Origin of the sequence: Streptomyces liangshanensis, from assembly GCF_011694815.1 — a bacterium.
In the GTDB taxonomy this organism is placed as follows: Bacteria; Actinomycetota; Actinomycetes; order Streptomycetales; family Streptomycetaceae; genus Streptomyces; species Streptomyces liangshanensis.
The window spans coordinates 7,187,918-7,245,588 of sequence record NZ_CP050177.1; the positions used below are offsets into that span (position 1 = coordinate 7,187,918).

General features: G+C 72.7%; 51 protein-coding genes (2 of these 51 running past the window's edge). 27 read left to right on the plus strand and 24 right to left on the minus strand.

Annotated elements, in window-relative coordinates:
- Positions 1 to 1,636, plus strand: the 3' portion of a protein-coding gene (locus HA039_RS31215; protein WP_167035029.1) for a SpoIIE family protein phosphatase. It extends 62 nt beyond the left edge of the window; 1,636 of the gene's 1,698 nt are visible here — the last part of the coding sequence; its start codon lies off the left edge, out of view; its stop codon occupies positions 1,634 to 1,636.
- Between the two features lie 36 nt (positions 1,637 to 1,672).
- On the opposite strand, the gene HA039_RS31220 is transcribed toward HA039_RS31215, so the two are convergent.
- Entirely contained in the window at positions 1,673 to 2,368 is a 696-nt protein-coding gene (locus HA039_RS31220) for an HAD family hydrolase (protein ID WP_167035031.1), read from the minus strand.
- A 134-nt stretch (positions 2,369 to 2,502) separates the two neighbouring features.
- Between HA039_RS31220 and HA039_RS31225 the strand changes: the two genes are divergently transcribed.
- Positions 2,503 to 3,561: a lactonase family protein gene (locus HA039_RS31225; RefSeq protein ID WP_167035033.1), complete on the plus strand. Its 1,059-nt coding sequence runs from the start codon at positions 2,503 to 2,505 to the stop codon at positions 3,559 to 3,561.
- A gap of 150 nt (positions 3,562 to 3,711) precedes the next feature.
- Here HA039_RS31225 and HA039_RS31230 read toward each other — a convergent pair whose 3' ends face one another.
- Both HA039_RS31230 and HA039_RS31235 read right to left on the minus strand, forming a co-directional pair.
- Positions 3,712 to 4,647, minus strand: a complete 936-nt coding sequence (locus tag HA039_RS31230; RefSeq protein ID WP_167035035.1) for a sirohydrochlorin chelatase — start codon at positions 4,645 to 4,647, stop codon at positions 3,712 to 3,714.
- 95 nt (positions 4,648 to 4,742) lie between these two features.
- A complete protein-coding gene (locus tag HA039_RS31235; protein WP_167035038.1) occupies positions 4,743 to 5,714 on the minus strand; it encodes an N-acetylglucosamine kinase in 972 nt (323 codons plus the stop codon).
- Between the two features lie 208 nt (positions 5,715 to 5,922).
- Between HA039_RS31235 and HA039_RS31240 the strand changes: the two genes are divergently transcribed.
- Positions 5,923 to 6,600 (plus strand): uracil-DNA glycosylase, encoded by a 678-nt coding sequence (locus HA039_RS31240; RefSeq protein ID WP_167035040.1) that lies wholly within the window; start codon positions 5,923 to 5,925, stop codon positions 6,598 to 6,600.
- A gap of 28 nt (positions 6,601 to 6,628) precedes the next feature.
- Here the strand turns inward: HA039_RS31240 and HA039_RS31245 are convergent, their stop codons facing one another.
- A complete protein-coding gene (locus HA039_RS31245) occupies positions 6,629 to 7,708 on the minus strand; it encodes an NADH:flavin oxidoreductase/NADH oxidase (RefSeq protein WP_167035042.1) in 1,080 nt (359 codons plus the stop codon).
- A gap of 132 nt (positions 7,709 to 7,840) precedes the next feature.
- On the opposite strand from HA039_RS31245, the gene HA039_RS31250 reads away from it, so the two are divergent.
- Positions 7,841 to 8,185, plus strand: a complete 345-nt coding sequence (locus tag HA039_RS31250) for an ArsR/SmtB family transcription factor (protein ID WP_167035044.1) — start codon at positions 7,841 to 7,843, stop codon at positions 8,183 to 8,185.
- Positions 8,186 to 8,610: 425 nt separating this feature from the next.
- A complete protein-coding gene (locus tag HA039_RS31255; protein WP_425086430.1) occupies positions 8,611 to 9,204 on the plus strand; it encodes a DUF6214 family protein in 594 nt (197 codons plus the stop codon).
- A gap of 38 nt (positions 9,205 to 9,242) precedes the next feature.
- On the opposite strand, the gene HA039_RS31260 is transcribed toward HA039_RS31255, so the two are convergent.
- Positions 9,243 to 9,902, minus strand: a complete 660-nt coding sequence (locus tag HA039_RS31260) for a DUF305 domain-containing protein (protein ID WP_167035046.1) — start codon at positions 9,900 to 9,902, stop codon at positions 9,243 to 9,245.
- A 198-nt stretch (positions 9,903 to 10,100) separates the two neighbouring features.
- Between HA039_RS31260 and HA039_RS31265 the strand changes: the two genes are divergently transcribed.
- Positions 10,101 to 11,597, plus strand: coding sequence for an LVIVD repeat-containing protein (locus HA039_RS31265; protein WP_167035048.1), 1,497 nt, complete (start codon positions 10,101 to 10,103; stop codon positions 11,595 to 11,597).
- Between the two features lie 42 nt (positions 11,598 to 11,639).
- Here HA039_RS31265 and HA039_RS31270 read toward each other — a convergent pair whose 3' ends face one another.
- From HA039_RS31270 to HA039_RS31290, 5 genes are all read right to left on the minus strand, one after another.
- On the minus strand, positions 11,640 to 12,236 hold the full coding sequence (locus HA039_RS31270; protein WP_167035050.1) for a TetR/AcrR family transcriptional regulator: 597 nt from the start codon (positions 12,234 to 12,236) through the stop codon (positions 11,640 to 11,642).
- Between the two features lie 159 nt (positions 12,237 to 12,395).
- Positions 12,396 to 13,106 carry an HAD family hydrolase gene (locus HA039_RS31275; protein ID WP_167035052.1) on the minus strand — a complete coding sequence of 237 codons (711 nt, stop codon included), beginning with the start codon at positions 13,104 to 13,106 and terminating at the stop codon, positions 12,396 to 12,398.
- Between the two features lie 19 nt (positions 13,107 to 13,125).
- On the minus strand, positions 13,126 to 13,818 hold the full coding sequence (locus HA039_RS31280; RefSeq protein ID WP_167035054.1) for a phosphatase PAP2 family protein: 693 nt from the start codon (positions 13,816 to 13,818) through the stop codon (positions 13,126 to 13,128).
- A gap of 116 nt (positions 13,819 to 13,934) precedes the next feature.
- Positions 13,935 to 14,870, minus strand: coding sequence for a M56 family metallopeptidase (locus tag HA039_RS31285; RefSeq protein ID WP_167035056.1), 936 nt, complete (start codon positions 14,868 to 14,870; stop codon positions 13,935 to 13,937).
- A 183-nt stretch (positions 14,871 to 15,053) separates the two neighbouring features.
- Complete coding sequence (locus tag HA039_RS31290) at positions 15,054 to 15,635, minus strand: DUF5134 domain-containing protein (protein ID WP_167035058.1); 582 nt, start codon at positions 15,633 to 15,635, stop codon at positions 15,054 to 15,056.
- A gap of 379 nt (positions 15,636 to 16,014) precedes the next feature.
- Between HA039_RS31290 and HA039_RS31295 the strand changes: the two genes are divergently transcribed.
- Positions 16,015 to 17,289, plus strand: a complete 1,275-nt coding sequence (locus tag HA039_RS31295) for a glycoside hydrolase family 99 protein (protein ID WP_167035060.1) — start codon at positions 16,015 to 16,017, stop codon at positions 17,287 to 17,289.
- 58 nt (positions 17,290 to 17,347) lie between these two features.
- On the opposite strand, the gene HA039_RS31300 is transcribed toward HA039_RS31295, so the two are convergent.
- From HA039_RS31300 to HA039_RS31325, 6 genes are all read right to left on the minus strand, one after another.
- On the minus strand, positions 17,348 to 19,696 hold the full coding sequence (locus HA039_RS31300) for an ROK family protein (RefSeq protein ID WP_243869864.1): 2,349 nt from the start codon (positions 19,694 to 19,696) through the stop codon (positions 17,348 to 17,350).
- The gene (locus tag HA039_RS31305) at positions 19,689 to 22,793 is read right to left on the minus strand and encodes an alpha-mannosidase (protein WP_167035062.1); all 3,105 of its coding nucleotides are present in this window, start codon (positions 22,791 to 22,793) and stop codon (positions 19,689 to 19,691) included. Before HA039_RS31305 ends, HA039_RS31300 begins: the two co-directional genes overlap by 8 nt.
- 212 nt (positions 22,794 to 23,005) lie before the next feature.
- Positions 23,006 to 24,091 (minus strand): Gfo/Idh/MocA family protein, encoded by a 1,086-nt coding sequence (locus tag HA039_RS31310; RefSeq protein WP_167035064.1) that lies wholly within the window; start codon positions 24,089 to 24,091, stop codon positions 23,006 to 23,008.
- Entirely contained in the window at positions 24,076 to 24,744 is a 669-nt protein-coding gene (locus HA039_RS31315; RefSeq protein WP_243869867.1) for a ThuA domain-containing protein, read from the minus strand. Before HA039_RS31315 ends, HA039_RS31310 begins: the two co-directional genes overlap by 16 nt.
- Complete coding sequence (locus HA039_RS31320; protein WP_167035066.1) at positions 24,741 to 26,027, minus strand: enolase C-terminal domain-like protein; 1,287 nt, start codon at positions 26,025 to 26,027, stop codon at positions 24,741 to 24,743. Before HA039_RS31320 ends, HA039_RS31315 begins: the two co-directional genes overlap by 4 nt.
- A gap of 116 nt (positions 26,028 to 26,143) precedes the next feature.
- Positions 26,144 to 26,929 (minus strand): IclR family transcriptional regulator, encoded by a 786-nt coding sequence (locus tag HA039_RS31325; protein ID WP_243869869.1) that lies wholly within the window; start codon positions 26,927 to 26,929, stop codon positions 26,144 to 26,146.
- A gap of 157 nt (positions 26,930 to 27,086) precedes the next feature.
- On the opposite strand from HA039_RS31325, the gene HA039_RS31330 reads away from it, so the two are divergent.
- From HA039_RS31330 to HA039_RS31360, 7 genes are all read left to right on the plus strand, one after another.
- Positions 27,087 to 28,475, plus strand: coding sequence for an ABC transporter substrate-binding protein (locus tag HA039_RS31330; protein WP_167035069.1), 1,389 nt, complete (start codon positions 27,087 to 27,089; stop codon positions 28,473 to 28,475).
- Positions 28,472 to 29,479, plus strand: coding sequence for a carbohydrate ABC transporter permease (locus tag HA039_RS31335; RefSeq protein WP_243869870.1), 1,008 nt, complete (start codon positions 28,472 to 28,474; stop codon positions 29,477 to 29,479). The genes HA039_RS31330 and HA039_RS31335 overlap by 4 nt, the downstream gene beginning before the upstream one ends.
- Entirely contained in the window at positions 29,476 to 30,354 is an 879-nt protein-coding gene (locus tag HA039_RS31340; protein WP_167035071.1) for a carbohydrate ABC transporter permease, read from the plus strand. The genes HA039_RS31335 and HA039_RS31340 overlap by 4 nt, the downstream gene beginning before the upstream one ends.
- Positions 30,354 to 31,235: an NAD-dependent epimerase/dehydratase family protein gene (locus HA039_RS31345; protein WP_167035074.1), complete on the plus strand. Its 882-nt coding sequence runs from the start codon at positions 30,354 to 30,356 to the stop codon at positions 31,233 to 31,235. Before HA039_RS31340 ends, HA039_RS31345 begins: the two co-directional genes overlap by 1 nt.
- Positions 31,235 to 32,338 carry a glycoside hydrolase family 99 protein gene (locus tag HA039_RS31350; protein WP_167035076.1) on the plus strand — a complete coding sequence of 368 codons (1,104 nt, stop codon included), beginning with the start codon at positions 31,235 to 31,237 and terminating at the stop codon, positions 32,336 to 32,338. Before HA039_RS31345 ends, HA039_RS31350 begins: the two co-directional genes overlap by 1 nt.
- A 31-nt stretch (positions 32,339 to 32,369) precedes the next feature.
- The gene (locus tag HA039_RS31355; protein WP_167035078.1) at positions 32,370 to 36,350 is read left to right on the plus strand and encodes a discoidin domain-containing protein; all 3,981 of its coding nucleotides are present in this window, start codon (positions 32,370 to 32,372) and stop codon (positions 36,348 to 36,350) included.
- 105 nt (positions 36,351 to 36,455) lie between these two features.
- Positions 36,456 to 36,989, plus strand: coding sequence for a GNAT family N-acetyltransferase (locus HA039_RS31360; RefSeq protein ID WP_167035080.1), 534 nt, complete (start codon positions 36,456 to 36,458; stop codon positions 36,987 to 36,989).
- A 43-nt stretch (positions 36,990 to 37,032) separates the two neighbouring features.
- Here HA039_RS31360 and HA039_RS31365 read toward each other — a convergent pair whose 3' ends face one another.
- Positions 37,033 to 38,784: an alkaline phosphatase family protein gene (locus HA039_RS31365; protein ID WP_243869872.1), complete on the minus strand. Its 1,752-nt coding sequence runs from the start codon at positions 38,782 to 38,784 to the stop codon at positions 37,033 to 37,035.
- 118 nt (positions 38,785 to 38,902) lie between these two features.
- On the minus strand, positions 38,903 to 39,607 hold the full coding sequence (locus HA039_RS31370; RefSeq protein WP_208298742.1) for a glycerophosphodiester phosphodiesterase: 705 nt from the start codon (positions 39,605 to 39,607) through the stop codon (positions 38,903 to 38,905).
- 185 nt (positions 39,608 to 39,792) lie between these two features.
- On the opposite strand from HA039_RS31370, the gene HA039_RS31375 reads away from it, so the two are divergent.
- From HA039_RS31375 to HA039_RS31395, 5 genes are all read left to right on the plus strand, one after another.
- Entirely contained in the window at positions 39,793 to 41,202 is a 1,410-nt protein-coding gene (locus tag HA039_RS31375; RefSeq protein ID WP_167035082.1) for a hypothetical protein, read from the plus strand.
- An 80-nt stretch (positions 41,203 to 41,282) separates the two neighbouring features.
- Positions 41,283 to 42,680, plus strand: a complete 1,398-nt coding sequence (locus HA039_RS31380; protein ID WP_167035084.1) for a DUF6421 family protein — start codon at positions 41,283 to 41,285, stop codon at positions 42,678 to 42,680.
- Positions 42,681 to 42,706: 26 nt separating this feature from the next.
- Positions 42,707 to 43,495, plus strand: a complete 789-nt coding sequence (locus HA039_RS31385) for an SDR family oxidoreductase (RefSeq protein WP_167037910.1) — start codon at positions 42,707 to 42,709, stop codon at positions 43,493 to 43,495.
- Complete coding sequence (locus HA039_RS31390) at positions 43,474 to 44,586, plus strand: threonine aldolase family protein (protein WP_243869874.1); 1,113 nt, start codon at positions 43,474 to 43,476, stop codon at positions 44,584 to 44,586. The genes HA039_RS31385 and HA039_RS31390 overlap by 22 nt, the downstream gene beginning before the upstream one ends.
- A 60-nt stretch (positions 44,587 to 44,646) precedes the next feature.
- Entirely contained in the window at positions 44,647 to 45,228 is a 582-nt protein-coding gene (locus tag HA039_RS31395; RefSeq protein ID WP_167035086.1) for a transglutaminase domain-containing protein, read from the plus strand.
- A gap of 56 nt (positions 45,229 to 45,284) precedes the next feature.
- Here the strand turns inward: HA039_RS31395 and HA039_RS31400 are convergent, their stop codons facing one another.
- Positions 45,285 to 46,031 (minus strand): lysophospholipid acyltransferase family protein, encoded by a 747-nt coding sequence (locus tag HA039_RS31400; protein ID WP_167035088.1) that lies wholly within the window; start codon positions 46,029 to 46,031, stop codon positions 45,285 to 45,287.
- Positions 46,032 to 46,173: 142 nt separating this feature from the next.
- Positions 46,174 to 46,590 carry a DUF4395 domain-containing protein gene (locus HA039_RS31405; RefSeq protein ID WP_167035090.1) on the minus strand — a complete coding sequence of 139 codons (417 nt, stop codon included), beginning with the start codon at positions 46,588 to 46,590 and terminating at the stop codon, positions 46,174 to 46,176.
- A 76-nt stretch (positions 46,591 to 46,666) separates the two neighbouring features.
- On the opposite strand from HA039_RS31405, the gene HA039_RS31410 reads away from it, so the two are divergent.
- The 6 genes from HA039_RS31410 (at position 46,667) to HA039_RS31435 (ending at position 53,318) form a co-directional block, all read left to right on the plus strand.
- Positions 46,667 to 47,086: a TlpA family protein disulfide reductase gene (locus HA039_RS31410; protein WP_167035092.1), complete on the plus strand. Its 420-nt coding sequence runs from the start codon at positions 46,667 to 46,669 to the stop codon at positions 47,084 to 47,086.
- Between the two features lie 169 nt (positions 47,087 to 47,255).
- Positions 47,256 to 47,774: a flavin reductase family protein gene (locus HA039_RS31415; RefSeq protein WP_167035094.1), complete on the plus strand. Its 519-nt coding sequence runs from the start codon at positions 47,256 to 47,258 to the stop codon at positions 47,772 to 47,774.
- A 209-nt stretch (positions 47,775 to 47,983) separates the two neighbouring features.
- On the plus strand, positions 47,984 to 48,769 hold the full coding sequence (locus HA039_RS31420; RefSeq protein WP_167035095.1) for an electron transfer flavoprotein subunit beta/FixA family protein: 786 nt from the start codon (positions 47,984 to 47,986) through the stop codon (positions 48,767 to 48,769).
- A 96-nt stretch (positions 48,770 to 48,865) separates the two neighbouring features.
- Positions 48,866 to 49,828, plus strand: a complete 963-nt coding sequence (locus tag HA039_RS31425) for an electron transfer flavoprotein subunit alpha/FixB family protein (protein ID WP_167035097.1) — start codon at positions 48,866 to 48,868, stop codon at positions 49,826 to 49,828.
- 228 nt (positions 49,829 to 50,056) lie between these two features.
- Positions 50,057 to 51,358 (plus strand): DUF6986 family protein, encoded by a 1,302-nt coding sequence (locus tag HA039_RS31430; protein WP_167035099.1) that lies wholly within the window; start codon positions 50,057 to 50,059, stop codon positions 51,356 to 51,358.
- A 166-nt stretch (positions 51,359 to 51,524) separates the two neighbouring features.
- Positions 51,525 to 53,318 carry a serine/threonine-protein kinase gene (locus HA039_RS31435; RefSeq protein WP_167035100.1) on the plus strand — a complete coding sequence of 598 codons (1,794 nt, stop codon included), beginning with the start codon at positions 51,525 to 51,527 and terminating at the stop codon, positions 53,316 to 53,318.
- Here the strand turns inward: HA039_RS31435 and HA039_RS31440 are convergent.
- Positions 53,304 to 54,296 (minus strand): LacI family DNA-binding transcriptional regulator, encoded by a 993-nt coding sequence (locus tag HA039_RS31440; RefSeq protein ID WP_425086431.1) that lies wholly within the window; start codon positions 54,294 to 54,296, stop codon positions 53,304 to 53,306. The genes HA039_RS31435 and HA039_RS31440 overlap by 15 nt on opposite strands.
- Positions 54,297 to 54,585: 289 nt before the next feature.
- Here HA039_RS31440 and HA039_RS31445 point away from each other — a divergent pair, with 289 nt between their 5' ends.
- Positions 54,586 to 55,545, plus strand: a complete 960-nt coding sequence (locus HA039_RS31445; RefSeq protein WP_167035104.1) for an ROK family protein — start codon at positions 54,586 to 54,588, stop codon at positions 55,543 to 55,545.
- A gap of 154 nt (positions 55,546 to 55,699) precedes the next feature.
- On the opposite strand, the gene HA039_RS31450 is transcribed toward HA039_RS31445, so the two are convergent.
- Entirely contained in the window at positions 55,700 to 56,125 is a 426-nt protein-coding gene (locus tag HA039_RS31450; protein ID WP_167035106.1) for a hypothetical protein, read from the minus strand.
- A 75-nt stretch (positions 56,126 to 56,200) separates the two neighbouring features.
- On the minus strand, positions 56,201 to 56,383 hold the full coding sequence (locus HA039_RS31455; protein WP_167035108.1) for a hypothetical protein: 183 nt from the start codon (positions 56,381 to 56,383) through the stop codon (positions 56,201 to 56,203).
- A gap of 238 nt (positions 56,384 to 56,621) precedes the next feature.
- Between HA039_RS31455 and HA039_RS31460 the strand changes: the two genes are divergently transcribed.
- A complete protein-coding gene (locus HA039_RS31460) occupies positions 56,622 to 57,659 on the plus strand; it encodes an NUDIX hydrolase (RefSeq protein ID WP_167035110.1) in 1,038 nt (345 codons plus the stop codon).
- Positions 57,660 to 57,668: 9 nt separating this feature from the next.
- Here the strand turns inward: HA039_RS31460 and HA039_RS31465 are convergent, their stop codons facing one another.
- On the minus strand, positions 57,669 to 57,671 hold the 3' end of the coding sequence (locus HA039_RS31465) for an MBL fold metallo-hydrolase (protein WP_167035112.1). It continues 690 nt past the right edge of the window; the window shows 3 of its 693 coding nt (coding positions 691–693); its start codon lies off the right edge, out of view; the stop codon is at positions 57,669 to 57,671.

The window sequence follows — 57,671 nt, forward strand, 5'->3', positions numbered from 1 at the left end:
CGACCTCAGGGCGGCCCTCCCCAGGACGCTGGCGGCGAACCGGATGGGCGGATTCCTGCGCGACCTGCGATCCGACCTGATCTTCCTGGACGAGGGCGCCCTCGCGGTCTTCGACCTCCCGCCCGACGGCTTCGACGGCCGCCCGGAGACCCTCTACGCGCGCATGGTGCCCGAGGACGTGGCCGGCTTCCGCGAGATGGTCTCCCGGGCCCGGTCCGAGCCCGGCGACTACGGCACGTACTTCCGCATCCTGGGCGCCGACGGCACCATCCGCTGGGCGCACACCCAGGGCGTCGTCGAACGGGACGCCGAGGGCAACCCGCTGCGCGCCATCGGCATCGTCAGGGACGCGAGCGCCGAGCTGCGGCACGTCGCCCAGCAGGCCGTCCTGGAGCCGCAGCGCCGCCATCAGAACGACGTGGTCACGGCGACCACCGCCGCCCTCTCCCGGGCGCTGACCGTCGAGGACGTCCTCGACGCGCTCACCAGCCGGGAGATCCTCGGCCCGGTGGGCGCCCAGGCGATCTCCCTCACCGTCCTCGACCAGGACCGGCTGCGCCGTATCGCCGTCGCGAGCCTGCCCATGACGATGCGGGAGGAGATGGAGTTCTCCCGGATCGACGCCGACCTGCCGGTCGCCGAGGCCTTCCGCAGCCACCGCCCCGTGTTCATCACCCGGGCGAGCGTCGAGGCCGAGTGGCCGCAGCTGTGGCCGCACGTCAAGGACACACCCCTCACCGCGGGCGCGATCCTCCCCCTGATCGCCCAGGCCCGCCCCACCGGCGTGCTGTCGATCATGTACGAGGGCAAGACGGCGTTCACCCCCGAGGAACAGAACCTCCTGCTCGCCCTCGCGGCCACCATCGCCCAGTCCGTGCAGCGGGCCGCGCTGTACGACGAGGAGCACGCCATGGCCGTCGGGCTCCAGCAGTCGATGCTGCCGGCGACCATCCCCGACATGCCGGGCGTACGGGTCGCCGTCCGCTACCAGCCGGCCCGCACCGGCCATCAGATCGGCGGCGACTGGTACGACGTCGTCCCCCTCAGGGGCGGCCGGGTCGGCCTCGTCGTGGGGGACGTCCAAGGACACGACATCCAGGCGTCCGCCGTCATGGGCCAGCTGCGCACGGCCCTGCGCGCGTACGCCGCCGAGGGGCACGCCCCGGCGGCCGTCATGGCCCGTGCGTCGAGGTTCCTCCAGGACCTGGACACCGACCGCCTCGCCACCTGCATCTACGTCGACCTCGACCCGGCGACCGGCCGGGCCCGGCTGGTACGGGCCGGGCACCCGGGCCCCGTGATCCGCCACGCCGACGGCAGCAGCAGCAGTCCCGACGTGGCGGGCGGGCTGCCGTTCGGGCTCCTCCAGTACAGCGACGCGCCCTACCCCACCACCGAGCTGGTCCTCGGGCCCGACGAGACGCTCCTGCTCTGCACGGACGGACTGCTCGAATTCCGTGGTGAGGACATCGATGTCGGGGAGCGCCGGATCAGGAGCGCGCTGTACGACGGACCCGGCGACCTCGACCGGCTGGCCGAGTACATCGTCGACACGATCGAGACCAGGCAGGGCCAGGAGGACGACGTGGCCCTGCTGCTGGCCACCCTGGCGCCGGGGCGGGACACCGCCGCGTAACGCGTCCTCCTAAGGAGGGCAGGGCAACGCGCCCTCCTAAGGACGCTCGTCCGGACCGAACACCCACGCGTGGGCCGCGTCCGCCGTGAAGGCCCGCTGGCCGCCCGGGAACAGCAGCCCGGCCGTGGCGTACACGGGATCGCCGGCCAGGGCGGCGACGTACGGGACGGCGACGCAGCGCATGCCCGCCGCGCGCGCGGCCTCCACCCCCGGGATCGCGTCCTCCAGGACCACACACTCGGCCGGCGCCGCCCCCAGCCGCCGGGCCGCCTCCAGGAACACGTCCGGGGCGGGCTTCCCGCGCGGCACCTCCTCCGCGGAGACCGTCGTCGTGAAGTACGCGTCCAGCCCCGTCACGTCCAGCACCGCGGTGATGGCCTCGCCCGACGACCCGGACGCCACCGCCATCCGTACACCCTCGGCATACAGCCGCTCCACGAACTTCCGCATCTCCGGGAACACCTCCGTGGAGGCGCGCACCAGGTCCAGGTAGAGCGCGTTCTTCTCGGCCAGCAGCCGCTCGACGGGGGCGTCGATGCCGTACTCCCCGCGCAGCGCCACCAGCGTCTCCCCGGTGCTGATCCCGATGAAACGGCTGTGGTGCTCCCACGTGTAGTCGTCGACGCCGTACCGGGCGAGCAGCCGCCGCCCGGCCTCGTAGTAGTTGGGTTCGCTGTCGATCAGGGTTCCGTCGAGATCGAAGATGACCGCCGGGACGCGCGAAAGGCTCATGTCCCCAGCATGCCAAGCCGCGGCCCGGGTACACGCGGGGACGGCGCGGGAGCCGGACCCATGCGGTGGGAAATTGGTCCAGACCGCCTGCTACGGTCGCCCCGGCGAGTTTCGGTCGAAGAGGGGACACACACGTGAGCGGCAGCAGCGACGGGCGGGCCTTCATAGGTTCGTTCACCTCGGGAGGCGGCCGCGGCATCATCGCCGTGTCCGTGGACGCGGCGACGGGCGCCCTCACCGAGCGCGGGGTCACCGACGCCCTGGCGGACCCCTCGTTCCTCGCGCTGGCCCCCGGCGGGGACGTGCTCTACGCGGTCTCGGAGACCGAGGAGGGCGCGGCGGCGGCCTTCGCGGTGGCCGGACCCGGCGCGGAGGGCGGCTCGCCCCGGCCGCTCGGGGACCCCGTGGCCGTCCGCGGCTCCGCGCCGACCCACCTCACGCTCTTCGCCGGTCACCTGGTGACGGCGAACTACGGCTCCGGCAGCGTCACCGCGCTGCCGCTCGCCGCCGACGGCACACCCGGCCCGGCCGGCACGGTCCTCCGGCACGAGGGTTCGGGACCGCACCCCGACCGGCAGCGCGGACCGCACGCGCACCAGGTGGTGGCGGATCCGGGCGGCCGGTGGCTCCTCGCCGTCGACCTCGGCACCGACTCGGTCCGGATCTCCGCCGCGGACGCCGCCTCGGGCGAGCTGGTCGAGCACGGGGAAACGGTCCTGCGGGCGGGCTCGGGGCCCCGCCACCTGGCCTTCCACCCGGAGGGCACGCACGCGTACGTCCTGAACGAACTCGAACCGACCCTGACCGTCTGCCGCTGGGACGCGGCGGCGGGGGTCCTGGAGCCGGTCGGCGAGACGCCGGTCCTGCCTGAGGGCGTGGAGACGGAGAGCTTCGCGTCCGAGGTGGTCGTGGCGCGGGACGGCCGGTTCGTCTGGACGGCCAACCGGGGGCACGACAGCATCAGCGTCCTCGCGCTCGACGCGTCGCGCGAGAAGGCCGAGCTGGTCACCACCGTGCCGTGCGGCGGCCGCTGGCCGCGCGATCTCGCGCTGGACCCGGCGGGCCGCCGCCTCTACGCCGCGAATGAGCACTCCGGCGACGTGAGCTGGTTCGACATCGACCAGGAGACGGGGACACCCGTTCCCGCGGGGTCCTTCGCGGCCCCCGCGGCCTCCTGCGTGATCTTCGGCTGAGCACCGGCGACCGGGCCCCGACCGCCGACTCCTGGCACGGGGCCCGACCCGTGCCGTCCTCGCCGCCCCGCGGAAGGGCCTGCGCCGGACGACGACCGGCGCGGCCCTTCCGCGTACGGGGCGTACCGTCCCGCCCCGAGGGGCGGGACGTCAGTGGGTCGGGGCGCCCTGCGCCTGCTCCGCGATACCCAGCTCCGAGGTGTACTTCGAGAGCACCAGCTTGCCGATCGCGGGGTACGCGCCGAGCGGCTCGGCCGCGGCGCAGTCGGCCTCCTTGAGAGCCGCGTCGAGCAGCCCGCCGGGAAGCTCAGGACCGACCAGGTACGGGGCGAGCGCGAGCTGCGTCGCACCGGAGCCGCGCAGCTCCTCCGCGACGGCGGCGACCGAGCCCTCCACGTCGAGCGCGGCGGCCATCACCGGTACGGCGAGGCGCGCGGCCAGCAGCATGCCCGTGATCCCGGCGGTCCGTACCGCCTCCTCGCCGCCCACCGTCACCAGGATGATGCCGTCGGCGGCCGTCGCCACCGTGAACAGCCTGGCGCGGTCGGCGCGGGCCAGACCGGCCTCCGACAGCCGTACGTGCAGGCCTTCGGCGAGCAGCGGGTGCGGACCGAGAACGTCCGTCGTCCGCGTCTCCGTGCCGCTGCCCGCGACAGCCTGGCGTATCCGGTCGAGCAGGTCGTTCTCGGGACCCGTGAGCAGGGGCACGACCACGGCGGCCGGGCCCTCGGGCTCGGTCACCTCGCGGCCCGCGGCCTTCGCCAGCTCGTAGCGCTCGATGCGCCGGGCGGCGATGCGGGTCAGGACAGCCTCGAGCGTCGGCTGCTCGGTCGTCTCGTCCGCGTCGTCGGAGCCGTCCAGGAAGCCGATCGCGGCGTCCAGTCCCGGCAGCTCGGAGCGGGCGATGCTGATGACTTCCTCGGCCAGGCCGCGGGCCGCGTCCGAGGGCGCGCCGGGGACGGCGAGGACCAGCGCGGGCGCACCTTCGGGCGCCGCCACGGGTTCCGGGCGGCGGTGGCGCCCCGACTGGCGGGGTCGCGGCATTCGTACAGGCAGGCCGGGTGCAGGCCCAGTGGGGGTGCTCATGGCGTCGAATGCTACTGGTTTTGTGGGTGCGGCTGTTCGGGGAGGGGCCAACACCGAGGCATCTGTCCCTATTTATCCGTTAGGTATATTTCTGCTCATCTATCCTGTTGTGTCGGGATGTACAACAGCCGCTCGTCGGGCGGGAGTCGCAGCGTGTCCGTGGCGAGCGCGGCCGCGATGTCCAACGCGCCCACCAGCGGATCGCCGGCCGCGGGCACCGTGCGGGCACGCGGCGACCCGGCGGCCAGCGCGGCCCGCAGCGGGGTCAGCAGCGGCTCGCCCAGCTTGAACAGGCCACCGGTAAGGGCGACTTCGTACGTACCGCTGCTCGGGCCGGCCGCCGCGGCCGACTCGGCGATCTGCTCCGCGGCCGCCGTGAGGATCGACCGCGCGACCGGATCACCGGCCGCCGCGCGCGCCACCTCGGGCGCGAACGAGGCGAGTACGGCGGGCCGGTCGCTCCGCGGATAGAGGAGTCCGGGCAGCCCGCCGACGGGCCCGAAAAATTTCTCGGTGGCGGCCAGCAGCGCGGGCGAGCCGCCGCGCCGGCCGTCGTGCTCCCGCAGGGCGGCCTCCAGCCCCGCGCGGCCGATCCAGGCGCCGCCCCCGCAGTCGCCCAGCAAGTGTCCCCAGCCGTCGGCGCGGTGCCAGGCGGTCAGGTCCGTCCCCAGCGCGATCATGCCCGTGCCGGCCGCGACGACCACCCCGGCCCGCTGGCCGAGAGCGCCGGCGTACGCGGTGACGGCGTCGGCGGCGAGCGCGAGCCGCCGTACCCCCAGCGACCGTGCCAGCGCGGCGGGAAGCTCCGCGCGCAGCCCGTCGCCGAGCGTGGCCATCCCGGCCGCGCCGACAGCCACCGCGGCCGGCTCCCGAGCTCCGGCCCGGGACAGCAACTCCTCGGCCACGGGCACCAGCTGGCGGAGCAACTGGCCAGGGTCGATGCCCGAGGGGCCGGTACGCAGCGGCTCACCCGGATCGGCGGACAGGACGCGCGCGGGGTCCCCGACGGACCGCAGCGCGATCCGCAGCCCCGAGCCGCCCGAGTCGACGCCCAGCACCCAGCTCATTCCCGCACCCGGTTCCTCACGGCGTCCCTGGCTCGTCCCCGTACGCCCCCACCTTAAGGAAGGGACACGCGGCCCCCGGGGAGGGGGCGCCCACCGCGCGTGGCGGATCCGCCCCGGCCGAGGCCCGAAAGGCCCCGGCAAGTGGCTGGTCCCGGCGGTCGGTTGACGGGGTCCTGGGCACGCTCCCGGCACCAGTAGAGTGACACCCGTGGCAGCACGACCTCTGAACGAAATTGTCGAGCCCGGTTGGGCACACGCACTGGCCCCCGTGGCCGGGCGCATCGCCGAGATGGGCGACTTCCTGCGCGCGGAGATAGCCGCCGGTCGTACCTATCTCCCCGCGGGGGCGAACGTGCTGCGCGCGTTCCAGCAGCCGTTCGACGACGTGCGTGTGCTCATCGTCGGCCAGGACCCGTACCCGACGCCGGGACACGCCATCGGCCTCAGCTTCGCCGTGGCCCCCGACGTCCGCCCCATCCCGGGCAGCCTCCAGAACATCTTCCGGGAACTCCAGTCGGATCTGGGCCTGCCCCTCCCGTCCAACGGTGACCTGACCCCGTGGACGAGCCAGGGCGTACTGCTGCTCAACCGCGCGCTGACCACCGCGCCCCGCAAGACGGCCGCGCACCGCGGCAAGGGCTGGGAAGAGGTCACCGAGCAGGCGATCCGGGCCCTGGCCGCCCGGGGCAAGCCCATGGTGTCCATCCTGTGGGGGCGCGACGCCCGCAACGCGGCTCCCCTCCTGGGGGAATACCCGGCGATCGAGTCGGCCCACCCCTCCCCGATGTCGGCCGACAGGGGCTTCTTCGGATCGCGGCCGTTCAGCCGCGCCAACGACCTGTTGGTCCGTCAGGGAGCGCAGCCGGTCAACTGGCAGCTTCCCTGACGGACCGTCAACGGGACCGACCGGTAGGTCAGTTGGCCCGCGCGTACTGCGGCGGGGTGTGCACCGCGCCGCCCAGCTCGCGGGCCGCGCGGCGGGCCCAGTACGGGTCGCGCAGCAGCTCACGGCCGAGCAGGACCGCGTCCGCCTCGCCGTTGGCGACGATCTTCTCCGCCTGCTCCGGGTCGGTGATCAGGCCGACGGCCGCGACGGGCATCCGGGTCTCCGCCTTGACGCGGGCCGCGAACGGCACCTGATAGCCGGGGCCGGCCGGGACGCGGGCGTGCGCCGCGTTCCCGCCGCTCGACACGTCGAGCAGGTCCACGCCGTGCGCCACCAGGTCGTCCGCCAGCCGTACCGTCTCGTCCACGGTCCACCCGCCCTCGTCGAGCCAGTCGGTCGCGGAGATACGGAAGAACACGGGCAGGTCGTCGGGCCACTCCGCCCGGATCGCGTCCACGACCTCCAGGGCGAAGCGGGTGCGGTTCTCGTACGACCCCCCGTAGGCGTCGGTGCGCCTGTTGCTGTGCGGGGAGAGGAACTGGCCGATCAGGTAGCCGTGCGCGCCGTGCACCTCCGCGACCTGGAACCCGGCCTCGCGGGCCCGCCGGGCCGCCGCCGCGAACTGTCCGACGATCTCCTGGATCTGCTCCACCGACAGCTCGGCGGGCACCAGATGCCCCTCCGCGAACGGCACCGGGCTCGGCGCCAGCACCTCCCAGCCGTTGGCGTCGGGGGCCACCGCGCCGCCGCCCTTCCAGGGGCGGTCGGTCGAGGCCTTGCGCCCCGCGTGCGCCAGCTGGATTCCCGGGACCGTCCCCTGCGAGACGAGGAAGCGGGTGATGCGGCGGAACGCCTCGACCTGTCTGTCGTTCCAGATGCCGAGGTCGGCGACGCTGATCCGGCCCTCCAGGCTGACGGCCGTGGCCTCGGTGAGGATCAGCCCCGCACCGCCGGCGGCCCGTGCCGCGAGGTGGGCGAAGTGCCAGTCGAGGGGAACGCCCGCGTCGGGGCCGGTCTCCTCGGCGGAGTACTGGCACATCGGCGCCATCCATACGCGGTTCGGGATGGTCAGCGACCGCAGGGTGTACGGCTCGAACAATGCGCTCACGGGAGGACTCCAGTCGGGACGGGGCGTGGCGGGAGGCGGGAAGCCGCTACTACGATACGCATCGTAGTAAGGCGAATGTCAAACTACGAGAATCCTCGTACAATGGGATTCCCGACGAAGTGGAGCCCTTCGATGAGTGCCGCGACCAGCACCCGCGAGCTCGTTCACCCCCTGCGCGCGGAGATCCGGCTGGAGGGGGTGCTGCACGCCCTGTCCGATCCGCTGCGGCTGAGCATCGTCCGGGATCTGGCGTGCGCGGAGGGGGAGCTGACCTGCTCGCAGATTCCGTTGCCGATCACCAAGTCGACGACGACTTATCACTTCCGGGTGTTGCGGGAGAACGGGGTGATTCAGCAGATCTACCGGGGGACGGCGAAGATGAACGGGTTGCGGCGGCCGGATCTGGATGCACTGTTCCCGGGGTTGCTGGACGCGGTCCTCTCAGCAGCCTCCGCCCAGGCAGCCCGAGGCGCTTGACCCTGGCGCGTCCTCAATCGCCGGACGGGCTTGAAGGGGTTGCGGTCGGGTCGTGACCGTGCGGGTCAAAGATGTCCTCAAACGCCGGACGGGCTGAAAAGAAGCCTGCGGCGGGCCGGCCTGTTTGGACCCCACCCCCGGCGACGACCCGCACCGGCGGATCCGGGCCGCAGCGGCACAATCAAGCCCGTCCGGCGATTGAGGACAACGCGGTATGCGCCGACAGGGTGCCCTCCGGGCCACCCCGTGCGTGCCGTGACAATAAGGACGGATTGCCTGATTAAGTTGTGAATGTGTCGGAACACAGATGGATGTCCGCCCAGGAACCCGAAGGATCCGAACCGAGCAAGCCCGACCCCGCCACACCCACCTGGCCCGTCTGGGAGGTGCAGGGGTACGGCACCGTCACCGCCCCCGGAGACCCCCTGGTCGGCCCGGCCCGGCGGGAGGTCCGGCCGCCCTGGGTGGATGTCCGGCTGACCTTCGCCGACGGTGCCCGCATCGACGTACTGGCCGTCGTCCACGAGGGACGCATCGCCATCGAGGACGCGCAGGCCGACCCACCCCTGGCCCTGGACGGGTTCGCGGCGCTCGCGAGCGTGATCGAGGCACCGCTGCAGGACGCCTGCAAGGTGGTGGCCGACCAGGACGGGGGGCGGGGAGGGCGCCAGGACATCCCGCCTGCCCCCGATCCGGCCGCCGCCGCCGAAGCGCCCGTACCTGACCTGGTCACAGCCCCGGTCGCGGAAGCGGAGCCGGAGCCAGAGCCGCAACCGGCACCCGACGCCACCCAAGAAACACCCCCAGAACCCACCGGCCGCCACCGCGCAGACCCCGCGGCCCGCGGCGCCGCCGGTCGGCGTACCGTCGCCGACATCTACCGCGCCGCCCAACGCGACGGCCTCGACCCCGTGCTCGCCGTCATGTCAGCGACCGGATTCAGCCGCCGCAAGTCGCTGAGGCTGATCGCGGGCGCCCGCGACGAGGGCCACCTGTCACCCCGTCACCACCGCCGCTGACCGGCAGGGCAACCCCGGTGGCGCCGGCAACGCGACGGTCACAGCGCCCGCATCCGCGCCATCTCCGACGTCTGCTGCGCGATGACGTCGTTGGCCATCTCCTCGACCAGCACGTTGTTGCCCGAGGACAGCGCCTCGGTGGCCATCGTGATCGCGCCCTGGTGGTGCGTGATCATGAGCGTCAGGAACAGCTCGTCGAAGGCCGCGCCCTTCGAGGATCGCAGCTGGGCCAGCTGTTCTTCCGTCGCCATGCCCGGCATCGCACCATGGTCATGTCCTGACGGCTTCTTTGCCCCACCGTTGTTTTTCAGCCACCCCGCCATGGCATCCATCTCGGGCTTCTGGGCCGAGGCGATACGTTCGGCGAGGCGTTTCACGGCGGTCGAAGCCGCTCTCTTCGGGACGAGTTCGGTCATCTCCAGCGCCTGCGAGTGATGCGCGATCATCATCTGCGCATAGGTGAAATCAGCGGAATTGGGGGTGTCGTCCGGCGCGGCCTTGAGCGCTTCCTCGGGCGACAGGGTCTTGGCCGGCTCACCCGGTTTGCCTGGTGCCACCACCCCAAGTCCCTTGTTCTCCTTAGGTTTTGACGTACCGTCATCACTCGAGTCGCAGGCTCCCAGGGCGAGTACGGCGACGGCGACGGCCGTCGCGACGGCGGCCACGCGGGAACGCCGGTTCCTGCGGCGGATCAACACAGCTACCTCCTACGGCACATGATCTCGAAGTGTCGAGATAGAGACTAGAAGAGACTCAGTCCTCGCACAGTTCCGCGATCAAGTGATCAAAAACTTTCATTACGTCTCTGTTGCCATCTGTTGAGATGTACATGGGAGGGACGATACTGCCGTGGTCTGTAAGCCGTTCAACTCTGAACGGACGAAAGGGAGGACGCAGTGACCTCGTTGCACACCACCCGCGTGCGGCGGAGACGTCTGGGCGTGGCGGCAGCCGCAGCCGGGCTTTTCGCCACCCTGCTCGCAGCAGGACCCGCGGTCGCCACACCCGACCCAGGTGACGTATCCGCTCCGGCGAAGCTCTCCGCCGCCGCGGTCGCCGACGCGAGCGCCGCGATCAAGGCCGGTGAGATACCCGGCGTGGACGAGATCGTCCACAGCGGCAACATCAAGCACCTGAGCAACACCCCCAAGGACGCGCTGGCCGGCACCAACTCGGACCTCGCGTTCCAGGGCAAGTACGCCTTCGCGGGCAACTACGACGGCTTCCGCATCTTCGACCTCAGCAACCCGAAGGCCCCCAAGACCGTCGCGCAGGTCCTCTGCCCCGGTTCGCAGAACGACATCACGGTCTCCGGGAACCTGCTCTTCCTGTCGACCGACTCGTCGCGCAGTGACAACTCCTGTTCCAGCGTGACGCAGCCGGCGTCGGAGAAGTCCTCCTGGGAGGGCATGAAGATCTTCGACATCAGCGACAAGCGCAACCCGAAGTACGTCGCCGCCGTCGAGACCGCGTGCGGTTCGCACACCCACACCCTGGTGCCCGAGCGCAAGGACGTGTACATCTACGTCTCCTCGTACTCGCCCAGCGCCAGCTTCCCGGACTGCCAGCCGCCGCACGACGGCATCACCGTCATCAAGGTGCCGCGCAAGTCCCCCGAGAAGTCGTCCATCGTGAACTTCCCGGTGCTCTTCCCGGACGGGGGCAACCCGGGCGGGACCACGAACCCGGGCGTCTCCACCACCTCGGGCTGCCACGACATCACCGTGCTGGCCTCCAAGGACCTGGCCGCCGGCGCCTGCATGGGTGACGGCATCCTCCTGGACATCAAGAACCCGGAGCGGCCCAAGGTCATCGACCGCGTCCAGGACAACGTGAACTTCGCGTTCTGGCACTCGGCCACGTTCAACCAGGACGCCGACAAGGTCGTCTTCACCGACGAGCTGGGCGGCGGCGGCGCGGCCACCTGCAACGAGGCCATCGGCCCGAACAAGGGCGCCGACGGCATCTACGACATCGTGGGGCGCGGTGACCACCGCAAGCTGGTCTTCCGCGGCTACTACAAGATCCCCCGTCACCAGGCGAGCACCGAGAACTGCGTCGCCCACAACGGCTCGGTCATCCCGGTGAAGGGCCGCGACATCATGGTCCAGGCGTGGTACCAGGGCGGCGTGTCCGTCTGGGACTTCACCGACTCGTCGCGTCCCAAGGAGATCGGCTACTTCGAGCGTGGCCCCGTCTCCGCGACCAGCAACGTGACCGGCGGTTCCTGGTCCGCGTACTACTACAACGGCTACATCTACTCCAACGACATCGCCAAGGGCTTCGACGTACTGAAGCTCGACGACCGCAGGACGGACCCCGCGAAGCGCGTGCGCCTCGACGAGCTCAACGTCCAGACGCAGCCGGACTACTTCGACCACCACGACGACTGAGGTCGTCGCGGGGTGAGTGCCCCGATCCGTCCCGCCGGGTGGTCAGCCGCCCGGCGGGACGCCGAGCTCCCACGCCAGCCCGTAGCGCGTGAACAACTCGCCGCGCAGCCGGCGCCGGGGCATCGGCGCCCCCGGGATCAGGACGGCGAAGACCGCGCCCATCAACAGGGCACGCAGCAGCGGGTAGTCGCTGTCCACGTCCGGTGAGCCGTACCGCACCACCGTCTCGCGCAGCAACTGCGCGAGACGCTGTTGTTCCGGGCACTGCACGAAACCCTCGGCCTGGAGGATTCCGGCCATGTGAGCCCGCATCAGGACAGGGCTGTCGACGGCCAATCCGAGGATCGCGTCGATCGCGCGCGCCAGCAGCTCGGGACCGTGGTCCGTGCGCGGTTCGCGCTCCAGCGCCGCTTCCAGCGTACGGTGCATCAGCCGGTGCACCGCGGACTGGAAGAGCTGCCGCTTGCTGGGGAAGTAGTACGACACGAGACCCCGCGCCGTGCCGGCCCGGTCGGCGATGTCGGCCAGCTTCGTGGCGTCGTACCCGTGCTCCGCGACCAACTCCACGGTGGCCTGCAGCAATCGGTCCCGGGATCGTCGGCGGAGCTCTTCATTGACCGATGCGCTCCGCGGGGACATGCTGGACTCCTGCGTTGACTGGCTTTCAACCAGTATACTCAGAGCGTCCTGCCGCAGGCTTCTACGAGCCTGGTCAGCGGGGCTGCCGCCTGCCTTGGGCGACGCGGGGGATCGCCCGAGGCAGTCGGCCTTTCCGTATGTACGGTTCTCTCCGCGCTCCTACACCAGCGGCCCGCAGCCCGCGAGCGCGATCACCGGCCGCAGACCCGCCGGGCGTTCCTCGACCGGCAGATGGTCCACGAAGTGCACCGCGCACCCCAGCCGGGCCGCCCCGCCGTCCGCCGTACGGTCGTCGCCCACCATCAGGACGTCGTGCGGGTCCTGCCCCAACTCGTCGCACGCCGCCCGGAAGAGCCGCTCGTCGGGCTTCTGCACACCGTGCTCGTAGGACAGCACGTACGCGTCCACGAGCGCGTCCAGCCCGTGGGCCCGGAAGACGGGCCGCAGGTCCCAGCCGATGTTGCTCACGACGGCCACCCCGACCCCGCCCTGGCGCAGCGCGCCGAGCACGGCGGCCGCGTCGGCGTACGGACGCCACGCCTCCGGTGTCATGTGGCGCTCGTACAGCGCGTCGTACAGCGCGGGGTCGGGCAGTTCCACCTGACGGGCGAGTCCCGTGTACGCGGCGCGGTGCTCGGCCGCGCTCCGGTCGCGTGTCGCCCAGAGCCCGGCGAGGTCCGGCGGGACCCGCTCCGGCGCGGGACCGCCCGGCAGCGCACCGGACACGGCGAGCGCCATGGCGTACCGGCGCACCTCGTCGGGCGGTACGGCGGCGCCCGCCTCGTCGAGCACGGCGCGCAGCCAGGATCCCGCCGATTCGATACGGAAGAGGGTTCCGGAGAAGTCGAAGAGCACACCCTTGAACGTCATGGCCCCGATCCTTCCGGGGTCAGCGCCCCCGCGACAAGGCCAGACGCCCGTACGTGGTGATGAACAGTGCGACGAGGCACCCGCCCAGCAGCCACCCGCCGAGGACGTCCGAACTCCAGTGCACCCCCAGCCAGAGCCGCGTGAGGCCCACGCCCACCACGGAGACCACCGTGACGGCCACCGCCGTGCCCCACAGCGGTCCGCTCGTGCCCGCGCGCCGCAGGAGCCAGAGGAACAGCCCCAGGGTGAAGGTGGCGGTCATGGCGTGCCCGGACGGGAAGGACGCGAAGTGGGCGGAGTCCACGGGATCGGGCCAGGTGGGGCGGTCGCGGCCGATCGCCGCCTTCAGGCCCTGCTGGAGGGCGGTGGCCACCACGGCGCCCACCACGACGGCCGCGGCGAGCTGCCGGGCACCCTGGAGCCAGAGCACGACGACGGCGACCGCCGTGAGGATCCGCATCGTCCAGGGATCCCACACCCAGTCGGTCAGCACCCGGTTGGCGTGGGTGAGGCCGGGCTCGGCGACCGCCCAGCGGTGCAGCCGGCCGGCCGACGACCGGTCGAAGGAGAGCAGCGGCCCCCACTCCGCGGCCACCAGCCCCACCAGGACGGCGGAGGCGGCGGCGAGGACGGCGGCCGTGCGCGCGGGGGTGACCAGCGGGCGGGACGCCGGGGGAGTGGGGGTGGGGGAGTGGATCGGCGGCGAGTGCATGGGGTGATCCTTGCCGACGGCACCGGCATCAAGCCATCCGGGACGCCGTCACGTCGTGCGGGACCGGCGTCAGGCCATCCGGGACGCCGTCGAGTCGTCCGGGACCTGCCGTCCGGTCATCCGAGGGCGCGCAGCGCCGGGACGAAGGCGACCAGCAGGGGGACGGCCGGCACCAGCGTGGCCGTGGCGGTCAGCCACAGGCGGCGGCCGGCGGGCAGCCGAGGGTCCGGTGACAGCAGCCGGTTCACCCGCTGCGGCAGTTGGGCGTCCGGCGTCGTGCCGGGCCCGAACACCCCCCGGTGCTCGTTCAGTTCGACCAGCGCGAGCGCGATCGTCCGCCGCCCGAACCGCCGTGACGCCACGTCGTCCGCGGCCAGTTCGACCAGCCGGTGCATCTCGTCGCGGAACGCCGCGAACACCGGCACCTGCGGGAAGCCGTTCGCCAGCGCGGCCGAGCAGTGCCGCAGCCAGTCGTGCCGGGCGCGCGCGTGCCCCTCTTCGTGGGCCATCACGGCGTCGAGTTGACGGCCTTTCAGACGGCGCAGGGCGGCCGTGGTGATGACGAGCCGGGGCGCGGTGCCCGGCAGCCACCAGGCGTCCGGCCGTTCGCCCTCCAGGACGACCAGCGGGTCGCCGCCCGACTTCTCGCCGGGCAGGGCGGGGGAGCGCAGGAGCAGTTCCGAACGGTCGTTCCTGCGTCGCGCGCGTGCGCGGTGGATCTCCCGGGTCAGCATCGCGGCCGTCCACAGGCCGCCGCCGAAGAGCACCACCGCGAGCACGGCGGAGGCGGGCTTGTGGGTGCCGAGCGCGTACGCCTCCATCACGCCGCGCGGGGCGGGGGCGAAGACGTGTCCCCGGAAGGCCTGCCAGGCGGCGGCCGCGCTGAAGGTCATCGAGAGGGTGAAGCTCAGCAGCACCGCGGCCACCACGCACTGCCACACCCACAGCGCCACGACGGGCTCGCGCTCCGGCCAGTCGGCGCGGGCCAGGAGCCTCGGGGCGACGACGGCGGCCAGCGCACCGAGCAGCAGCAGCGCCAAGGAGACCATCATGGTCACCAGACTATGAGGGCGGCGCCGCACGGGGGTACGGTCCGGCGGGCCATGTGACTCAGGACACGTTTGTACGTGACGCCTTGCGGGGCTTGTACGCGGCGCCGCACCGGGCCTGTGCGTGACGCGGCACCGGGCCTGTGCGTGACGCCTCACCGGGCCGGTGCGGAGCGCCTCACCGGCTCACAGCCCCAGCAGCATCGCCAGCATGGCGAGCCCCATCGACAGCCGGCACACCAGGGTCAACTCGGGCCACTCGCCCCGGCCCGCGCCGACCACCCCCGCCGGGCCGCCGGACACTGCGCCCCCGGGCTCCGCCGCGGCGGGCAGCGGCAGCAGCCGGGCGCCCGCCCGCAGCACGTACGCCGTGTAGTAGAGCAACAGCCCGCCGGTCACCAGCGGCACCCCGGCCGCCGCGTGGACGCCGTGCGCCCCGCCCGGTGTCAGGGCCATCGCCCCCGCCATGTAGACCATCGCGAGCATCCCCAGCAGATGGTGCGCGTGGTGCGGCGAGCTCCGCGCCCGGACGGCCGCCCCCAGCGCCGCCGCGCCGAACACCGCCGCGTACCCGAGCCAGACCCACCGCGGCGGTGACAGCGCCGCCGTGGGGACGGCCATCGCGGCCATCCCGAATCCCATCAGCGCCTCGCCGCCCGCCGTTCCGCGCGCCTCGCCCACGGCGGCGCGCATGCGCAGCAGGCAGTAGCCCCCCGCCCCCGCGCAGAGCGCGACCAGGAGCCAGCCGGCCGTCGCCGGTCCGTGCACCGCGCACCTCCCCCTCCGCGAGGCCGACCGCCGGTCACCGCCGTCGGCCATCGACCCGAGGCTGCCCGGCACGCTCGGTGCGCAAGCGAGCGCAAGGGGTCACAGGGGGAGCGCGCCGGGGGCGCCGGGCGCCGCCGGAACTCCCGCGCCGTCTTCCGCATTTCGCCGGAAACGGAAAGTGGCAACTAAATGAACTGACAAGCCTTCGCACATTCTTGACGGAATGCATGCACAACGCACCTTGTGTGCGACGGATGACCCGACTACCTTGCACAAGCGTGCCCTCGGGGTCGGCCGGACTGCCACCGTCCACGTAACTCCCCCCACTCCCGAGGGATTCGCGTATTTCTGGCAGACAACTACCGGGAGGATATCCTCCGTGACCATTTCACGACGGTCCGCCCTCGCCTCCGCGCTGGCCGCGACCGCTTCCGTGGGCGGCGTTCTCGCTGGCCGGCGCGGTGCCGTGACGTCCGAGTCCGTCCCCTTCGCCAGTGCCGCGGCCGCCGCGAGCCCTCCTGGCGACGTCGTCGGGAAAATCACCGTCGGCTATCAGGGGTGGTTCGCCTGCATCGGCGACGGCGCGCCCATCAACGCCTGGTGGCACTGGAGCAGGAATGCCGGCCAGCCCCCGTCGCCGAGCAATACCACCATCAAGTCGTGGCCCGACATGCGGGAGTACAGCCGCACCTACCGCACGGCTTACGCGAACACCAACGACGGCCAGCCCGCCACGCTCTTCTCGTCGTACGACCAGCAGACGGTCGACACCCACTTCCGGTGGATGCGGGAGAACAACATCGACACCGCGGCGCTCCAGCGGTTCAACCCGTTCGGCGGCGAGGGCCCCACGCGCGACGTGATGGCGCAGCGCGTACGGCAGTCGGCGGAGGCCAACGGCCGCAAGTTCTACATCATGTACGACGTCACCGACTGGACGAACATGCAGTCGGAGATCAAGCAGGACTGGACGAACAAGATGAAGGCCCACACGGCGTCGAGCGCGTACGCCGTGCAGAACGGCAAGCCCGTCGTCTGCATCTGGGGCTTCGGGTTCAACGACCCCGCGCGCCCGTTCGCCCCCGGCCCCTGCAAGGACGTCGTCGACTGGTTCAAGGCGCAGGGCTGTTACGTCATCGGCGGCGTCCCCACCCACTGGCGCAGCGGGAACGAGGACTCGCGGCCCGGATTCTCCGACGTGTACCACGCGTTCAACATGCTCTCGCCCTGGATGGTCGGCCGCATCGGCAACGTGGGCGACACCGACCGCTTCTACACCTCCGTCAACACGCCCGACCAGGCGGACTGCAACGCCCACGGCATCGACTACCAGCCCTGCGTGCTCCCCGGCGACCTCCAGGAACGCCAGCGCGCGCACGGCGACTTCATGTGGCGGCAGTTCTACAACATGGTCCGCGTCGGCGCCCAGGGGATCTACATCTCGATGTACGACGAGTACAACGAGGGCAACCAGATCGCCAAGACCGCCGAGACCGGCGGACAGGTGCCCGCCGGGTCGGGGATCTATGCCCTGGACGAGGACGGGACGAGCTGCTCGTCCGACTACTACCTCCGGCTGACCGGCGACGGCGGCCGGATGCTGAAGAAGCAGATCGCGCTGACGCCCACCCGGCCCACCCGGCCGCGCGTCTGACGCGCCGTCACCCCCGCCCGCCCGGGCCCGCGCCTACGCGTGGCCCGGGCGGCGCCCCTCAGGCACGCAGGCCGCCGGACGCACCCGGCGGCCTGCGTTCTCCCCGCAGCCGCGGGGTGAACGTGGCGTGGAAGAGCGTGGAGGCGGCGCCCACCGCCGCGGCCTCGGCGCTGAGCACGGACGGCTCGACCTCCACCCGCCGCAGCCGCCGGGCCGTCGGGAACTCGTTGACGGTACGGGTGATCTCGTCCAGGTAGAAGTCGGCGACGTCCGGCGTGAAGAACGGGCCGCCGAGCACGATCAGGTCGATGTCCAGCAGGTCGACCAGGCCGAGGGCCCCGCGCCCCACCGCCTGGGCCACCTCCCGCACCGCGGCCGCCGCCGCCGGATCACCGGCCGCCGCAGCCTCGCCCACGGCCAGATAGGCGGCCGTACTGCCGGAACCGGCACCGGGGCCGACTCCGTCCGGCGCCCGCATCCCGCCCCGCAGCGCCAGATCGGGCACGGACACCGGCGGGTTGCACTCCGGCACCATCTCCGGCCGCCCGTCCTTGCCCACCCGCCCCAGCGCGATGGCGCACAACTGCCCGAACTCACCGGCGTTGGAACTGATCCCCCGGTACAGGTCACCGTTGAGGTAGAGCCCGGTGCCCACCCCCGTACCGAGATACAGGTACGCGAAGTCCCTCGCCCGGCGGTCCCGGCCGATCCACCGCTCCCCGGCCGCCGCCGCGGTGGAGTCCTTCTCCATCAGCACCGGGCACGGGAAGTGGTCCTTGAGCAGGTACAACAGCGGCAGATCGCCCCACGCCGACATCAGCGGCGGCCCGAGGACCGTGCCCGACGCGATGTCGACCGGACCCGGCACGGCCACCCCGATCCCGAGGAAGCCCTCCTCGCGCACCGCCCCGCGCGCCTGCGCGAGCGTCTCGCGGCCCAGCGCGGCGACCCGTTCCACGAACTCCGCCGGATCGGTGTCGGCGGTCACCGGACTGCTCCGGGTGCACACGATCGCCCCGTCGAGGTCGATGACCACCGCGGTCAGGACCTCCGGGTCGATGTGGATGCCGAGCGCGTGCGCGGCCGTGCCCGAGAGCCGTACCGGCGTCCGGGGCTTGCCCGACGTGGCGCGCCGCTGCGCGTCCTCGATGAGGATGCCCCGGTCCAGCAGCGAGCGGGCGATCCGGGACACCGATTGCTGGGTGAGGCCCGTGCGGTGGGCGATCTCGCCCCGGGTGATGGTGCCCGACAGCCGTACGGTCTCGATGACGACACACTCGTTGAACGAGCCCAGGTCGATCTGGTTGACCCCGCTCCACGACAGGTTCGGCGCCGGGCCGTCCGGGGTGTGCTCCGCGCGCAGGTGCCCGGCCACGTTCTCCCGCAGCCACCGCACGGCCGCGCACGGGCGGTCCTGGCGGGCCGCCGCGTACCGCTTCAACTCCGCGGCCAGATCCAGGTACACGCGGCGCGAGGACTCCGGGTGGCTGGTGCTGTCCAGCGCGATCATCGCCCGCAGGAAGGTCCGCCAGGTGGAGCGCGCGGGAATCCGGTGGAGCGTCAGGAGGCCGTCGGGAGGCGCCGGGACGGTCCCCCCGGGCGCGTCCCAGAGCGTGACGGCGTGCAGCAGCAGATCCGGATGGCTGCGGCTCGCCTCCGCGAGATAGTCGGCCAGACCGTCGCGGAGCGACGCGGCGCCGGCCGCGCCGCCGCCCGCCGGACCGCGTTCCGCGGCGGCACCGTCCGTCGCGCCCCCCGGCGCGGCGGCCAGTACGGCGTCCAGCGCCCGGTCCAGCCCCGCGAGCACGTCGGCGCCGATCACCGTCCCCCCGGCGGCCCGCGGCCCGCCCCCGTGGTGCCCCGCGCCCCGCCGGGTCCCGGCCAGCAGGACGGCCCGCTCCGGGTCGACGTACAGCCCCATCACCCACACGTCGGCGCCGGGCAGGGGCGGCCTGGTCGGTACGGACGGGGCCGCCGCCTCGTCGGGGGTCAGCCGCCAGCGCCGCCGTATCCCCGCGACCGTCGCGTGCGAGAGCCCCAACTCCCGGGCCACCGACCGGGACGCGCCGCTCCCGCCGGGCGCCAGCAGCGTCCGCGTGACCACCTCCGCCTCGTCCACCGTCGCCGGCCTGCCGGTACGGGGCCGCTGCTCCAGGCCGTCGATCCCCGCGCTCGTCCACCGCTGCCGCCAGGTGCCCACGGTCTGCCGGGACACGCCGAGCCGCCGCGAGATCTCCGCGTCGCGCAGCCCGTCGGCGGCGAGCAGGACGACACTCGCGCGGGTGGCCAGTGCTCCGCCCGCCGCCTCCCAGCGGCGCAGGACCGCCCGGTGCTCGGCCGACAGCGCGCCCACCGCCCGGTCGTCGGGCCCCTTGAGCGTCCGGCCGGCCGGCCGTGTGTCAGGCACCGGAGTCACCCGTCCGCCGCTCGTCCCCGCGGACCAGCCGCAGCGTGAGGATCTGGAACGGCCGCAGCGTCAACGCCACCGCCCCGCCGTCGTGCTGACGGACCGTCAGGGTTTCCTCCAGCAGATCGGTCTCGTGCACCGCCGCGACCGGGAAGGCCGCGGTCAGCGTCGTACGCGCCCGGCCGCCCCGGGACTCGTAGAGCCGGACGACCACGTCCCCCGAGCGGTCGTCGGCGAGCTTGACCGCCTCCACCACCACGTCCGGGCCGTCCACGCGCACCAGCGGCGACACGCCCCGGCCGGCGGGCCCCGGGCGCAGCGGCAGGTTGAGGGCGTACCCCTCGGCGATCGCGTCGCCGACGTCCGCGCCGGGGCGCAGGGTGTGGCGGAACCGCTGGGGGCCGCGGTCCGCGTGCGGGTCGGGGCTGTGGGCGGCGCGCAGCAGGGAGAGCCGCACGGTCGTCGTCGTCCCGGCGTCCGGGCGGGTCGTGCGCGACACGTCGTACCCGTACGTGGAGTCCCCGGCCAGCGCCACTCCCCAGCCGTGCTCGCCGACATGGATCCAGCGGTGCGCCCAGGTCTCGTGACGGGCCGCGTCCCGGCCGGTGTTCTCGTGCGTGGGGCGCCGGACATGGCCGAACTGGATCTCGCCCGCGCTGTGTTCGGCGTGCACGTCCAGCGGCCAGGCCGCCTTGAGGAGGGTGTTCCGCTCCCGCCAGTCGACCTCGGTGTCGAGGGTGAGGACCCTGCTCCCGGCGGCGAGGGACAGCTCCTGCTCGACGGTGGACCGGCCGGTGGACCGTACGACCCGGACCGCCGCCAGCAGGGGGCCGCGCTCGGTGACCCCGACCGAGCGGACCTCGTCGAGGTCACGGCAGGTCGTGGACGACCGCCGGTCCAGGTTCCGGGCGCTCCAGCGCGCCGGGTCGTCGCGGTGCAGCTGGAGGACGTTGCCGGCGGCCCCGGGGGCGATGGCCTCCCGGCCGGTGGTCAGGTCCAGCGCGGAGCGGACCAGCCCCCGCGCGTCGACGTGGACCCGCAGCAGGCCGTTGTCGAGCATGTGGCCGCCGCCGTCCGCGGGGGTGACCGTCACGGGGACGACATCCCCCGGCGGCAGCCCGGCCGGCCCCTGCCCGAGCGCCGGCGCCTCGGCGAGGACGGCGATCCGCCCGTCAGCCAGCAACTGCCCGCCGTCCGCGGGCCGGTCGCCGTCAAGGACGACGATCTCGCGCCGGGGGAGCGGCCCCGCGTTGAAGACGGAGACCTCCGCCACCGAGACGGCGTCCGGCGCGCCCACGGCCCGCCGGACCAGGTGCTCCAGCCTGCGGTGGACCTCGCGGTACGTCTGCTCCGCCTCCTGGTGCACCCAGGCGATCGACGTGCCCGGCAGGACGTCGTGGGACTGGTGCTGCAGGACCTTCCTCCAGAGCGCTTCGAGTTCGTCGTACGGGTACGGGATGCCGTCCCGCACGGTCGCCGTCGCCGACCACAACTCGGCCTCGCGCAGGAGGGATTCACCGCGCCGGTTGCCGCGCTTCGTGCGGGCCTGGCCGGTGTACGTACCGTGGCGGGCCGCCAGGTCCAGCTCGCCGCGCCACACCGGCGCGTGCGGGTACTCGTCCAGCGCGTCGCGGAAGAAGCGCGACGGGGACACCACGTCGACGCGCGGGGAGCCTTCGAGGTCGGCGAGTCTGCGGGCGCGCTCCAGCATGTCCCGGGTCGGGCCGCCGTCGGCGTCGCCGAAGGGCATGAGGGAGCGGGTGCCACCGTCCTGGTCGGCGAACGCGGCGACGGCGTCCGCCAGTTCGCCCCCGGTCAGCGCCGCGGCGTGTCCGGCGGCCGGCGGGAGGTGACTGAACAGCCGGGTGCCGTCGAGGCCTTCCCACCAGAACGTGTGGTGCGGGACGGCGTCCGGGTCCGCGTCGGGATGCCGGCGGGCGAGGAACCAGCGGGCTCCGGCGAGCGCGGCCACCTGCGGGAAGGCGGCGCTCATCCCGAAGGACCCCGGCAGCCAGACGCCGTCGGTGTCGGCGCCCAGCTCCTCGCGGAGGAAGCGGCGGCCGTGCACGAACTGCCGGACCAGCGCCTCGCCGCCGGGCAGGCTTCCGTCCGGCTCCACCCACATCCCGCCCACCGGTACCCAGTTGCCGTCCGCGACCGCCTTGCGCACCCGCTCGAAGACGTGCGGGTGGTGGTCCTTCATCCAGGCGTACCGCTGGGCGGAGGACGCGGCGAAGGTCAGCTCCGGGTACTCCTCGGCCAGCGCCGTCATGCTGCTGAAGGCGCGGGCGCTCCTGCGTACGTTCTCCCGCGTCGGCCACAGTCCGGCCGCCGGGGGAGGGGCGTGGCCGACGGCGGCGACGGTGTGCGCGGACTCGTACGCGCGGCGGGCGAGGACGGGGGCGAGGACCGCGCGGGCCGCTGCGGCGGTGCCGGGGACGTCGAGGGGGTCCACCGCGTCCACCGCCTCCTCCAGGGCCCGCAGGACGGCCTGGCGGCGCGGCAGTTCGGCGGGCAGCGCGAGCATGAGCCCGTTCAGGACATCGATGTCATGGATGAGCCCCCACACGTCCTCGTCGCGGACGGCCAGATCGGCGCGCACCAGCCGGTGGAGGGGGGCGTCGCCGACCGTCAGCGGGTCGCCGTAGTGCGTGCCGGTGCCCGAGGCCGGGTCGATCGGCGGGTTGGCGGCGGCCTCGACCAGGAGGTGGACGGGCTCGCCGCCGCCCGCGGCCGCGGAGAGCAGGACGGAGCGGTTGCGCGCGTGCACCCCCTGGAGCGGCGTGCCCAGCTCGTCGTGGACGAGGCCCTCGGCGGACCCGAGGTCGAGGACCGCCTCGACCCGCCGGCCCGCCCAGCGCTCCGGGACGTCCGCGCGGAGCCGGAACCAGGAGGTGGACCACGGGCCGCCCCAGGTGTCGCCGACGACGAAGGGCGTGTACTCCGCGCGCAGGGCGACCTCGACCGGGACCGGCTCACCGGGGATGTGCCAGGCGGCGACGTCCATGGGGAGCCGGCCGGTATACAGCGCGGGTCGCAAACGGTCGGCGAGGAAATGGGCTATTCGCGCCTCACCGGACTTCCTGCGGTCATGCATGGCGGCCCTCCTGTCCAGGCAGTAACCGCCATGTAAAACCAAGAGTGTTATCAAGTCAACGGCTTTCGCCTTTCCTTCGTGGTACTGGTGAACAAGGGGCTGCGAAAGGGTGTGTCAGGTAAATAATCTTCCGGAAGGTGAAGTCGCCGGAAAAGAAATAGCCTGACGAATGGGCGGGCGGGGCGCGGGAGAACGTGTCCCGGGCCGGCCCCTCACGGCAGGAGCGCCACCGGATCGGGCCGCGCGCACGTCGACTCCACCGGGAGCGCCGAGCCGGCCCGCGCGGAGTCGAGGAGCGTCAGCATCACGTCGAGGACGTGGCGGGCCACCTCGGCCGACGCCCGGTGCGGCCGGCCGGCCGCGATCGCGTCGGCCAGGTCGGACAGCCCCTCGCCGCGCCCCGCCCCGACCCGGCCCGCCGACACGGGCAGGGTCTGCCAGGCGCCGCCGGCGGGATGCAGGTCGACGGGTCCGTCGAAGCCGTTGGGGTCGGGGAGGGACAGCGAGCCCTCCGTGCCGTGCACCTCGATGCGCGGCAGCCGGGCGGCGTGGACGTCGAAGCTCATCATCAAGGTGGTGAGCGCGCCGCCCGCGTGCTCCAGGACGCCCGTGACGTGGGTGTCCACCTCGACGGCGAACCGTTCGCCGGCCCGGGGCCCGCTCCCGATCTCCCGCTCGGCGCGCGGCCGGGACGCCGCGCCGGTGACCCGTACGACCGGACCCAGCAGGTGGACGAGCGCGGTCAGGTAGTACGGCCCCATGTCGAGCAGCGGGCCGCCGCCCGGGCGGTAGTAGAACTCCGGGTCCGGGTGCCATCGTTCGTGCCCCGCGGTGGTCATGAAGGCCGTCGCGGCGACGGGCCGGCCGATCAGCCCGTCGTCCACCGCCTTGCGCGCGGTCTGGACGCCCGTCCCGAGGACGGTGTCCGGCGCGCAGCCGATCCGCGGCCCGTCGGCCCCGGCGAAGGCCAGCAGCGCGTCGGCCTCCTCGCGGGTGGCGGTGAGCGGCTTCTCGCCGTACACGTGCTTGCCGACGGCGAGCGCGACCCGCGCCACCTCGGCGTGCACGGCGGGGACGGTCAGGTTCAGGACCGCGTCCACGTCCGACCGTACGACCAACTCGGCGACCGAGCCGGCCACTTCGGCGCCCGGCACCCGGGCGGCCACCGCCTCGGCCCGGCTCGCGTCGAGGTCCGTCACGGCGGTGAGCCGTACGTTGTCCAGCCGTTCCAGGGTGTCCAGGTAGGCGCCGCTGATCTTGCCCGCCCCGACCATGCCGATCCTCAGCGGCTCGCCCACAGCAGGCCCCTCTCGGTGAGTGCGCGCACCTCGGGCACGTCGAAGTCGTCCGCCTTGTGGCCGATCGTGGAGACGAACACCCGCCCGGCGCCCGCGGTCCTGGTCCAGACGGCGGGCATGGTGACGGCCCGCGGCCGGTCCTCCGCGGCCTCGAAGACGGTGGTGGCCAGGACGTCGATGTCCGGGTCGGTCGCCAGCCAGTACTTCTCGGTGTGGACCTGGAAGTCGTTGAGTCCGGCGATCACCGGATGGTCCGCGCGGTCCTCGGCGAGGGTGACGGTGTGGTCGGAGAACCCGTCGGGGTGCATGAGGAACTGGCCCCCTGTCAGCAGGGTGTACGCGACGTCGCCGCGGAAGGAGTCCACGATCCCGCCGTGCCAGCCCGCCAGGCCCGTCCCGGCGCGGACGGCCGAGGCCAGCCCCGCGCTCTGCTCCGGGGTGATGTCGCCCATCGACCAGCACTGCACCACCAGGTCGGTGGCAGCGAGGAGTTCGGCGTCGGCGTAGACGTCCAGGGAGTCGGAGACCCGGACGTCGAACCCGCGCTGACGCAGGAAGGGCAGGAACAGGTCCGTGATCGCCACGGGGTCGTGTCCCTCCCAGCCGCCCCGGACGACCAGGGCCCGCCTGGCGTCGGATGTCTCGGATGTCACGGTCGTTGCACGCTCCCGTCGGTGTTGCGCAGCAGGGCCCAGCGGTCGTGCTCCAGAGGCTCGGGCACCGGGTACCGGCGCGCGGCGGCCTCGTCGAAGTCGACGCCGTGACCGGGTGTCTCGTACGGTACGAGGCCGCCGTCCCGGGCGGTGATCGTGCCCGGGAAGACCTCGTGGACGGCCGGCCGGAAGACCGCCGCCTCCTGGACGCCGAAGGCGTGGCTGCTGATGTCGAGCGCCAGCGTGGCGGCCTGGGCCACCGGGCTGACGTCGGCGGGCCCGTGCGGGGCGAGCCGTACGCCCCGCAGCTCGCAGTAGGCCGCCAGCTTCCTGGCCGGGGTGAGCCCGCCGAGCGTGGGGACCCGGATCCGGGCGAAGTCGATGGCGGGCCCGTCGAGCAGCGGCAGGAACTGCCCTACGTCGCTGAACAGTTCGCCCACCGCGAGCGGTACGGAGGAGGTCGCCCGCAGTCCAGCGAAGTGGGACGCGTCCTCCGGGGCGAGCAGGTCCTCCACGAAGTACAGCCCCGCGTCCTCGACGCGGCGCAGGAAATCCCTGGCCTGGCGGGGGTCGAGCCGCTCGTGCACGTCGTGCAGCAGCTCCACGCCGTCGCCGACGCGCTCGCGGACCCCGGTGAGGACGCCGGGCACGGTCCGTACGTACGCGGTGGAGTCCCAGGGGACCGAACGGGTGCGCAGCGCGCGGGCGTCGGCGGCGCCGGCCGCCTTCGTGCCGTACGTGTCGGAGCCGGGGACCGCCGCCTGGATCCGGACATGGCGGTAGCCGCGTTCGCGGGCGGCCGTGACCAGGTCCGCGATCTCGGCGGCGTCCGCGCCGTCGACGTGGGTGTAGGCCTCGGCGAACGCCCGTACGCGGCCGCCGAACAGGGAGTACAGCGGGGCCCCGAGCCGTTTGGCCTTGAGGTCCCAGAGGGCGACGTCGACACCGCCGAGCGCGTTCCCGGTGAGGGAACCGCCGCGCCAGTAGGCGCTGTTGAGGAGAAGGCGGTGGATGTCGTCGATGTCGTCCGGGTCGCGTCCGACGAGCATCGGGGCGAGGTAGTCGTCCAGGACGGATCGCACGGCGAGGGTGCGCTGCGGATCGCTCGCACAGCCCAGGCCGTACAGCCCCGGTTCGTTGGTCTCGACGCGGACGATGAGGTGGGGACAGCCGTGCGGGGCCGTCAGGAACGTGCGTACGGCCGTGATGCGGATCTTGGCCCCGCGTTCCTCGACCCACGGAGCGGGGGCGAGGACCTCGGAGCGGGCATCAGGCTGAGCCATGCGAACTCCAGCGTACAGATAGCAGAATGGTGTACCGCCATCCGAACGTACGGAGACCTGCATTCATTTGTCAATCAATTTGTCAACGACTCTACCAAATGGGGGCGGGCGCGTCTTCAGTGCTGACCGAGCCGTTTCAGGAGCGTCCGCAACGAGTGCGCGGCCTCCGTCACGGCCCGGGCCACCTCCTCCGCGCGGGCGTCGTCCATCCGGCTCTTCGGCGCCGAGCAGCTGATCGCGTCACCCCCGCCCTGGGCCGTGCCGAGCGCCACCGCCACGCACCGGATGTCCGGCGAATTCTCGCCGTCGTCCATCGCCCAGCCCCGCAGCCGCGCCTCCGCCAGCTGACCCAGCAGTTCGTCCGGGTCGGTGACGGTGTCCGGGGTCAGCCGCTCCAGTGGCCAGTTGAGCCGCATCCGCACCTCCGAGGCCTCGTACTGGGAGAGCATCGCCTTGCCCAGCGCCGTGGCGTGCGCCGGCAGCCTGCGCCCCACCGCGGAGTACATCCGCAGGGCGTGCCGCGACTCGCGTTTGGCCAGGTAGACGACGTCCGTGCCGTCCAGCCTGCCCAGGTGCACCGACTCTCCCGTCTCCTCCGCGAGGGCGTCGAGCACCGGCCCCGCGAGGCTCGCCACGTCGTCGCCCTCCAGGTAGGCGGTCCCCGTCAGCAGAGCCTTGAGGCCCAGGCTGTAGCGGGTCCCCGACGCGTCCAGGTCCACCCAGCGGCGTGCCTCCATCGTGCGCAGGATCGCGTGCAGGCTGCTCTTGGGCACCGCCATCGCCCCCGCCATTTCGGCCAGGGAGAGCCGGGCGCCCTCCGCGCCGAGTAGTTCGAGCACCTCAAGCACCCGAGCGGCGGACTTGACCTCTTCGGGCCTGCGCCCGCGCGCTGCTGCTGCCACCGATTCCACGGAACCTCCGCTTCCCGCACCGGCGCCCCTCGGCGATCCGGTCAGCACGAATCTCGACGTGCGTCTTGACGCTATATCACTACGACCATAAATTCAGTCACTCCAACGCCATTCGGCCTTCTGAACGGTTGATCCTTAGGTAGGGGCCATGCGCATACCTTTCACGCGGAATGTCCGGCTCGCGGCGGTCGCCGCCGCCACCGCCCTGTCACTCACCGGCCTGTCCGCCTGCGGCGGCTCCTCGGGGTCCGGCGGTGACGCGAAGTCACTGGAGATGTGGACCTTCAAGCAGTCCCACGTCGGCGCCCTGCGCGACGCGGCGGCCGAGTTCAAGAAGCAGACGGGCATCACCGTCAAGGTCGAGGCCTACACCCCCGACGACGCCTACACCACCAAGGTGCAGAGCGCCGCGAAGACCGGGGACCTGCCGGACGTGCTCGAAGTGCACTCCGACGGCGAGGACCGCACGCTCGGGGCGGCCGGGATCCTCTCCGACCTCAGCGGCGACTTCAAGGGCGACTGGGCCGGACGCATCCAGCAGTCCGTCCAGCAGTCGGGACTGGTCACCGCACAGCGCTTCAAGGACTCGCAGCCGACCACCGCCAAGGACCACGGCATCAAGGAGGGCCAGCGCTTCAGCGTCCCCCTCACCGTCGGCACCTTCGGCATCGTCTACGCCAACAAGAAGATGCTGGCCGAGGCGGGCATCAACAAGGCACCCGCCGACTGGGAGGAGTTCCTCGCCGCGCTCAAGGCCACCAAGGCCAAGAACGGCACCACCGGCGGCCTCGCCCTCGGCCTCAAGGTCCAGTCCACCGGACTGAACTGGGTCCTCCAGCCGCTCGCGTTCAGCCAGCTCGGCCAGAGCGCCTACGAAAGCCTCTTCGGCAAGGACAAGAACGCCGACTTCGCCTCACCCAACGGTCTCAAGGTCCTCGGCATGTACAACGCCCTGACCCCGTACTGGATGCCGGGCGCCCAGACCCTCACCATCGACCAGGCCGACCAGGCCTTCGCGCAGGGCAAGGCGGCCTTCGACGTCGGCGGCACGTTCACCCTCGCCTTCCTCCAGCAGAACGGCATGAAGCCGGACGACGTGCTCGCCTTCGGCCTGCCCTCCCCGAAGGACGGCGCCATCCCGCACCGCGCGCTCGGCCCGCTCGCGCTCACCGGCCTCAGCCTCACGGCGACGAGCGAGAAGCCCGACAACGCCAAGAAGTGGATGGAGTTCCTGTCCCAGCAGAAGGTCGCCGCGCAGTTCGCCAAGGCCGCCTCCGACGTCCCGGCCACCGAGCTGGGCGCCGACGCCGCCACGGTGCTCGGCCCCACGCTCTCCGCCCTGGTCGACAGCTTCAAGGGCACCCCCAGGACCACGTACGACCCCAGCCGGGGCAACGAGTTCCGCGCACCGGGCTACGAGCAGGACGACGCCGGCGCGATCCTCGCCGACCTCACCCCGCTCCGGCAGCAGTCCGTGGAGGCCACGGCCAAGAAGCTCCGCGAGCTCAACGCCTCCTACTGGGCGGCGGCGCAGTGACCACAGCTCCCCGGAAGACCGTGCCGGGGGCGGTGGGGACCGGCGGCGACAGCCACCGGACCCCGGCCGCCGCCCCCGGCACGGGCGGGACCGGGAAGCCCCGGCGCCCGCGCTCCTACGAAGCCCTCACCGGATACCTGTTCGTCGGCCCCGCCGTGATCCTCTTCTGCGTCATGGGCCTGTACACCGTGGGGTACGGCTTCGCGCTCAGCTTCGCCACCTGGAACGGCTTCACCCCGAACTGGACCTGGGTCGGCCTCGACAACTACGCCGACCTGCTCTGGCGCAGCCCCGTCTACGCGCCCCGGGTCCGGCACGCGGCCCTCAACACCCTCTGGGTGATGATCGCCTCGCCGGCCCTGACCGTCGCGGTGTCGTTCCCGCTCGCCGTCCTGCTCAACCGGGTCAGACGGCTCCAGTCCGTCCTGCGCTCCGTGTACTTCCTGCCGTACGTCACCAGTGGTGTCGCCGTCTTCTTCGCCTGGCAGTACATCCTCCAGCCGGACGGCGCGATCAACTACCTGCTGGACAGCGTCGGCCTCGGCTCCCTCAGCCAGCCGCAGGGCTGGCTCGGCAACCCGTCCACCGCCATGCCGACCATGATCGCGGTCACGGTGTGGGGCCACGTACCGGTCGCGATGCTGCTCTACCTGACCGGACTCCAGGGCATCGACCGCAGCGTGCTGGAGGCCGCCGAACTGGACGGCGCCGGCTGGTGGCGTACCAACGCCTCCGTCATCTGGCCGCTCGTCCGGCCGATCACGGCCATCGTCATGCTGCTCAACCTGCGGGAGTCCCTCCAGGGCTTCCAGACCTTCCTGGTGATGACGAACGGCGGCCCGGGGGACCACACCAACGTGCTGGGCCTGGAGGCGTACCGCCTCGCGTTCCTCAAGAACCTCGCGCCCACCCTGGGGCTCGCCAGCGCGCTCGGCTGGATCCTGTTCGCCGCCGCCCTGGTCCTGGCCCTGATCAACCTGCGAGCGCTGCGGAGCAAGACATGACATCGATATCCGTCAAGGCCCGGCCGGGCGCCTCCGACGACACCCGGGCACGGACCCGCAGGCGGATCGCCCGCGCCGTGGTCGGTGTGCTGCTGGCGCTCTACGGCCTCGTCAGCGTCTACCCGTTCCTGTGGATGGTGTCCGCCGCCTTCAAGGACCAGATCGAGGTCGTACGCGGCGGTCACCTCATCCCGCGGAACCCGACGTTCGAGACGCTCGTCGACACCTGGAACGAACTGCACTTCTTCGACTTCTTCCTCAACAGCCTGCTGGTCACCCTCTACACCGTGGTGCTGACCCTGGTGATCTACGCGGCGGCCGGCTATGCCTTCGCCGTCCTGCGCTTCCCCGGCCGCGGCCTGCTCCAGAAGCTCTTCGTCTCCCTGCTGTTCGTGCCCGGCATCACGGTGATGCTGCCGATCGTGCTGCTGGAGGACAGGATGGGCATCCTCGGTACCCACTTCGGGCTGGTGCTGCCCTTCGTCAACGGCGGCGCCCCACTGTCGATCCTCCTGATGACCGGCGCCTTCCTCGCCGTACCGCTGGAACTGCGCGACTCGGCGCGGGTCGACGGCGCGAGCGAGCTGCGCATCTTCACCAGCGTCTACCTGCCCCTGGCCAGACCGGCGTTGATCACGGTCGGGCTGCTGACCGCGATCCCGACCTGGAACGAGTTCCTGCTCACCCGGGTCTCGCTGAACGACCCGTCCACGTACACCCTGCCCCTCGGGCTCCAGACACTCTCGGCGGAGAACGTGCCGCACTACAACAACCTGATGGCCGGCGCGCTCATCGTCGTCATCCCGGTGATCATCCTCTTCCTCAGCCTCCAGCGGTACTTCGTCAACGGACTGGTCGGGGCGGTGAAGGGCTGATGCGCGTCCTGGTCACCGGGGCCGCCGGCCACATCGGGCAGTACGTGCTGGACGAGCTCCTGACCCGGGACCACCAGATCACCGCCGTCGACCTCGTCCCCGTCGAGGACCCCCGCGTCGCGTGCGCCCACACCGGCGACCTCCAGGACCGCGACCTGGTCCGCAAGGCCATGGACGGGGCCGAGGCGGTGGTCCACCTGGGCGCGATCCCGCACCCCGTCAGCGACGACGACGGCGCCCTGTTCGCCACCAACTGCCTCACCGCGCACCGCGTGCTGGACGAGGCCGGCCGCGCCGGGATCCGCCGGGTGGTGGCCGCCTCCAGCCTCTCCGCGATCGGCCTCGCCTGGTCCCCGGTGCCCCAGTCCCCGCGCTACGTGCCCCTGGACGAGGAACACCCCTTCCTGGTCCAGGACCCGTACGGCCTCTCGAAGATCGTGCTGGAGGAGACGGCCCGCGCCACCCACCGCCGGTACGGCACCGACATCGCCTGCCTGCGCTTCCCCTTCACCGGCACCGGCGACCGGCTCACCCGCCAACTCGCCGCCGTACGGGACGATCCCGCCGCCCACCGGATGGACCTCTGGGGCTGGCTGGACACCCGGGACGCCGCCGCCGCGATCCGCCGCGCCCTCGAGGCCGACCTGCGCGGATGCCACGTTCTCAACGTCGCCGCACCCGACACGTCATCCCCACTGACGACGGCGGCGCTGATGCAGGAGCACCACCCGGGAGTGCCCGTCCTCGCCGAACTGGACGAGCACACCTCGCTGTTCGACAGTACGGCCTGCGCCCGGCTGCTGGGGTACGTCCCCCGGTTCGGCTGGCGCGCCGGTCCCTCTTCCCCCACCGGAGAGACCATCCCCAGAGGAGCCACCTGATGTCCGCCACCCCACGCCGATGGACTTCCCCCACCCGCAGGACCTTCCTCGCCGGCGCCGCCGCGGCCGGAGCCACCGCCCTCGGCGTCCCCGCCGCCGGGGCCGCCGAATCCGTGCCGACCGCCGCCGCCGCGCTCAGCACCGACGTCCACATCTTCTACTACCCCTGGTACGGCTCTCCGAAGGTCCACGGCTCCTGGCGCCACTGGCAGCAGGGCGGCCTCACCCCGCCGGACGCCCTGTCGTCCGACTTCTACCCGGCGCTCGGCGCGTACGACTCCGGGGACCGCGCCGCCGTCGACCAGCACATGAGGTGGATGCGCGCGGCCGGCACCGGGGTGCTCGTCACCAGCTGGTGGGGGCGCGGCAGTTACGAGGAGTCGCTGTCCCGGCTCGTCCTGGACGCCGCCGCGGCGGCCGGGCTCAAGGTCGCCTGGCACATCGAGCCGTACGGGGGCCGCACCGCCGCCTCCGTCGCCGCCGACGTCCGCTACCTCGCCGCCACCTACGGCGGCCACCCCGCGTACTACCGGGCCGCCGGCCGCGGCAACCGCAACGCCTTCTACGTCTTCCAGAGCCTCGACATCCCCGACTGGACGGCGATCGAGTCGGTCAAGAGCCTCGGGATCGTCCTCACCCAGACCACCGACACGTCCAAGGCCGCGCACTTCGGCGGCATGTACTCGTACGACGGCATCGCCGCCGCCTCGCTGCCGGACTGGAGCGGCGTCGACCGCTTCTGCGCCGCGAACGGCCTGGTCTGGTCGCCGTCCTTCGGCCCCGGATACGTCGACGACCGCGCCGTGCCCGGCAACACCACGCCGACCGTCGGGCGCGCGAACGGCGCCACCTACGACCGGGTGTGGCAGCACACCCTGACCGGCGGCGCCACCGGCGGCCCGCCGCCCTGGGTGAGCATCACCTCGTTCAACGAGTGGCACGAGGGCAGCCAGATCGAACCGGCCGACGCCACCCCGCCTGCCGTCCTCCGCTACCAGACGTACGACGGGGCCTACGGCAGGACCGGGGCCGCCGCCGAGACGGCGTACATCGAACGGACCCAGTACTGGGTCCAGCAGTACGTGGCACGACGCCCCGCCTGACCCCGCGCACGCCCCTGACCCGGAGGCCGCCATGTTCCGTCAGAGAGCCGCCCGCGACAGAGCCGTCCGGCGCAGATCCCGCCGGCCCCTGCCGCTGTTACTGCTCGTGATCATCGCGCTGCTCGTGCCCGCCACCGCCACCGCGACCGCCGCACCCCGCGCCGCCGCCGGCCCCGACATGTACCCGCACGGTGTCGGTGCCGACCTCGGCCCCACCCCGAAGACCCTCGGGGTCACGCCCGCGGCGGGCGACGACCCGGCCGGGCTGGTCACCGGCGAGGTGGACGGCAGGACCTACTGGCAGACCGACCACGCGGCCGGCACCGGCCACCTGGACTTCACCCTCGCCGCCGACTACCTCGCCGGGATCGGCTCCCCCACGGCCGTGTTCAGCGTCACCTACCGCGACACCGGCACCGGCTCGCTCGAACTGCGGGCCCCCGGCGGCGCCCCCGCCCGTACCGCCTTCACCGGCACAGGCACCTGGCGCACCAGCACCTTCGACCTCACCACCGCCGAGGCCGGGGCCGGCCCGCTCCGGCTCAGCGGCACGGACGGCGACAGCGCCCGCGACATCACCGTCGCCGCCGTCCGCGTCGGCACCCCCGGCGCGTCCGTCGCCCTCGGCACCGCCGTACGGTCCGACGGCATCAGCCCCCGCGCGGGCGACGCCGCCACCGGACTGGTCACCGGCGAGCAGGACGGCCGCGGCTACTGGCGGACCAACCGCGCCGCGCCCGCCCCCGGCCTCAACTTCTTCTACATGAACGTCGCCGACACCTTCCTCTACAACACCACCGACACCGTCCTCGTCAGCGTCGACTACTTCGACGAGGGCAATGGCAGCCTCGCCCTGCACTACGACTCACCGGGCGACACCATCCCCGACATGTTCAAGTCGTCCGAGGTCTTCGCCTACGGCGACACCAAGACCTGGAAGACCCACACCTTCACCCTCGACGACGCCCTGATGACCAACCGCTCCAACGGATCGGACTTCCGCGTCCACACCGCCGACTCGGCCGTGGAACTGAAGGTCGCCGCCGTCCGGATCACCGTCATCCCGGCCGAACTCAAGCCCACCGAGGGCCTGGAGATCCTCATCGCCGAGGCGCAGCGGGTCCACACCGCAGCCCGCGAGGGCACCAGGGACGGCCAGTTCCCGGCCGGCGCCAAGAACACCCTGGCCGCCGCGATCGCCGAGGCCCGGCGCACCGCCGGGGGCGAGGACACCACCGAGGCGCAGCTCAAGGCCGCCCTGCGGGCCCTCGACGAGGCGCTGCGCACCTTCCGCGGGTCCGCGCTGACCACCAACCTCGCCCGCACGGCGAAGGTCACCGCGAGCAGCACCTCGGCCGGGTCGCCGCAGGCGGTGACCGACGGCGACGCGGGTAACGGCTGGACGAGCGGCGAGGCCGGCGCGGGGGAGTGGCTCCAGGCCGACCTGGGCAGGACGCTCACGGTCAACGAGGTGAAGATCGCCTGGGGTTCGGCGTTCTCGCGCGACTACACCGTCCAGGTCTCTCGCGACGGAACGGACTTCACCACCGTCGGCCACAACGGCGCCATCGGCGGCAAGACGATCCGCACCGCCTTCGACCCGGTGCCCGCCCGCTACGTCCGGGTGAACGTGACCGGCTACTCGGCCGGTTCGAAGAGCGTCACGGTCGGCGAACTGGAGGTCAGGCGGCAGCGCGCGGTCCGCCCCGAACCCCGCCTCGTGAGGACCACGCACCCCGTCGAGTCCCCGGTCGTCGCCGACTTCGACGCCCGCGACTACGGCGCCGACCCCAAGGGCGTCAAGGACTCCACCAAGGCGATCCAACAGGCGCTGTACGACTGCTACGACGCGGGCGGCGGCACTGTCTGGCTGCCCTCGGGCACGTACCGCGTCACCACGTCCGTCGAGGTGCACTCCTTCTGCACCCTGCGCGGCGACCGGCGCGACCCCGACGTCGGCACCGGGAGCTACGGCACCGTCGTCTCCGCGGACTTCCCGCCCGGCGCGGACGGACCCGTCCTCTTCCGGATCGGCGGCAGCGCCGGGGTCATGGGCGTCACCACCTACTACCCCCGGCAGAACGCGGCGGACCCCGTCCCGTACAACTCCACCTTCGAGATCCCCGGCGACGCGTGGATCGGCAACGAGAACTACATGATGGCCACCGTCGCGGACGTGACCATGCTCAACTCCTACCGCGGCGTCGGCGTCAGCACGATGCCCAACGACCAGGGCCTCGCCCCGAGCGCCGGGCAGGTCCACGAGTCGACGACCCTGCGCAACATCAAGGGCACGGTCCTCTCCGAGGGCTTCCGCGCCTACAACGGCGCCGACGTCGGCACGTGGGAGAACATCACGCTCGACAACGGCTACTGGGCGAAGGCGCCGGCCGCCTACCACCCGCCGAAGCGGGCCGCGCTCGACGCCTGGACCCGCGCCCACGGCACCGGCTTCGTCCTCGGTGACCTGGAGTGGGACCAGTTCTACCGGATCAAGGCGGCCGACTACCGGATCGGCGTCCACATCGTGCCGGGCCAGCGGGCCGCCTTCACCGGCAGCTTCCTCCAGGCCGACATCCGCCGCACCGACGTCGCCGTACAGGCCGAGAGCTTCGACGCGCGCTGGGGCCTGTCGTTCGCGGCCAGCACCCTGGAGGGCAGCGAGGCGGCCGTACGGAACAAGGCCCAGGCCTACGTGAAGCTGACGGACACCACCGTGACCGGCGAGGTCTCCGGCATCGTCCACCGGCTGGCGGGCGCCGTCCCGCGCTACGAACAGTCCGCGCTCCCCCGGCCCGCCCGCGCGGCCCTGTACGACGTGACGAAGGCCCCCTTCGCCGCGCCCGCCGGGCACGGCGTCCTGCCCACGCGGGACGCCACCGCCCGGATCCAGCGGGCCCTGGACCGGGCCGGACGCGACGGCGGCGGAACGGTCTACCTGCCCGCCGGGTGGTACCGGATCGAGACCCACCTCAGGGTCCCGGCCGGGGTCGAGCTGCGCGGCGCCTCCGCCGTACCGAACCGCGACCTGAACGGCGCGAGCGGCGGCACGGTCCTCATGGCGTACGAGGGCAGGAACAGCCCCCGGGCCGACACCGCCACCGCGCTCGTCACGCTCGCCGGGAAGAACGCCGGCGTGCGCGGGCTGCGCGTCCTGTACCCGGAGAACAACCCGGCCGCGACCGGGCCCGGCGAGGACAACAGCCCCGTGCCCTACCCGTACGCCGTGCGCGGCGCCGGGACCGGCACGTACGCGATCGACCTCGGGCTGCCCAACGCGTGGAACGGCGTCGACATGGCCGCCCACCGCAACGACCGCTTCACCGTGCGCAAGCTGGCCGGCGCGGTCTTCCACCGGGCGATCAGCGTCGGGAAGAGCGACCGGGGCCGGATCGAGGGCGTGCTGAACAACGGCAACGCCGTCGGGCGCGTCGGGTACGCGCTGCCGAACTGGGTGCTGGAGAACGACATCTTCCCGCAGGTCATCGACGACCCGATGCGCCTCCAGGCGCAGATCGTGACGGTCGACGGGGCGACCCGGCTCACCGTGTTCAACGCCTTCGCGTACGGCTTCCACCACGGCCTGGTCGTCACGTCCGGTGACGTGCGCGCCTTCAACCTGGGCACCGACAACCTCGGCGCCGACGGATTCACGGTGAAGGCGGACGGCGGCGACGTGACCGCGGTCAACGTCATGCGCTACAACGGTGCCACCAGCAGCGGAAAGGCGAAGCTCTTCAACGTCATGGCCATCAACATGATCCAACAGACGGTGGGCGTGACCGCCGAGCCCGCGGGGGCCGGGACCGTGCGGCTCTGGGGCAACGAGTCCGAGCCGGGCCGGTACGAGAAGGGCAGCGAGGTCACCGCCACGGCGGTGCCGGCGGCCGGACAGCGGTTCGTACGGTGGACCGTGAACGGCGAGGAGGTCCCCGGCGGGCCCGGCCTCACGCTCCCCGTGACCGCCGACCTGGCCGTCACGGCGCACTTCGCGCCGGTGGCCCGGGACTGAGCGCACGGGACCGAGCGCACGGCGGCCGGGGGGTGACGCCACCCCCCGGCCGCCGGTCTAGGCTGCGGACGTTCGACCCGCAGCGCAGATACGGAGAACGTGCTCATGGACACCGCACCCCTCACCCACCGGGACGCCACGCCGGCCGACACCGACACCCTCGTCGCCCTCATAGAGTCGGCGTACCGGGGCGACAGCAGCCGGGCCGGGTGGACCACCGAGGCGGACATCCTCCACGGGCAGCGCACGGACCCCAAGGGGGTGCTCGCGGTCATCGAGTCGACCGCGGGACGCCTGCTCGTCTTCGAGCGGGACGGCGGGACGGTCGCCTGCTGCCAGCTCGAACACCGGGGCGAGGTCGCCTACTTCGGGATGTTCGCCGTCCGGCCCACCGCCCAGGGCGGCGGCCTCGGCAAGCAGATCATGGCCGCCGCCGAGCGGGTGGCACAGGAGACCTGGGGGGTGAGCGAGATGCAGATGACGGTCATCTCGGTGCGCGAGGAACTGATCGCCTGGTACGAGCGGCGCGGCTACCGCCGTACGGGAAAGATGACCCCCTTCCCGTACGGCGACGACCGCTTCGGCATCCCGCAGCGCGACGACCTGGAGTTCGAGCTGCTGGTCAAGACGCTCGGCTGACCGGCCCGCGCGCTCCGGGCCGCGCGCCACGGGTCCGGGCCGGTCAGGGGGTCGGCGTCGAGCCGTACGCGCTCAGGAACCGGTCGCGGAACTGGTCCATCCGCCAGACGGGCGCGCCGGCCCCCGGCTCGAGCCCGTCCTGCCAGCCCCAGCCCGCCATCCGGTCGAGCACCTTCGGGTCGTGGGCGACCAGCGCGATCGGCACGTCCCGGCCGAAGCCGTTGTGGGTGACGGTCGGGACGGGCTGGTGGTCGCCGAGGAAGACGAGCACGGTGTTCTTGTCGCCGTACTTCGTCACGTAGTCCACGAGATTGCTCACCGAGTACTCGACGGAGTGCGCGTACTCGGCGCGTACCAGCTTCGGGTCCTTCCACACCTCGGCGCGCGTCTTGCCCTGCGCCTTGATGCCCTCGTAGACCGAACCGTCACCGACCTGGTCCCAGCCGATCGTCTTCGGCAGGGGGGCCCACGGGTTGTGGCTGGAGACGAGGATGATCTCCGCCATCAGCGGCTCGCGGTCCTTCTTGCCGTGCTCCAGGCGCTCGAACGCCGACAGGCTGTACTGGTCGGGGATCGGCGACCAGCCGAACTTCGGGCCCTGGTAGCCGAGATGGTGGGAGTCGTAGACGTGGTCGAGGCCGTAGAACTTCCCCTCGGGCCAGGACTCGGTCACCCCCGGCATGATGCCGACCGTCCGCCAGGCGCCGGTGCGCTCGAAGGCGCTCGTGAGCGACATCCGGTCGCTGGTGGTGATGGACTCGTAGCCCTGCTGGTTCTTGATCCACAGACCCGTGTTGAAGGTGGAGTGGGCGAGCCAGCTGCCGCCGCCGTACGTCGGTGAGGTGAGGAAGGCGCTGCGGGACGAGAACCCGGCCTGGCGCAGCCGCTCGGTCCCGTCCGCGAGCATCGCCCCGATCTCCGACGACGTCTGCGGCTCCTCCAGCGCGTTGCGGCCGTAGCTCTCGATGAACGCGAAGATGACGTCCTTGCCGCGCAGCCCGGTCAGGAGCTGGTCGGGCGGGGTGTCCTTGAAGTTGTCCTTGGCGGCCGCGTTGGACAGTTCGCGCTGGTCCCGCCAGCTCTCGCCCACCAGCTTCACGTGGTGGTCGACGAGCGCGGCGGCGTTCCTGGCGGCGACGGGAGCGCCGGCGAGCTGCGCGCCGAGGGCCGCGCAGGCGATCCAGGCGGTGCCGAGGACGGCGGAGGTACGGAACGTCACCGCGCGGTGCCGGGCCAGGAGGCCGCTCAGCCGGAGGACCGCGAGCGTCATCAGGACCAGGACGGCGATCACGAGGACCACCACCCCGATCACGGCCCCGATCGCGGCGGCGCCGCCGACCGAGTCCCGCACGAACGCCTCGCCGTCGTCGAACAGGACCCAGTCGAGCCGGACGTCGAACGGCCGGTCGAAGTTCGCGTAGAAGCCCATGTCGAGAAAGTTGAGGAGGGTCAGCAGCCCGAGACCGAGCCCGATGACCACCGCCGCGATCCGCCGCGGCCGCGGCGGCAGGACGAGGAGGAGGACCGCCGCCAGGACGCCTTCCGCCGGGATGCGGCCGAACGACGCGGGGGAGAGGCGGGACAGGTCGTTCGGCAGCAACAGGGCCGTGAGCACCAGCAGCGCGGACAGGACGGTCAGGACCCGCGACACGGCCGGGCGCCGGAACCACCGGCCGCCGCCGCCCTCGGCACCGCCGCTGTCACCGCCGCTGTCACCGGCGTCCGGTGACGGACCGTCATCGGTGAGGAGCGTGCGGTCGTCCGGCCGCTGACGGGAACGCGTGAAGAGAGGCAACCCGGGGATCCTTCCGTGCGAGGCCCGCTGAGGGCACGGCGGACCCGGTTCGGAAGTGGGGGCCGCCGTCAGGGGTACGGACCGCCGGCGGTTTCGGTTCAATCACCACGGATCTGTTTCAGGAAGTGGCGTGGTCCGTTCCGGGAGTGGCCCGGGCCGCCCGCGGGATCTCCGGGAAGTCCGTCGTCACACCCGCCAGCCGGAAGGCCCGCGCGAGCCCCACCTGCTCCTCCGTGTTGACCACCCAGCCGATCACCCGCAGGCCCTCGGCGTGCGCGCGCTCGACGGTCTCCAGCGTGAGCCGGCGGATGTTCAGCGCCAGCGTGGCCGCGCCCACCGCCTTCGCCCGGTCGACCACGTCCGCGCCCCAGCGGCTCGCGATCAGCACGGTCCGTACGCCCGGCACGAGCGCGGCGATCTCGGCCACCGCCTCGTCGTGGAACGACGACACCTCGACGCGCCCGGCCAGGTCGCGCCGGCGCATCACCCCGGCGAGCGCCCGCGCCGCCGCCGCGTCCTTGATCTCCGCCTGGAGCGGGGACGCCACGGCGTCCAGCACCTCCTCGAACACGGGGATCCGCTCCCCGTCCCCGGCGTCCAGCTCCCGCAGCTCCGCGAGGGTCCGCTCGGCGATCGCGCCCGTACCGTCGGTCGTCCGGTCCACCTCCGTGTCGTGCATGACGACCAGGGCGCCGTCCTTGCTCAGGTGCAGGTCGAGTTCGAGGGCGTCCATACCGGCCTGCTCGGCGCGCCGGAAGGAGCGCAGGGTGTTCTCCGGCTCCACCCCCATCACCCCGCGGTGGCCGATGATCTGGAAGGTCATGCGTACTCCTCGACGGGAAGGCCGCTGAGCAGCGGCGGAGCGTGACCTCACTGTACGGACGCCGGCCGGTGATCTTCGAGTTCTCCGTCGATTACACTATGTGTCGTAGTAGTCGCTGTGGGTGCCTGCGGGGTGCGTGCGGTCGGCGCTCTTGGCGTATCGATTCATCTCTGGGGGAGTTCTCCGTGGTTCCGCGCGACCCGATCCAGCCTGCCCACCCGTCCGAGCGGGACTCGGTGGCGCGTCACCTGCGCGCGCACTACCCGGAGCTGTGGCCGCCCGTGCCGGTGTACGGCGCCTACGACCGGAGCCGCATGCTGCGCTGCGCCGAGAGCATCGACTCCGTGCTGCACAAGGTGGGTTGCTTCCCCGACCACGCGGAAGCGTTCGAACGTACCGTCGGCTACGCCGAGCGGGCCTTCGACCTGTACGAGGGGCGCCGCGAGCCGTCGTATCCGGCGGACCGGGTGTTCCTCGCCCCCAGCCGCATGGCGGACGACGACCCTCTGTACGGCGACGAGTTCGGCGAGACCCTGCCCCTGCTGACCTCCCTCCACGGGCTCGACTCCGGGACCGTCCGGCACTTCCTGTCCCTCCTGCCGCCGTCCGTCCTGTGCTCCTACCAGGTGCACGACGGGCGCCAGGGCCACATCGTGCTCGCTCCTCTCAACAGCGGCCTGACCGCGGACCTGGGGGCGGACCGGGCGGCCGAGACCGCGCGGCGCGTCGTCCAGGACGCCGCCGTCTTCGCCCGTGACCGGCTGGGCGCGCGGGTGGCCGGGCTGGGCGCCACCCTGCCGAGCCTCACCCGCTTCGGCCGCACCGTCGACGTCCCTGGGCTCGTCACCACCACGGGCCACGGCGGGACCGTGCACCTGATCAGGATCCTGGCCCGGGACGTCGCCGCGACCCTCCTGGACGGGAGCGGGCCGCTGACCGTCGGCGTCCTCGGCGCCGCCGGGTCCATCGGGGCGTCGATCCTCGCCGCCCTCCAGCAGGAGTTCCCCGACACCCCCTTCGTCGCCTGCGACCGGCCCGGCCGCCTGGGCCGCGTCCGGCGCGTGGCGGAGCGGCAGGGGAATCCCGCCCGCACGCTCGTCACCGCCGACCCCGCCGACCTCTTCTCCCGTTGCCGGCTGATCGTCTCGGCCATCACCGAGAAGCTGGACCTCTCCCGGGCCGCCGCCGGGGCCGACCTCACCGGCACCGTCCTCATCGACGACAGCCAGCCCGGCTGCGTGGCCCGCGACCAGTGGGAGGCGCGGGGCGGTCTCCTGCTGTGGCCCGTCGGGTCGGCCGAGGCGGGTGGCCCCCTCCACCGCGAGAACGACCTGTTGTTCGGTGCCGCGTCGGGCGTCGTCCACCCCTACGACGTCTGGGGCTGCGAGGCGGAGGCCGCGGCCGTCGCGCTGACCGGCGAGCACGACGCCGCCCTGCGCGCACCCGTCACCCCCGACGACGCCCTGCGCGTCGGGGAACTGTGCGCCCGCATCGGCGTCACGGCCGCACAGCCCCAGTCGTACGGACGCCCCGCCGTCCCCGCGCCAGTGGCGGACAGGAAAAACTGCGGCGACCATGGGGGGAGGGCAGGATAATTTCCCTTGACTGCCTTGTATGGGAGAACTTGGCGCATATACGCTGCCTTGACGCAAGATTCTCCTGTGGAGGAAGTGACATGACGGAAATTCTTGAGCAGGACCCCGCTGGGCGCCGCATAAACAGCGACGCCCGGGTGATCGCCCACCCGGCCTGGCCGGAGCTCAAGAGCGCCGTCGAGGAGATCCGCCCCTGGCAGTCCAAGGACGGCTCCGTCGACCTCGCCGCCGAGGGCGCGCCGACGCGCGCCGCGGCCGAGGCCGCCGTCGACCGGGTGATCGCCGCAGTCGAGCAGCTCGCCCCCCTCCTGCCGCACGACTCCGCGTACCACGCGGCGCTCGTCGCGGACCTGCGCAAGTGGGCCGCCGACGGCTTCGCCGTACCGGACTTCCTGGACTCGCTCCTCGCCTTCCGGCCCGCCGCCGACCGCGCGGACGGCCTCCAGCACCTCGCGGTCTTCCCCATGTACACGCAGAACGGCAACCCGGACCGCAACTTCGAGGCGGTCGTCGTGCGCATGGTCTGGCCCGAGTGGCTGGCCGAGCTGGAGCGCACCCGCTACGACAACCCGCTGTTCTGCGGCATCACCTTCGAGGACTTCACCGCCGGTTACGACACGAACTCGGCGGTGTTCTTCCCCGAGACCATCGCCGTGCGCGAGGCCCCCGAGCGCTTCAGCTGGGGCGGCATCTTCTGCGACCGCGAGGCGGCCCGCTTCCGCCGGGTCACCGAGGCCGCCGTCGGCGTCCTCGGTGTCGAACTGCCCGAGGACATCCGGGAGATGGTCGCCGACCAGGAGCGCTGCCAGCAGGCCTTCGTACTCTGGGACATGATCCACGACCGGACGCACAGCCACGGCGACCTGCCCTTCGACCCCTTCATGATCAAGCAGCGCCAGCCGTTCTGGATGTACGGCCTCGAAGAACTGCGCTGCGACCTCACCGCGTTCCGCGAGGCCGTCCAGCTGGAGGCCGACGGGGTCCCGCAGGGCCGCGACGTGCAGTACGCGATCCTCTTCGACCGGATGTTCCGCTTCCCGGTCACGGGCGCCCGTGAGCGCAACTACGACGGTCTCGGCGGCCAGCTCCTCTTCGCGTACCTCCACCAGCACGACGTCGTGCGCTGGACGGACAACACCCTGCACATCGACTGGGATCGAGCCCCGGAGGTCACCAAGCGCCTCTGCGCCGAGATCGAGGACCTGTACCGGGCGGGCATCGACCGCCCCAAGCTCGTCCACTGGTTCGCCGCGTACGACCTGGTCTCCGCCTACCTCTCCCCGCACCCCGGATCCCGCTGGGCCAAGGGCCCCGACGCACTCGACCTGACCCAGCCGCCCCGTAAACTGGTGGACGACGTGCTGCCGGACGAGTTCCCGCTCAGCATGTTCTACGAGGCACTCTCCAAGAAGCTGAAGAACGTGATCGCTTCCACCAAGGGGATCACCGCGACAAGCACCGAGCGAGTGGCCGCGTGAGCACTCGCGAGCCGGAGGCGACGGTCATGGACGACGAGAACGGCGACCCCAACGCGAGCTGGTGGATCGAGGGCAGCGGCAGGCTCGACGGCGCCGTGATCGCCGTCGCCGGGGCCGCGGGCCCGGCGGGACGCGCCACCCTGCTGAGGCTGGCCGAGGCCGGCGCGACGGTCGTCGGCTCGGACGCCGACCCCGCGCGGCTCGCCGAGGCGGTCGACGCCGCCCGGTACGCGCACGGCGGCGCCACGGTCACCGGGGACACCGTTGACCTGCTCGACCTCGACGCCACCCGCGTCTGGGCCGAGAAGACCGAGAAGGAGTTCGGCCGCATCGACGGCCTGGTTCACCTCGTCGGCGGCTGGCGCGGCAGCGCCACCTTCGCCGACACCGACCTGGCCGACTGGGACCTGCTGGAGAAGCTGCTGATCCGTACGGTCCAGCACACCTCCCTTGCCTTCCACGACGGACTCCTGCGCAGCGACCGCGGCCGCTACCTGCTCATCAGCGCCGCCGGCGCGTCGAAGCCCACCGCGGGCAACGCCGCGTACGCCGCCTCCAAGGCCGCCGCCGAGGCGTGGACCCTGGCGCTGGGCGACGCGTTCCGCAAGGCGGGGGGCGACGAGGGGCCGCGTTCCGCGGCTGCCATCCTGGTCATCAAGGCACTGGTGCACGACGCGATGCGCGCCGAGCGCCCGAATGCGAAGTTCGCGGGCTTCACCGATGTCACCGACCTGGCCGAGGCCATCGCCGGTGTCTGGGACAGGCCCGCCCAGGATGTGAACGGAAAGCGCCTGTGGCTGACCCCCGAGTCGTGAAGTCCGGCCGGCCCCGATCCCCGGAGGCCGCCGGTACGGACGCCCGCCGGCACCACGATCCCCAGGTACGCGGCTTCGCCAGCGACAACTACGCCGGCGCGCACCCGGAGATCCTCGCCGCGCTCGCCCTGGCCAACGGAGGCCACCAGGTCTCCTACGGCGAGGACGACTACACCGGCCACCTCCAGCGGGTCATGCACAGCCACTTCGGGTCGGCCGCCGAGGCCTTCCCCGTCTTCAACGGCACCGGCGCCAACGTGGTCGCGCTCCAGGCGATGACCGAGCGCTGGGGCGCCGTCATCTGCGCCGAGTCCGCCCACATCAACACCGACGAGGGCGGCGCGCCCGAGCGGATGGGCGGCCTCAAGCTGCTGACCGTACCGACCGAGGACGGCAAGCTCACGCCCGACCTCATCGACCGGCAGGCCTTCGGCTTCGACGACGAACACCGCGCCATGCCGCAGGTCGTGTCGATCACCCAGAGCACCGAACTGGGCACGCTCTACACGCCCGACGAGATCAAGGCGCTCTGCGACCACGCCCACGGCCTGGGCATGAAGGTCCACCTGGACGGCGCGCGGATAGCCAACGCGGCCGCCGCGCTGGACGTCCCGATGCGCACCTTCACCAACGCCGCCGGCGTGGACGTCCTCTCCTTCGGCGGGACGAAGAACGGCATGCTCTTCGGCGAGGCCGTCGTGGTGCTCGACCCCGGCGCCGTCCGGGAGGTGAAGCGGCTGCGCAAGCTGTCCATGCAGCTGTCGTCCAAGATGCGCTTCGTCTCGGTGCAGTTGGAGGCCCTCCTCGCCGGGGACCTGTGGCTGCGCAGCGCCCGGCACAGCAACGCCATGGCGCAGCGGCTCGCCGAGGGCGTGCGCGCGGTCGGCGGGGTCGAGATCCTCTACCCCGTGCAGGCCAACGCGGTCTTCGCGCGGCTGCCGCACGACGTGGGCGTGCGCCTCCAGAAGCGCTTCCGCTTCTACTTCTGGGACGAACAGGCCGGGGACGTCCGCTGGATGTGCTCCTTCGACACCACCGAGGATGACGTGGACCGCTTCCTCTTCGCCCTCAAGGAAGAACTCGCCGCATAGTTATGTAGCAATCCGGATAACCAGTGGATGGATGGCCGCGCGTTCCCTAGAGTGACAGGCATGCAGCTGATCCAGCGCAATCCTGATCTCTCCGCCTATCTGGCGGCCGATGAGGCCATCGATCATCACCATCCGCTGGTACGGGAGACGGCGGCGCGTCTCCGTCCCCCGGAGGGCGGTGCATACGCATACGCCCGAGCCGCCTTCGAGTTCGTCCGCGACGAGATCCCGCACTCCTGCGACACGGGGGACCAGCGCGTCACCTGGCGCGCCTCCGACGTGATCGGGCGGCGCACCGGCATCTGCTACGCCAAGGCCCACGCGCTGGCGGCGCTGCTCCGGGCGGAGTCGATCCCCGCCGCGCTCTGCTACCAGGAGTTCGACGTCGTCCACGGCCTGGTCGCGGTCCGGCTCCCGGACCGCGACCGCTGGGACCGGCAGGACCCGCGCGGCAACAAGCCGGGCGTGGACGCCCAGTTCTCGCTGGACGACGAGCGGTTGGCCTTCGCCCCCGAGCCGCTCTTCGGCGAGCGGGACCACCCCGTCCTGTTCGAGGCGCCGCACCCGGCGGTCCTGCGGGCGCTCCGGGCCGCTCCGGACCTGGACCACCTGGTCAGAACGCTGCCCACCGCGCTCCACTGAGCGGGTGGGCAGGACGCGGGAAGAGCGTTCAGGCCGTCACGGCCGGGAGCCGGTGGTCAGCCGGCGGCGGCGGGACGGCCGGTCTCGGCCTCGCGCACCTGGGCCGCCGTCGGAGCCGTACCCCCGAGGTGCGCGGGCACCCACCAGGTGTCGTTCGCGTCCTTGGGACGTACCGGATAGGCGCGCTGCGCCGCCTCCAGCAGCTCCTGCACCCGGTCGCGCAGCCGCCGCGTGATGGCGCCCGCGTACTGGTCGGCCGGGGCCTCCATGGGTTCGCCCACCCGCATCGTCACCGGGATGTGCTGGCGCCGGAAGTTGCGCGGCCGCCCCTTGGTCCACAGCCGCTGGGTGCCCCACAGCGCCATCGGGATCAGCGGGACGCCGGCCTCCTGCGCCATCCGGGCCGCGCCCGACTTGAAGCTCTTGAGCGTGAAGGACGGGGAGATCGTCGCCTCGGGGAAGACCCCGATGATCTCGCCCGAGCGCAGCGAGTCCAGGGCGTGCGCGTACGCCGTCTCACCCTGCTTGCGGTCCACCGGGATGTGCTTCATGCCGCGCATCAGCGGACCGGAGATCCGGTGCTTGAAGACCGAGTCCTTCGCCATGAAGCGCACCAGGCGCTTCTGGGGGAGCACGGTGAGGCCCGCGAAGATGAAGTCCAGATAGCTGATGTGGTTGCTGACGAGCACCGCTCCGCCGGTCCGCGGGATGTTCTCCGACCCCTGCGTGTCGATCTTCAGGTCCAGCGCCTTGAACATGGTGCGGGCGGCGCCGATGACCGGCCGATAGACGAGCTCTGCCATCTGGGGTGGACCCTTCTGTTCCGGGGAGGGTTCTCCCGGCGGAAGTTACGCAGCCGTAGGTTTTCGGCATTGGGCCGATCGTGCCCCATACGCGGCGCCGTGGCCAGTCCTGCTCTTCCCGCGGGGCGAGATTCTCGTCACGTCAGCGCACCGCGGCCGTGGTCCTGCGCAGGACCAGGTACATCTCGCAGCCCAGGCAGTACCCGAACGCCGCGTTGAGGAAGGCCGCCGCCAGCGCGCACGCCGTGGCCGCGAGCCCGAGCCATTCCGGGCCCGCGAAGTAGCCGACGAGGCCGATCACGGCGAACGCCAGTCCGACGGCCTGGGCGAAGCGCGGCGGCGCCGGGGACTCGAACTCCACGGCGGGGCCGAGGCGCGGCCGGACGACGGTACGGAACAGCCAGCCGTACGGGGAGCGCTGGACGCCCCCGAGAGCGCCCGCCGCGAAGGCGAGGGTCTGCCAGGCGAGAAGCGCGCCGCTGCCCGTGAGGAGGACCACGGCGAGTACGACGGTGGTGACGGCCGCCCCGAAGCGCGGCCCCCTGATGTCAAGGTCCATGCCCCTCAGCATCTCCCGCCGGGCGTCCCCCGAGGTCGCGGAATATTTTGCAGTTGTGTGAACGCTGGCGCTGAGGATGACGACTACAGGACTGATCGTGTGCGCGGCGGTACTCGCGGTGGCATCCGCGTTCGGGGTGTGGCACCGGCGCGGCGACGGAAGGCTGACCATGCGTGGGCGGGACGGCGAGAAGCGGCTCGGCGAGGCCGAGCTGGGCGAGGGGCTGGGGGAGCGGGCGACGCTCGTCCAGTTCTCCAGCGCGTTCTGCGCGCCCTGCCGGGCGACGCGGCGCACGCTCGCCGAGATCGCCGGGATGGTCGACGGGGTCACGCACGTGGAGATCGACGCCGAGGAGCGGCTGGAGCTGGTACGGGAGCTGGGCATCCTCAAGACGCCCACCGTCCTCGTGCTGGACGCCCGGGGCCGTATCGTCCGCCGGGCCGCCGGCCAGCCGCGCAAGGCGGACGTGATCGCCGCGCTCGGCGAGGCGGTGTGAGGTGCGCCCTTGACCACGCCCCGCGCCCCTCGGCACGCTGACGCCGTGCCCCGGGACCTCCTTCTGTACGGGCGGGCCCACGTGGACCTGGCCCGCCACGCGAGCGCGCGCTGTCCGGGTGTCTGAGCACCCACGGACCCGTTCCCCTCTCTCCCGGAAGGACGACGTCATGACGGCGACGCCCGAGCTCAGCACTCCCCGGACGGCCACCCCCGAACTCCTCCGCTCCGTCTTCCGCCAACACGCGGCGGGGGTCGCCGTGATCACCGCGCGCGGCGGCGAATCCGGCGCCCGGCCGGTCGGCTTCACCGCCACCTCGCTCAACTCCGTCGCCGCCGAACCCCCGTTGGTCTCCTTCGGCGTGGGCGTCTCGTCGTCCAGCTGGCCGGTCATCGCCGAGGCCGAGTACGTCGGCGTCCACATACTCGGCGACCACCAGGAGGAGTTGGCGGCCACGTTCGCCCGCAGCGGCGCCGACCGGTTCGCGCCGCCCACGGGCTGGCGTACCGGACCGGAGGACGTGCCCGTGCTGGACGGGGTGCTCGCCTGGCTGGTCTGCCGTGTCGTGGCCCGGGTCCCGGCCGGCGACCACCGCATCGTGGTGGCCCAGGCCGTCGTCGGCGACCCGGCCGGCGCCGGCCGGCCGCTCCTCTACCACCAGGGACGCTTCAACGGACTGCGCGACTGAGAGTTCCCGGGGGACACGCCCCGGCATCTTCCGCCGAGCGTCGGGAAGGTCACAGTGCGAAGCGCTTGCTCCGTGGGCAGGCTCTGGATGTACTGGCGAGTAATATTTACTCCGGTGCGCCGGTCTCCGGACCGGAAACCGTCCCATAAGGCGCCTATGCTGCGTGCAACAAGGCAGCCCAGAAATGACGATGCGGTAGGAGAGCCGGCGTGAGCCTGAGGATCGTTGTCTGTGTGAAGTACGTGCCCGACGCCACCGGCGACCGGCATTTCGCCGATGACCTGACCGTGGACCGGGACGACGTGGACGGCCTGCTGTCGGAGCTGGACGAGTACGCGGTGGAGCAGGCGCTCCAGATCGCCGGCGAGGCGGACGACGCCGAGGTCACGGTCCTGACCGTCGGCCCCGAGGACGCCAAGGACGCGCTGCGCAAGGCGCTGTCCATGGGCGCCGACAAGGCCGTCCACGTCGAGGACGACGCGCTGCACGGCACGGACGTCCTCGGTACGTCGCTGGTCCTCGCCAAGGCCATCGAGAAGACCGGCTACGACCTGGTCATCTGCGGCATGGCGTCGACGGACGGCACGATGGGCGTCCTGCCCGCGATCCTCGCCGAGCGGCTCGGCGTCCCGCAGGTCACGCTGCTCTCCGAGGTGTCCGTGGCCGGCGGCGTCGTCAGCGGCCGGCGTGACGGCGACACCGCGAGCGAGCAGCTGGAGGCGTCCCTCCCGGCCGTCGTGTCGGTGACGGACCAGTCGGGCGAGGCCCGCTACCCGTCCTTCAAGGGGATCATGGCGGCGAAGAAGAAGCCGGTGCAGGCCTTCGACCTGGAGGACCTGGACATCGAGCCCGGCGACGTCGGCCTGGCCGGTGCCTGGACCGCGGTCGACGGGGCCACCCAGCGCCCGGCCCGTACGGCGGGCACGGTCGTCAAGGACGAGGGCGAGGGCGGCAAGCAGCTGGCCGCGTTCCTCGCGGAGCGCAAGTTCATCTGACCCGCCCCGCGGGCCACGGGCCGGCCGCGCGCCGGCCGGGCCCCGGCCACCCAGTCCATCACCCCTGTTACCTCGCATGCGCAGGAGACCCGCACCATGGCTGAAGTTCTCGTCTACGTCGACCACGTCGACGGCGCCGTCCGCAAGCCCACCCTGGAACTGCTGACCCTGGCCCGCCGCCTGGGCGAGCCCGTGGCCCTCGCCCTCGGCGCGGGCGCCGAGGCCACCGCGGCCGTCCTGGCCGAGCACGGCGCCGTGAAGGTGCTGACGGCCGACGCGCCCGAGTTCGCCGACTACCTCGTCGTCCCCAAGGTCGACGCCCTCCAGGCCGCGTACGACGCCGTCTCGCCCGCCGCAGTGCTCCTGCCGTCGTCCGCGGAGGCCAAGGAGATCGCCGCGCGCCTCGCCGTCCGCATCGGCTCCGGTCTGCTCACCGACGCCGTCGACCTGGAGGCCGGCGCGGACGGTCCCGTCGCCACCCAGTCGGTCTTCGCGGCCGCGTTCACCACCAAGTCGCGCGTCTCGCGGGGCACCCCGGTCATCACCGTCAAGCCGAACTCGGCCCCGGTCGAGGCCGCCCCGGCCGCGGGCACCGTCGAGACGCTGGCCGTCACCTTCGGGGAGAAGTCGACCGGTACGAAGATCGTCTCCCGCTCGCCCCGCGAGTCGACGGGCCGCCCGGAGCTGACCGAGGCCGCGATCGTGGTCTCCGGCGGCCGCGGCGTCAACGGCGCCGAGAACTTCGGCCTCATCGAGGCCCTGGCCGACTCCCTGGGTGCCGCGGTCGGCGCCTCCCGCGCCGCCGTGGACGCCGGCTGGTACCCGCACGCCAACCAGGTGGGCCAGACCGGCAAGTCGGTCTCCCCGCAGCTCTACATCGCCTCGGGCATCTCCGGTGCCATCCAGCACCGCGCGGGCATGCAGACCTCCAAGACCATCGTCGCCATCAACAAGGACGCCGAGGCGCCCATCTTCGACCTGGTCGACTACGGCATCGTCGGCGACCTGTTCGAGGTCGTGCCGAAGCTGACCGACGAGGTCAAGGCCCGCAAGGGCTGACACCCGCCGGGAGTCCCCGGCCCAGGGCCACGCGGTCACGCCACCGCGTGGCCCTTCGCCGTTCGCGGGGCGCGCGGGACACCATTGACGGGGCTCGGCCGCGCCGCTTAACTTCCCTTCAACGGATTGTTGATTCCGCAGTGCGGAAAAGCCGGGGCGCGCGGGTGATCCGTGCGGGCGGCTCGCACGGGCGGCCCGTACGGCACGGGCACGAGGAAAGGGACGCGGATGGCGCAGCAGGAGACGGTGACCACCAGCCTCGCGAGCGCGGTCGCCGAGGACATCGCCGCGCGGCTCGCGCCGGTCGACGCGGACCTCGCCCGCCGCTACCCGGGCGACCCCGGCACCCGGCAGCCCGTCCACACCGTCTACGTCCCCGCCGACGCCTTCGCCGCCGACACCGTCCGCTCCTGGGGCGACCAGGCCCTCGCCGCCCTCGACGAACACGCCCCCGACGCGGCCACGCTGGCCGCCGTCCTCGGCCTCCCCGGCGAACTGGCGGGACCGGTGCACGAGCGCGTACGGGCCAAGCTGGAGCGCGAACCGGTGGAAGACCTCCGGATCGACTTCGAGGACGGCTACGGCCCGCGCCCGGACGCCGAGGAGGACGCGCACGCCGCCCGCGCCGCCCGCCTGGTCCACGCCGCGTACGCGGACGGCACCGCCGCCCCGTACATGGGCATCCGCATGAAGTGCCTGGAGGAGGCCGTCCGCGACCGGGGGATCCGTACCCTCGACGTCTTCCTCAGCGGACTCATGGAGGCGGGCGGCCTGCCCGACGGCCTGGTGCTGACACTCCCCAAGGTCACCTATCCGGAGCAGATCGAGGCGATGGTACGGCTCGCCGAGGCGTTCGAGACGGCCCGCGGCCTCACTCCCGGGCGACTCGGCTTCGAGATCCAGATCGAGACCAGCCAGTCCATCCTCGCCGCCGACGGCACCGCGACCGTGGCCCGGATGATCCACGCCGCAGGCGGCCGCGCCACCGGACTGCACTACGGCACCTTCGACTACAGCGCCTGCGTCGGCGTCAGCGCCGCCTACCAGTCGAGCGACCACCCGGCCGCCGACCACGCCAAGGCCGTGATGCAGGTCGCCGCCGCCGGCACCGGCGTCCGCGTCTGCGACGGCTCCACCAACGTCCTCCCCGTCGGCCCCACCCCCCAGGTCCACGACGCCTGGCGGCTCCACTACGGACTGACCCGGCGGGCCCTCGCCCGCGCCTACCACCAGGGCTGGGACATGCACCCCGCCCAGCTCCCGACCCGCTACGCCGCCGTCTACGCCTTCTACCGCGAGGGCCTGGAGGCGGCCGCCGCCCGGCTGGTCGCGTACGTCGCCAGGGCGGGCGGCGACGTCCTCGACGAACCGGCCACGGCCAGGGCGCTCAGCGGCTATCTCCTGCGCGGCCTGGACTGCGGCGCCGTCGACGACGACGAGGTCACCCGCCTCACCGGCCTGGGCCGCGCGGACCTGGAGGCCCTCGGCGGTGTCCCGCCTCGCGCGGACCGCCCCGCCAACACCCCCTGAACTGCGCCTGCTTGAACCCCCGTCGGCCGAGCCCGCCACGGAACCCCCCGCCTCCGCCGCTAGGCTGTACCGACCACAGGCGCCACGGCGGAGCCGACCGTACGACCACGGCACGCCCGGTGTCCTGAGAGCACAGGACCAGGACCAACAGCGGAACGGGGCAGCGGTGTCGACGGGGGAGCACGGGCGGAATCAGGGACCGGGCAGGGTGCTGGCGGGGCGTTACCGCGTGGTGGCACAGCTCGGCCGGGGCGGTATGGGGGTGGTCTGGCGGGCCGTGGACGAGGTCCTCGGCCGGGAGGTCGCGGTGAAGGAGCTGCGTACCTTCACCGACACCGACGGACCCCAACTGGCCGACCTGCGGGTGCGGATGCAGCGCGAGGCGCGGGCCGCCGCGCGCATCCGGCACCCCGGAGTGGTGGCGGTGCACGACGTGGCCGAGGAGGACGGCCGGCCCGTCATCGTCATGGAACTGATCGACGGCCCGTCGCTGGACGACGTGCTGAACGCGAACGGCCCCATGGACCCGCGCGAGGCCGCCGGGATCGGCGCCCGGGTGATGGAGGCACTGGAGGCCGCCCACCAGGTGGGGGTGCTGCACCGCGACGTCAAACCGGGCAACGTCCTGCTCGACCGGGGCGGCCGCGTGGTCCTCACCGACTTCGGGATCGCCGCGATGGACGACCCCGGCGACGGCTCCACCACCCACCTCACCCGCAGCGGCGAACTGGTCGGCTCCCTCGACTACTTGCCGCCCGAGCGGGCCCAGGGCGCGGCGCCGGGACCGCCCGCCGACATCTGGGCCCTCGGCGCGACGCTCTACGCCGCGGTCGAGGGCGCGTCACCCTTCCGCCGTACGTCGACGTGGTCGACGCTCACCGCGATCGTCGCCGACCCGCTGCCCGAACCGCGCCTGGCGGGACCGCTGTTCCCGGTCCTGGAACAGCTGATGGCCAAGGACCCGGAGCTGCGGCCCGACGCGCGGACGGCGGCCCGGCTCCTGGCGGAGGTGGCGGCGGGCGGCGGAACGAGCCGGCCGCCGGGCGCCGTCCCCGCCGCTCCCCAGGCCTCGCCGCCGCGGGTGCCGACGGAGGTCAACCCACTGCCCCACCGGCCCGAGGGTTTCGGCCCGCCCGTGGCGGACACGCCGACGCCCGTGGTGGCGCCCGGGGCCGCCCTGACCGCCCGGACCACGGCCCGCCCCGACGCCGGGCGCCGGGGCGCGGGCCGCTCGAAGGCGCTGCTCGCCGCCGGGGTCGTCGCCGTCGTCCTCGCGGGCGGCGGGGTGACGTACGCCCTGACCGGCGGCGGCGCCACCACGCCGGGATCGGAACTGACGGCGGACGGTTCGGGCGGGGGCGGCGCCGCGGGAGAGGGTCGCATGTTGGACCCCGGCAGCGCGGCCTCGCGGAGCCCGGCCGAGAAGCCCGGGGCCGGGAAGAGGACGGGCGACGCCGAGGACGCGGGCGACAAGGGCGCCGACGACAAGGGCGCCGGCGACCGGAAGACGGATCCCCCGGCCGGGAAGCCGACCGCGCCCGGGAAGGGCGGGGACGGGTCCGGGGACGCGGCCGGCGGAACCACGGGCGGCGGATCCGGCGGTTCCGGCGCCGACGGGGGTACGGCGACGGGCGGTTCGAGCACCCCGAGCGGCACCGGCGGCGCGTCCGGGACCACACCCGCCTGCCACTCCATCGGCGCCGGCAAGTACAACTGCTACGTCTACCGCACCGCCACCTCCTACACCGCCGCCGGGGAGCAGGCCGGTGTCCTCAACCAGGGCACCAACTATTTCTTCTGCCAGCAGGACCTGGGCCGCCGCGAGACGCACGGCGCGTGGACGAACACCTGGTGGGCGAAGACCGACGACGACAGCGGCAACACCGGGGTGTTCGTCAGCGACGTGTACATCCGGGGCGGCGACAACGACCAGCCCGTCCCCGGCCTACCGCTCTGCTGACGGCGGGATCTCGCCCGACCCCCGGGCGATCAGCCGGGTCGGAAGCACCACCCTCGACGGGGCGTCCGCCGCCCCGTCGAGGCGCTGGAAGAGCCGCTCGGCGGCGGTACGGCCCAGGGTCGCCGCGTCCTGCGCGATGACCGTGACCCCCGGCTCCAGCAGATCGGCCAGCTCGATGTCGTCGAAGCCGACGAGGGCGACCGGGTGGTGGTACGCGGCCAGGACCCGTACCGCCGTCACCGTCACCCGGTTGTTGCCCGTGAGGATCGCCGTCACCGGCTCCGGGCCGGCGAGCATCCCGGCCACGGCGTCCCGTACCCGGTCGGGCGCGGTGGTCCCGAGCGCCACCCAGTCGTCGTGGATCGCGAGACCGGCGTCCGCCATGGCGGTCCGGTAGCCGCGCAGGCGCTCGATCGCCGTGTGGATCCGCGGCTGGTCGCCGACGAAGCCGATACGGCGGTGGCCGTGCGCGATCAGGTGCGCGGCGCCCGAGCGCGCGCCGCCGAAGCTGTCGGAGAGGATCACGTCCGCGTCGATGCGGCCGGCCGGGCGGTCCACGAAGACCGTCGCCACCCCGGCCTTGATCTCCGGCTCCAGGTAGCGGTGGTCGTCCCCGGCGGGGATCACGATCAGCCCGTCCACCCGGCGGGCGCACAGCGCGAGCACCAACTCCTGCTCACGCTCGGGATCCTCGGCGCTGGACCCGTTGATGAGCAGCGCGCCATGGGCGCGGGCCACTTCTTCCACGGCGCGGTTGAGCGGACCGTAGAACGGGTCGGCCAAATCCTCCAGGACCAGACCGATACTGGCCGTACGGCCTTTACGCAGGACACGGGCGGAATCGTTGCGCCGGAATCCCAGCGCGTCGATGGATTCCTGCACCCGCCTTTCGGTGTCCGGGGTCACCCCCGGCTCGCCGTTCACCACCCGGGACACCGTCTTGAGTCCCACCCCGGCGCGCGCGGCGACGTCTTTCATGGTGGGCCGATTGCCGTAGCGGTTCTCGGGGCGGTGGGAGGTGTCGGCCACAGTGCGCTGTCCTGTCGTCGTCCGGGTGCGGGTGTGCACGCATATCCACATCTCCGCCTGCACCGGGGCGGATCCGGGTCTTGCCGCGGATTTGCCGCCGGTTTGCCATTCGAGGCTGTGGCGACGAGCATAGGCCCTGGACAACGTTGTCAGGTGAATAGAGACTGTTCATCGAAGCGCAGGTCCGGTCATTCCCCGCACGGGCGGGGATACCTCGTCCCCGGGAGATCCGACACCGATGCATATCGACCGCGTTGCCGCACTCGACATCGGCGGCACCAAGATCGCCGGCGCGTTGGTCGACGGCAACGGCAGGATCCTCGTACGGGCGCAGCGGCCGACCCCCGCGCAGGAGGACGGCGAGAGCGTGATGCGCGCCGTCGAGGAGGTCCTCGCCGAGGTCGCCGCCTCGCCGCTGTGGTCCGGGGCGACCGCGATCGGGATCGGCAGCGCCGGCCCCGTGGACGCCTCCGCCGGTACGGTCAGCCCCGTCAACGTGCCGGGCTGGCGCGGGTTCCCGCTGGTGGAGCGGGTCCGGGAGGCGACCGGCGGCCTGCCGGTGACGCTGGTCGGCGACGGGGTCGCCATGACCGCGGCGGAGCACTGGCAGGGCGCGGCCCGCGGCTACGACAACGCCCTGTGCATGGTCGTCTCGACGGGCGTGGGCGGCGGGCTCGTCCTGGGCGGCAAGCTCCACCCGGGGCCCACCGGCAACTCCGGGCACATCGGCCACATCAGCGTCGACCTGGACGGCGACCTCTGCCCGTGCGGGGGGCGCGGGTGCGTGGAGCGGATCGCCAGCGGGCCCAACATCGCGCGCCGGGCGCTGGAGGGCGGCTGGCAGCCGGGCCCCGACGGGGACACGTCCGCCGCGGCGGTCGCCGCCGCCGCCCGGGCGGGCCACCCCGTCGCGATCGCGTCCTTCGAACGCGCCGCCCAGGCCCTGGCCGCCGGCATCGCCGCGACGGCGACGCTCGTCGAGATCGGCATCGCGGTGGTCGGCGGCGGCGTCGCGAACGCGGGCGAGGTCCTGTTCGCCCCGCTGCGGCGCTCCCTGCGCGACTACGCCACGCTGTCCTTCGTCCAGCGGATCGAGCTGGCCCCGGCCCTCACGGGCACGGACGCGGGCCTGGTGGGCGCGGCCGCGGCGGCGGCGCTGGGCAGCCGCGACGAGGAGACGGCGACGATCGGCGGCTGAGGCCCCCGTACCGGCTCGTGGACGGCGTACCGGCGCTGCGGGCCATGCGTACCGGCCGTGCGGGCGCCCTCCCTGCCGGCGCGCGGCGCGGTCGGCTCGGCCCTGTCGGCCCGGGACGCCGCAGGCCGATCCGCGAGGACCCGCCGGACACGCTCTAGCGCGTCGTCTGGCACGCCGTGCGCTGGCTGCCGCGGAACTTCACGCACAGCTCCGTGTCCGTGCCGGTGTCGTGTGTCGCCCAGGTGTACGTCAGCGCCTTGCCCGAGCGGGTGGCCGTCGCCGTGTCGGCGAGGCGGCCGTTCCGGTACAGGGACACCTCACGCGAGCCGACGTCCGCCGGTGGGTTGGTCCAGATCCCGGTGACCGAGTTGGTCGCGCCCCGGCCGTCCAGCCGGATGCAGACCTGCGGGCCGGAGAAGTGGTGCGTGCAGGCGCTGCTGTCGGCCGCCGCGGGCGTCGCGGTCAGCGTGACCGCCACCCCCGCCAGGGCGAGCGTCAGGGCGGACCGCCGCCCGTACGGGGACTCGCGCGGACGCGCGTGCGGGCGCGGGACGAAGGGCGGGGGCGGAACTGGGGGCATGACGGCTCTCCGGGTCGTACGGCGGGTGGGCGGGCACACGGACGCGGGCCGGTCCGGGCCGGTCCGCGCGGGTGGCTACGTGGCCGCTTCCGTCGCCGTCGCCTGCTGGGGAACCACGACCAGGAAGAAGTCCGAGTCCAGGTCCATGACCACCTCGGCCGGTGTCCCCTCGTCCCTCCGGGCCCGCGCGAACTCCTCGGCGGGCCAGCTGCCACGCGGCCCACCCGCGGGAAATTTCTCCAGCACCGTACGGCGCATCGTGTACCCCCTTGTCACATCGAGTTCCAACGATGTTCCTCGGGATTGTGTTACGCCCGGGACGGACATCGGTTCGTACAGTAGGCCGCTGTGCTGCCGGAACGGAAACGGACCGGCAACGGCTAGGACACATCCGGATCTCCGGGAGCGGGTCCGGGCGGCGGTCCCGATGCTGTCGGGGGTTTCCGTGGCAGGGTGTTGCGGGCAATCCACTGGGGGCTACGGATGAGGGGGAACCGTGATTGTCTGGGTTAACGGCGCGTTCGGGGCGGGCAAGACCAGCACCGCTCACGAGCTGCTCGACCTGATCCCCAACAGCACGCTCTACGACCCTGGGCTCACCGGGGCGGAACTGGCACGACTGCTCCCGCCGAAGAGGCTCGCCGACGTCACCGACTTCCAGGACCTGCCCATCTGGCGCCGCCTGGTGGTGGACACCGCCGCGGCCCTGCTGGCGGAGACGGGCGGTGTGCTGGTGGTCCCCATGACCCTCCTGCGACAGGAGTACCGCGACGAGATCTTCGGGGGGCTGGCCGCCCGGCGCATCCCCGTCCGGCATGTGCTGCTGGCAACTGATGAAACGATCCTGCGCAGGCGCATAGCGGCCCGGGAGGCCCCGGACGGCGACCAGGAGGCCGCCGAGCGTGACCGTCAGTGGTGTTACGAACACATCGAGCAGTACCGGGCCGCACTGCACTGGCTCACCGGCGACGCCCACGTCGTCGACACCGACACCCGGACCCCGCACGAGAGCGCGGAGTGTCTCGCGGAGGCGGTACGGACCGGCAGGGCGCCCGCCTGCGCGATCGTGCAGACCCCCGAACCCACCGCCGAGACCCTCGCCGCCGGGGTGCTGCTCTTCGACGAGCGGGGCCGGGTGCTGCTCGTGGACCCCACCTACAAGCCCGGTTGGGAGTTCCCCGGCGGTGTGGTGGAGCGGGGCGAGGCGCCCGCCCGCGCCGGCGTCCGCGAGGTCGAGGAGGAGATAGGCATCCGGCTCACCGACGTGCCCAAGCTGTTGGTCATGGACTGGGAACCGGCCCGGCCGCCCGGCTTCGGCGGACTGCGCCTGCTGTTCGACGGCGGACTGCTGCCCGCCCGGCTGGCCGGACAAGTCCGCTTGCCGGGGCCCGAGTTGCGCGACTGGCGCTTCGTCGGCGAGGAGGAGGCGGCGGGACTGCTGCCGCCCGCCCGCTTCGAGCGGCTGCGCTGGGCCCTGCGGGCACGCGAGCGGGGTGTGGTGCTCAACCTGGAGGACGGCGTCCCCGTCGGCTGAGGCGGCCGGTCA

Bases quoted from the DNA above. Each gene is read 5' to 3' on its own strand.
- HA039_RS31280 (WP_167035054.1), bottom strand. From the start codon at position 13,818: ATGCACTCGCCGCCGATCCACTCCCCCACCCCCACTCCCCCGGCGTCC.
- HA039_RS31415 (WP_167035094.1), top strand. From the start codon at position 47,256: ATGACGGCGACGCCCGAGCTCAGCACTCCCCGGACGGCCACCCCCGAA.
- HA039_RS31355 (WP_167035078.1), top strand. From the start codon at position 32,370: ATGTTCCGTCAGAGAGCCGCCCGCGACAGAGCCGTCCGGCGCAGATCC.
- HA039_RS31430 (WP_167035099.1), top strand. From the start codon at position 50,057: ATGGCGCAGCAGGAGACGGTGACCACCAGCCTCGCGAGCGCGGTCGCC.
- HA039_RS31220 (WP_167035031.1), bottom strand. From the start codon at position 2,368: ATGAGCCTTTCGCGCGTCCCGGCGGTCATCTTCGATCTCGACGGAACC.
- HA039_RS31440 (WP_425086431.1), bottom strand. From the start codon at position 54,296: ATGAAAGACGTCGCCGCGCGCGCCGGGGTGGGACTCAAGACGGTGTCC.
- HA039_RS31450 (WP_167035106.1), bottom strand. From the start codon at position 56,125: ATGCCCCCAGTTCCGCCCCCGCCCTTCGTCCCGCGCCCGCACGCGCGT.
- HA039_RS31400 (WP_167035088.1), bottom strand. From the start codon at position 46,031: ATGGCAGAGCTCGTCTATCGGCCGGTCATCGGCGCCGCCCGCACCATG.
- HA039_RS31395 (WP_167035086.1), top strand. From the start codon at position 44,647: ATGCAGCTGATCCAGCGCAATCCTGATCTCTCCGCCTATCTGGCGGCC.
- HA039_RS31285 (WP_167035056.1), bottom strand. From the start codon at position 14,870: ATGATGGTCTCCTTGGCGCTGCTGCTGCTCGGTGCGCTGGCCGCCGTC.
- HA039_RS31385 (WP_167037910.1), top strand. From the start codon at position 42,707: ATGGACGACGAGAACGGCGACCCCAACGCGAGCTGGTGGATCGAGGGC.
- HA039_RS31305 (WP_167035062.1), bottom strand. From the start codon at position 22,793: ATGCATGACCGCAGGAAGTCCGGTGAGGCGCGAATAGCCCATTTCCTC.
- HA039_RS31370 (WP_208298742.1), bottom strand. From the start codon at position 39,607: ATGACCTTCCAGATCATCGGCCACCGCGGGGTGATGGGGGTGGAGCCG.
- HA039_RS31455 (WP_167035108.1), bottom strand. From the start codon at position 56,383: ATGCGCCGTACGGTGCTGGAGAAATTTCCCGCGGGTGGGCCGCGTGGC.
- HA039_RS31425 (WP_167035097.1), top strand. From the start codon at position 48,866: ATGGCTGAAGTTCTCGTCTACGTCGACCACGTCGACGGCGCCGTCCGC.
- HA039_RS31320 (WP_167035066.1), bottom strand. From the start codon at position 26,027: ATGGCTCAGCCTGATGCCCGCTCCGAGGTCCTCGCCCCCGCTCCGTGG.
- HA039_RS31360 (WP_167035080.1), top strand. From the start codon at position 36,456: ATGGACACCGCACCCCTCACCCACCGGGACGCCACGCCGGCCGACACC.
- HA039_RS31250 (WP_167035044.1), top strand. From the start codon at position 7,841: ATGAGTGCCGCGACCAGCACCCGCGAGCTCGTTCACCCCCTGCGCGCG.
- HA039_RS31330 (WP_167035069.1), top strand. From the start codon at position 27,087: ATGCGCATACCTTTCACGCGGAATGTCCGGCTCGCGGCGGTCGCCGCC.
- HA039_RS31230 (WP_167035035.1), bottom strand. From the start codon at position 4,647: ATGAGCACCCCCACTGGGCCTGCACCCGGCCTGCCTGTACGAATGCCG.
- HA039_RS31410 (WP_167035092.1), top strand. From the start codon at position 46,667: ATGACGACTACAGGACTGATCGTGTGCGCGGCGGTACTCGCGGTGGCA.
- HA039_RS31380 (WP_167035084.1), top strand. From the start codon at position 41,283: ATGACGGAAATTCTTGAGCAGGACCCCGCTGGGCGCCGCATAAACAGC.
- HA039_RS31345 (WP_167035074.1), top strand. From the start codon at position 30,354: ATGCGCGTCCTGGTCACCGGGGCCGCCGGCCACATCGGGCAGTACGTG.
- HA039_RS31275 (WP_167035052.1), bottom strand. From the start codon at position 13,106: ATGACGTTCAAGGGTGTGCTCTTCGACTTCTCCGGAACCCTCTTCCGT.
- HA039_RS31270 (WP_167035050.1), bottom strand. From the start codon at position 12,236: ATGTCCCCGCGGAGCGCATCGGTCAATGAAGAGCTCCGCCGACGATCC.
- HA039_RS31340 (WP_167035071.1), top strand. From the start codon at position 29,476: ATGACATCGATATCCGTCAAGGCCCGGCCGGGCGCCTCCGACGACACC.
- HA039_RS31235 (WP_167035038.1), bottom strand. From the start codon at position 5,714: ATGAGCTGGGTGCTGGGCGTCGACTCGGGCGGCTCGGGGCTGCGGATC.
- HA039_RS31405 (WP_167035090.1), bottom strand. From the start codon at position 46,590: ATGGACCTTGACATCAGGGGGCCGCGCTTCGGGGCGGCCGTCACCACC.
- HA039_RS31445 (WP_167035104.1), top strand. From the start codon at position 54,586: ATGCATATCGACCGCGTTGCCGCACTCGACATCGGCGGCACCAAGATC.
- HA039_RS31350 (WP_167035076.1), top strand. From the start codon at position 31,235: ATGTCCGCCACCCCACGCCGATGGACTTCCCCCACCCGCAGGACCTTC.